The organism is Evtepia sp., assembly GCF_056797215.1.
In genome coordinates this window covers 1-44,431 of record NZ_JBQILM010000015.1, presented here as the reverse complement: position 1 = coordinate 44,431, position 44,431 = coordinate 1, and the positions used below count along the sequence as shown (strand labels likewise).

Here is a 44,431-nt window from a genome sequence, read left to right as displayed (position 1 = left end):
GACAAAATATTGTTTTTGTTTTCTATGAGACAATCCCCAGACGGTCCAGTGCCCGTTGGTGCTCTTGCCCTGTGGTTAAGAGGTAAAGCCGGGTGGTCTCGATAGAGGAATGCCCCAGCACGTCCGCCAGCCGGGCAATGTCCTTGCTGCGCTGATAAAATACGGTGGCAAAAAGGTGGCGGAGGTTGTGGGGGAACACCTTCCCCGGCTCCACACCCGCCTTGGCACAGAGCCGTTTCATCTCCGCCCAAACCTGGCGGCGGTGGATGGGGGTCCCGCTTCTGGTGAGGAACAGCTCGCCGGAGGCGATTTTTTCTGCCCTGGCATACTTGCGCAGCTTCCGGCACAGCTTGCCCGGGAGGAGGATGGTGCGGATTTTCCCCTTCAAGGCGATCTCCGCCCGTCCCAGCCGCACCGCCTCCAAGGTGATGTACCGCAGCTCACTGACCCGAATGCCTGTGGCGCATATCGTCTCCATCAGTAAGGCCAGCCGTGCCCGTCCTTGGCGTTGGGCGGTGTCCAAGAGACGGGCGTACTCGGCCCGGCTCAGCTCCCGCCTGGCGTCCCGGAACAGGCGGCGTTGGAGCTTCAAAAACTTCACCCGGTACGCCCCCCACCCCATAAAGTCCAAAAAGCGGTTCACCGCCGCCAGCATGGAGTTGATGGTGGTGGGGGCATACTGCTGCTGAAATAGGTGCTCCTTCCAAGCCGCCACCGCCTCCTTGGTCACTGGGCCCCCATTTAACCATCGGGCAAAGCCCCCCAGGTCCCGGAGATACTTCTCCACGGTTCCCCTGGCGCACTCCTCCTGGCGGAGATGCCCCATGAATGCCCTTCTGTCCTCTGTTGTAATTCGGTCCATATCAAACCCCTCCTGTCAGCATGATGGAACTATTTTACCTTGCGTTCCCCCAGTCTTGACAAGGAGTTTGCCCCTAAAACAAACTAACCCAGCGGGTTTTTGCTGCTCTGCACAGGGCAGCAAACCCGCTGGGCTGCTTGAACTATTTTCTTGCTGTGAAAACGCAAAAGGACCGCACATACTGTGCGGTCCTTTTGGCCTGCATGATACAGGTGGTGGAGACAACAGAACTCGAATCTGTGACCTCTCGCGTGTGAGGCGAGCGCTCTACCAGCTGAGCTATGCCTCCATGTGGTGACCCGTACGGGACTCGAACCCATGTTACCGCCGTGAAAGGGCGGTGTCTTAACCACTTGACCAACGGGCCGAGGTGCCGCAGGGGCAAAGCCCCACGGCTATGGTAGCGGCGACTGGATTTGAACCGGTGACACCCCGGGTATGAACCGAGTGCTCTAGCCAACTGAGCTACGCCGCCATGGTCTTGCTCACCTCAGGAGCGAGGCTTAGTATATCGTAAAAACGCGCAGTTGTCAACGGTTATTTGCAATTTTTTCATTTTTTCTTCCCAATCAGCAGTTTCACCAAAACATCCGCCATGGTTTCCAGGTCTTCTCTGGGAATATACTCAAAAATTCCGTGGTAGTGGTAGCCCCCGGTGGAGAGGTTGGGGCAGGGCAGCCCCAAAAAGCTGAGCTTTGCCCCATCAGTGCCCCCCCGGATGGGCTCATCCCTGGGCTCCACCCCCACGGCACGGAAAGCATCCCTGGCCCGCTGCAAAATCTCTGGATGGGGCAGGAGCTTTTCCCTCATGTTGTAATAGCTGTCCTGTATCCCCAGTGTCACCGTCCCCGGGCCGTAGCGGCCGTTCAGGTATGCAGCGATCCGCTCCAAACACTCTTTCCGGGCCTGGAACTTCTCCCGGTCATGGTCCCGGATCAGCCAGGACAAACGAGCTTGGCTCTCGTCCCCTTCCATGCCACACAGGTGGTAAAAGCCCTCATAGCCCGCGGTATAGGCCGGGGCCTCGGCGGCTGGGACCATGGCGATCAACTCCGCCGCAATGAGGCTGGCGTTTTTCATCTTCCCCTTGGCCTCCCCCGGATGGATGTTCACCCCTTGGACCATGACCTCCACCCCAGCGGCGTTGAAGTTCTCATACTCCAAGGTGCCCAGGGGGCCGCCGTCCACGGTGTAGCCGAAGTCAGCCCCCAGCTTATCCAGGTCCACATGGTCGGCCCCCCGGCCGATCTCCTCGTCGGGGGTGAAGCACAGGGCCACCCGGCCATGGGGCAGCTCTGGATGGGTCTGCAGGTGGGCTACGGCGGCGACAATCTCCGCCACCCCCGCCTTGTCGTCCGCCCCCAGGAGGGTGGTGCCGTCGGTGACGATGAGGGTCTTGCCCACGTTCTCCAAGAGGTCGGGAAATACCGCCGTCTCCATCACCACCCCCAGGGCCTCATTTAAGACGATATCCTCCCCGGTACAGGGGACTTGCCGGGGCTGGACATGCTCCCCAGAGACGCCGGGGGCGGTATCCAGGTGGGCTAGGAGGGCAATGGTGGGGGCCGTCTCCTGCCCTGGGGTGGCGGGGAGAAAGGCGTATACATAGCCTTTCCCGTCCAGCTCCACCCCCTCCAAGCCCAGCTCCCGCAGCTCCTGGGCGATGAGGGCCCCTAAGCTGCGCTGTTTTTCTGTGGACGGGATGGTCTCCGAAGCCTCGTCGGACTGGGTGTCATAGCGGATGTAACGTAAAAAACGCTGAGCTGCGGTCATGGTACTCTCTCCCTTTTCTCTCTCCAATTTGCCCTGTGGCCAGAAGGGCCTTCCCTATGCTATAATGGGGACACTCTTTGGTGGTTGGTGGTGATCCTATGCTTCACATTGCAATCTGTGAGGACGAAGCCCATATGGCGTCTAAACTGGAACAACTCCTCACGGCCTATTTGGACCAACGGGCGTTGGAGGCTCAAATCCAGCACTATCCCCACGGGGAGGCCCTCTGGGCCGCCCGTACCACGGTGGACTTGCTCCTGATGGACATCAAGCTCCCTGGCCAGGACGGCACGGAGGTCGTTTCACGGCTGCGCTCCCTGGGGCTGGACTGCCCCGTGGTGTTCATCACCGCCTATCCCCAATATGTATTCCAGGCTTTCGATCTGGATGCCGTCCATTACCTCCTCAAGCCGGTGGAAGCGGATCGCCTCTTCCCTGCCCTGGACAAGGCGTTCCAACGGCTGCTCCAAGCCGGCTGTCCCGCCCTCTGGCTCCCCCAGGGAGCTGGTGGCCACAAGCTCCTGTGCAAGGATATCCTCTACGGCGAGGCCCTGGGCCATCAGGTGACGATTCACACTTTGGAGGGGATATATCCCTATCCCGGCACCTTGGATGCCCTACAGGCTGCTCTGCCCGCCCACTTTTTCCGCTGCCACAAAAGCTATCTGGTGAACCTGCACGCCGTCACCGGGAAGGAAGCCGGTGTGGCCCATGTGGTGGGGGGCGGCAAAGTATTGGTGGCCCGGCGCAGGCAGCGGGCTTTGGGGGAAAAGCTCCTGGAAAGCTGCCAGGGAGGTGACAGGATATGACCCTCCCTATGGCCCTCTTTTGGCTCTGTTCCAATGGCGTGACGTACTGCTTGGCCTTTCGCTTTCTGCTCCAAGCCACCGGGGTGCAGCACAGCCCCCACCGCCTTCTCTGGATGGCAGTCAACAGTAGTATAACACTTTTGATCCTAAGATATCAAATCCCGGGGGGATTTTTTCTCGCCGTTGGCTTCGCCCTGCTCTTTGCCAAGCTGGCCTGCCACCTGTCCTGGCCTGTCCTCCTGCCACCGCTGGCGGTACTGTTCACCCTCTACAGCTTCCTAGAGGGCCTCACCACCCTGGCTATGGCCTGGGCCGCTGGGTTCCTCCCCTCCCCCACCTGGGGCACCCTGTTCCAATGCGCCCTCTGCCTGCTGGGGAATGCCGCCCTCTGTTACGCCCTACGGATAAGCCAGCGTTTCTTCCTCCCAGGACAGCCCCCTTCCCCCGCAGCCCTCCTATTGCCCTGCGCCTGGATGCTGCTGACCCTCCGGGGCGCCCTGGGGCTGGACAGCCGCCAGTTTGAACCCCGCCTGGGTACCTTAGCCCTGGAAGGCCTCCTCTTCCTGGCCCTGGCCACGGTGGGCGGGGTTGCGGTGCTGTTCCTTCTGCTGCGGCTCTTCGGCCGCTTCACCCTCTTGCACCGCCAGCTCCAAGGCCAACAGCTCTGCTTGGAAGAGGCCCAAGCCCAGGCCGGTCGCTACGCCTCCTTTCAGCACGACGTAGACAACCACCTCCTGGTCCTCTCCTCCCTGCTGCAAGAGAAAAACTACCCCACAGCCCAACGCTATGCCGCCAAGCTGCGCCGTTCCAGCCCCGTCCCCCAGGCCATCCCAGCCACTGGGTACGCCGCCTTAGACGCTCTGCTCCGGGAAAAATTGGCCCAGGCGGAGGACTGGGGCATTCGTCACCACTGCAAGCTCTCCATCCCCCCAACATGCCAGCTGGACGAGCTTGCCCTGTGTGCCCTCTTCGCCAACCTCCTGGACAACGCCATCCACGCCTGCCAAGGGCTGGCTCCGGAGGCACGCTGGCTCTCCCTGGACAGCAGCACCCGTGGGACGCTCCTATTCATCCAGGCCGCCAATGCAACGGCTTCTAGTGCGCCATTCCGGGAGGGTACGGGATTGCAGAACGTCCGGCGCATCGCGGCCCAGTACCAGGGGAGCGTCCAGATTGAACAGGCGGCAGGGCGGTTCCGCGTTTGCGTCCTGCTCTGCGCCCCGCCCGGGTAAACTACCGTTTGCGCAGCCAGGGCGACCGTATGTGCAGCCCCCCTTTTCCTCCCGCGCGTTCCGCTCGATAGAAGCAGCAGAACCATCGAAAGGGAGGAATCATTATGTCGGTCACATTACGTCCCGATGCCGCCCGTCAGGCGGAACTGCAAACCCAAAAGCTGATGTTGGAAAACCAAGCCCTACTCCTCAAGGCCACCACCCCCGACGGCGGTGCCGCCCCCACCCAACTGCAAGCGGTGGTGGACGAAGCCCTGGAAGAGGTCTCCACCCAGCTCCAAAAGGCAAAGGCAGCCCCCCGCCTGGACAGCTACCAGGCACTGCCCCCGGCCCCCGCCCCCGGTGCCTACACCGTGGAACCGGACCCTGCCGGGTACCGCATCTCCTTCCAGCCCTATTCCGAAGGGTAAACAACGGGGACAAGCAGCGCGTCCATCTGCTTGTCCCCGTTAAATTTTTAAGGTTCTTCCCAGTGCTTCGCCCGCTCCACCGCCTTGTGCCAGCGGGCATAGTCCCCACTGCGGTCGGTTTGGGGCTGATAGGTCTTATCCAGGCGGCGGAAGTCCTCCAACTCCGCCAAGCTCTTCCACAGCCCTACGCCCAAACCCGCCAGGCAGGCCGCGCCCCAGGCCGTGGTCTCCACCACCTTTGGCCGCTCCACAGGAACGCGGAGCAAATCCGCCTGGAACTGCATCATAAAGTCGCTGACACTGGCGCCGCCATCCACCCGGAGCACCGAGACCTTCTGTCCCCCGTCCGCCTCCATGGCCGCGATGAGGTCCCCATTCTGGTAGGCAATCCCCTCCAACACCGCCCGGCACAGGTGGGCCTTGGTACTGCCGCGGGTAAGGCCCAGAACCGTCCCCCGGGCGTACATATCCCAGTGGGGGGCACCCAGGCCCGTAAAGGCCGATACCAGATACACCCCGCCGTTGTCCGCTACGCGCTCCGCCAGAATGTCGCACTCATGAGCGGTCTGGATCAAGCCCAGCTCGTCCCGCAGCCACTGGATGGAGGAGCCAGCGTTGAATACACTCCCCTCCAACATGTAGGTTGTCTGACCTTGCAGCGTCCAGCCGATGCAGCTCAACAGGCCGGACTTGGCATATGCCGCTTTGGCCCCTGTGTTCAAGAGGGTGAAACAGCCTGTACCGTAAGTGCTTTTCAACTGCCCCGGGGCAAAGCAGCCCTGGCCGAACAGGGCCGCCTGCTGGTCCCCTGCCATGCCACAGATCGGCAGGCCTGCCAGGGCCCCCAGGTGGGGGACCCCAGGGGCGATGGTCCCCAAGTCCCCACTGTTCTCCACGGGCTTGGGAAGGCAGTGCATGGGCACCTCTAGGAGGCGGCACAGCTCCGCATCCCAACAGCCCTTGTGGATATCAAAGAGCATGGTCCGGCAGCAGTTGGAGACATCCGAGGCATGGACCTGTCCGCCTGTGAGGTTCCACAGGAGCCAACTGTCCACCGTCCCGCACAGCAGTTCCCCCGCCTGGGCCCGCTGCCGGGCACCGGGGATGTGGTCCAACAGCCAACGGTACTTGGTGCCGGAGAAATAGGCGTCGGGCACCAGCCCCGTCTTGGCCCGGATGGCCTCCCCATACCCCGCCTCTTGGAGCTGGGTGCAGAACTCCGCCGTCCGGCGGCACTGCCAGACGATGGCCCGTCCCACCGGCCGCCCGGTCTGGCGCTCCCACCACAAGGCCGTCTCCCGCTGGTTGGCCAACCCCACAGCGGCGATCTCCCCCGGCTCCACGCCGCTTTTCTCCACGCACTGGGCGGCGGCCTGACACTGGCTGTCCAGCAGCGCCTGGGGGTCGTGCTCCACCCAGCCGGGCTTTGGATAGTGCTGGGCAAAGGGGATCTGGGCTGACGCCACAATCTCCCCGGTTTTGGCAAACAGGATGGCCCGCGAGCTGGTGGTCCCCTGGTCCAGGGCCAACAAATACTCCTTCATCACACATTCCCCTCTCAAATCTTGACGGATGGTTCCGGGGCAGGTATCATGGGGGCAAAGGAGGTGCTCCCCTTGACCTATCCCAACACCGTCCCCGCCCGCTTCCTCTCCCGCCCCAACCGCTTTGTGGCCCAGGTAGACCTAGCGGGACAGGAAACCACGGTTCATGTAAAAAACACCGGCCGCTGCCGGGAATTGTTGGTCCCCGGAGCCCAAGTTTGGCTCACCAAAAGCGGCAGCCCCAAGCGCAAGACCGCCTATGACCTCATTGCCGTGGAGAAGGGCAGCCGTCTCATCAACATGGACGCCCAGGCCCCCAACGCCGTCTTTGCCCAGTGGGCGATGGCGGGACAATTCGTGCCAGGGCTCACCACCCTGAAAGCCGAGCAGCGCTTTGGGGACTCCCGCTTTGACTTCTTCTGGACCGCCGGAGCCCGGAGCGGCTTCGTAGAGGTCAAGGGGGTCACGCTGGAAGAGGGCGGGGCCGTCTACTTCCCCGACGCCCCCACCCAGCGGGGGGTAAAGCACCTCCACGGGCTCAGCGCCTGCCTGGCGGCAGGCTATGAGGCTGCGGTGTGCTTCATCGTCCAGATGTCTGACGTGGCCTTCTTCTCCCCCAACGACCGCACCCACCCCGCCTTCGGGGCGGCCCTGCGGGAGGCCCGCGCCGCCGGGGTACAGGTCCTGGCCCTGGACTGCCAGGTGACCCCAGACAGCCTCACCCCCGGCAAGCCGGTGGAGCTGCGCCTATAATTCAGGTGGGGGAACCCACCTCCTTGCGCTCCTGGAGCAGGAATTTCACCTTCTCCCCCACGGTGAACAGAATCCCGATCCATATAATGACAAAGGCAATCAGCCGGTCCCGGTCCAAGGCTTCCCGGAAATAGAACAGGCCCATAAGGAATTGCAGGGTGGGATTGATGTACATGAGAATGCCGGTGAAATAATACGGGGTCTCCTTCACTCCCATGTTGAACAGCAGCAGGGGCACGGAGGTGGCCACGCCACAGGCTGGCAGCAGCCAGAAGGACGCCCCATCCAGCACCGGGTCCAGCCCCCCCAGCCGGTTCTGCCACCAGAGGGAGAAGCCCAGGGCGAAGGGGACCATAAATAGGGTTTCCAAAAACAGCGACGCCTGGGCGCTTAAGTTCAGGTTCTTTTTCACCGCACCATAGACGGCAAAGGGCAGGCCAATGAGCAGGGCCAGCACGGGCACCTCCCCGGTGCGGACGATCAGGTAGGCCACCCCCGCCGCGGCACAGAACAGGGTGAGGTTCTCCGCCAGGGAGGGCCGCTCCCGAAAGACAATAATCCCAATGACCCCCACCAGCACCGGTTCAATAAAGTAGCCCATGCTGCCCTCCAACACGTGGCCGCTGTTGACGGAATAGATGTACATCCCCCAGTTGAAGGTGATGAGCACCCCGCAGACAAAGCTGAGCCCCACCACCTTCTTGCTGCGGAAAGCCTCCCGAATCTCCCCCCACTGGCGCTTCACCAGCATGTACAGGCCCATGAACACCATAGACCACAGAATCCGCTGGGCCAGGACATACACCGAGTTCACCGAGGCCAAAAAGCCCCAGAAGATGGGCAGCATCCCCCAGAGCACATAGGAACCCGTGACCGTAGCCAGACCCAGACGCTTGCGACGTCCCATGAAAAAAACTCCCCTTCCGCGCCCCGTTTTTTCACGGGGCGTGTTTGTCGTAATGATGAGTATTATAGGGGCGGGAAGGGGGCGCTGTCAAGGACAAGCTGGGGCGGTATTGTTCTTAGTCTTAGCACAAATTTATTTTTTGACATTTAGTGAGTGTCAGCTTTCCACACAATATATGCTAAACTTAAAAGAGATTATCTTTAGTTTAGGAGTATCGCCTATAAAAAACATACTATACGAATTGTATGCCGGGAACATTTCTCCTTGGGAGCAATATTTCCCCGAAAGCGACGAATATCGAAAACTCTGTAAGAAGCATATCCAGCACCATAGCGATTTCATTGATATCCTAAAAAAATTAGACCCACCCCTGCATAAGCAATTCATCAAAATTATAGACGAGCTGTCCGAAACAACGCCCTATGAGTTTTCAGAAATGTTTATGGGTGGGTTTCGCTTGGGGGTAAGGATCATGATTGATGTGTTCCATGAAGAATTATATCAAGGGAAAGGATCTGTTACCCCATCAGGAGGGTAAACCCTTTCATCCCTTGAATGCCCTTGTAATTTCACTCGGTCTCCGCTATAATCTACCTCATCAAACAAAAGGAGACCAAATTTTATGGCATCTGCACTCTTCACCCCCGGCAAGCTGGGCAGCCTCACCCTGCCCAACCGCCTCATCCGCTCCGCCACCCAGGACCCCTTCGGCCAGCGGGACGGAAGCTGCGCCCCCGAGCAAGTGGCCCTCTATCAGGAAATCGCCCAGAGCGGCGTGGGGGCCATCATCACCGCCTATAGCTACATCTCCCCCGAAGCCCGTTCCACTGGCATTCAGGTAGGCTTCGCCACCCAGGAACAGCGGGACAGCCAGAAAACCGTCCTGGACGCCGTCCACGCCGCCGGGGGCCGTCTGATCCTCCAACTCATGCACGCGGGGATGAACGTGTTCCTGCCGGAAAAGCGGGTGGAGGGCGGCAAGCTCCTGGCCCCCACCGGCGGCATGACCGCCCCCAATGAGATGACCACCACAGAGCTCACCCAGGCCGGCCTGGACAAAATCCGCGCCGATTTTGTAGACGCCGCCAAGGCCGCCAAGGCCCTGGGCTTCGATGGCGTCCAGCTCCATTGCGCCCATGGCTACCTCCTCAGCCAGTTCCTGGACCCCAACTCCAACCAGCGCACGGACAACTACGGCGGCAGCGCCGAGAACCGTTTCCGCTTCCCCGGGGAATGTCTCACTGCCATCCGGGAGGCTGTGGGCCAGGACTACCCCGTCCTGGTGAAGGTCAACACCAACTGCGCCGGGGAGGCCGACGCCGCCTATGCCCAAGACATCCTCTATTTCTGCCGCCAGTTTGAGGCCCTGGGGGCCGACGGCATCGAGCTCTCCGGCTACAACTGGTTGGGCTTGGGGAAGAAGAAGGTGCCCACCTTCTATCTGGACCGGGCCAAGGAAATCCGCAAAGCCGTCTCCCTCCCCCTCATCCTGGTGGGTGGCGTGCGGAAGCTGGAAGAGATGGACGCCATCCTGGCCGCTGGCATCGACTTCATCTCCGCCTCCCGTCCCTTCATCTGCCAGCCGGATTTCTACAAGCACCTGGAACAGGGTGAGGAATCCCCCTGCATCGGCTGCACCAAGTGCCTGGGGAATATTTGGAGCAAGGAGGGCCGCCGCTGCGTAAAGCACGAGATTCCCGAGGGCTTCCCCAAGGCATGACCCCAACCGCACAATCTAAGATAAGGCAAAGGCCGGCTTCACAGCCCTCTAGGAGGACCGCGAAGCCGGTCTTTCAATGCAATACAGGGGATAAAATCGCTGTCAATTCCTGGACAGCAGGGGCCACTGCCCCGTCCACCATGGCCCGCAGCTCTTCCGCCTGGTGGCGCTCTGTCTGGGTGGTCTGCTGGGCAATGCGCCCCCGCAGATACCCGCCGAAAATCTGGGACAGAGAGGCCATCCGCCACAGCCCCCGGAGATATTGGGTCTGGGTTGTGGTACGCAAAAGGCCCTCCGCCGCGGCCGCCGCCCGGGCCTTTCCCTGGACGGTCATCCCCGGGAGCCGGGGGCAGCCCTGCTCCTGTAGGATCATCCGGTCCAGCTCGATTTCCAAGCGGAAATGGGAGGAGCCGTCCGCCTCCATGTACTGGTAGATTTGTGGATGGGTCGCATCGTCCAAAATCTGGTGGAGAAGATAGCCGGCGGCGAAGCTGGCGTTGCTGGCGCCGTCCTGGCGCATGGCCCGCTCCAAACGGGGCAGGGATTCCTCCCGCCAGTGGTGGTGCAGGCGGTCGGCGCTGGCTTTGGTCAGATAAGAAAAGATCAGTGGGTCCGGGCCGTAAAGTCCCAAGCGGAACAGGGGCAGGTCCTTGGTGCAGCTCTGCCGCAGTTCCAAGGGAAGGGATTGGAGGACCTGCTGACCAAAATAGGTATGTGCATTATAATTGGGCATACCGAGCCTCCTCTATCAAATTGTTCATCCATTCATGGTGCCAGGGGGGACGCAATAGCCCCCTCTGCACGTCCTTCCTATTCTCTCACAGTCCGCCCCAATTTTCCAGTATAAAATTGCAACAACATAGGAAATTTTTTCTGGTCATTCAAACAATTGTATCTCCCGCTTCATCCGCTTCCACTTTCTCAAAAGCCGGAGGCTGCCGATGCCGCACCAAAGGGCCAGGGCGATGTTGATCAGCCCTATATAATTGTAGTGATTCTCCTGGAGCACCGCCAAAAGGACATTGTTTGCCCCAACCATCAGGTTCGCCACTCCCACCACCGCAATCAGCTGGATGATACGGGAGAGGTATTTCAGCCGGGAGCTGTTGTCGGAAAACAGCTCAAAGGGGCCCTGGCTGGATTCCCTGGCAAAGTATACCCAGCGTACCATCCCCCCCACCTGCCGGACCCCGGTGGTTTCCATAAACTCAATGTACTTCTGGCTCTCCGGGTGCCGTGGGCTGTGGTCCAGGAGCTGCAAACGGAAGGTATACTCCCCCGGTGTACAGTCCTCGAACTCATAGCGGCAGAATCCCACAGATACCAGCCCTAAGCCCTTGGCCGCCATCTCATTGAGCCACCGCTCCTCCTTGTCGAAGTTCCAAGCAGCGAACCACTTGTGTATGACCTTTCTCATTGTTCCCCCTCCATGATACGGCTTCCATTTTCCAAAAGTTCCCGTAGGCGTAACAGCTCCCCTTGCAGCAGCGCTTTCCCCTGCTGTGTGATCCGGTACGCCTTTTTCCTGCTGTCCTTCTCCCCAGGCAGGGCTGAGATACAGCCCCGTTCCAGCAGGGTGTTGATGGCCCCGTAGAGTGTCCCTGGAGCCAGCTTCACCCGGCCTTTGGAGAGCTGCTCCACATTCTGCATGATGCCGTAGCCGTGCATGGGCTCCATTAAGGAGAGCAGGATGTAATACACCCCCTCCGTCAGTGCCCCCTTTGTCATGTCATTGTCTCCTCTCTATACCGCTTTCCGTTATATCGTCCTCCGATATATTTATTATAACGGCAACCGATATAGTTGTCAAGGGGCTTCCGCAAAAAAACACACAGGGACGAAGCCCGCACCTTCGTCCCTGTGTTTCGTTGTTCTTGTTGTTGCCCGTTCATATCACAAAGCCACCGTTGGGGGCCAGGACCTGGCCGGTGAAATAGTCCCCCCCAGGGCCTGCCAGAAAGCAGATGGCCTCTGCCACATCCCGGGGGGTCCCCAAGCGTCCCAGGGGCGTTTCCTCTCCCAGGGCCGCCTTGGTCTCTGGGTCCAGGGCGGCGTTCATCTCCGTGTCAATGACCCCAGGGGCTACACAGTTCACCGTGATGCCCGAGGGCCCCAGCTCCTTGGCCAGGGCTTTCGTCAGGCCGATAACCCCCGCCTTGGCAGCGGAATAGGCCACCTCACAGGAGGCCCCCACCTGCCCCCACATAGAGGACAGGGTGATGATCTTCCCCGCCTTCCGGTGGAGCATCCCCGGCAGGACAGCCTGGCAGCAGTGGAACACCCCGTCCAGATTCACCCCCATCAGGCTGCGCCAGCTCTCGGGGGTGGTCTGCGTGAACAGCTCCTGCCGGGCAACCCCGGCGTTACACACCAGCACGTCCGGGGGGCCGAAATCGGCGGTAAAGCACTGCACCATGGCCTCCACCGCCTCCCGGCTGGACACATCGGCGGGATAGAGGGCCCCTTGCCCCCCCTCCCTCTGGATCTGTTCCAGCAGGGCTTGCGCCTGGGCCTGGGAGCGGTGGTAGTTGATGCCCACCGCATACCCCTGCCGGGCAAACAGCCGGGCAGTCTCCGCCCCGATGCCCCTGGAAGCCCCGGTGATGAGGACGCTCTCAGACATTGAAGCGGAACAGGACCACGTCGCCGTCCTGCATCACATACTCCTTGCCCTCCGAGCGTACCAGGCCCTTTTCCTTGGCAGCGGTCATGGAGCCGCCGCAGGCGTCCAGGTCGGCAAAGGACACCACCTCCGCCCGGATGAAGCCCCGCTCGAAGTCCGTGTGGATTTTTCCCGCGGCCTTGGGGGCCTTGGTCCCCTGGGTGATGGTCCAGGCCCGGCACTCGTCGGGGCCGCAGGTCAGATAGGAGATCAGCCCCAGGAGGGTATAGCTGGCGGTGATGAGCCGGTCCAGGCCGGACTGCTCCACCCCCAAATCCTCTAGGAACATCGCCCGGTCCTCCGCTTCCATGGCGGCGATCTCCGCCTCCACGTTGGCGCAGATGGGGACCACCTGGGCCTGCTCCGCCTGGGCAGCCTGGATCACCGCCTGATAATAGCCGTTGGCCTCATGGTTTTTGAATCCCGCCTCGTCCAGGTTGGCGGCAAAGATCACGGGTTTCCGGGTGAGCAGGTCCGCCGTGGCCAGGATTTCCTGCTCCTCTTCCCCACAGGGATAACTCCGGGCGGACTTCCCGTCTCCCAGCCAGGCCAGCAGGCCCTTGAACACCTCGGCGGAGTGGAGGAACTTCTTGTCCCCCTTGGCGGCCTTGGTGTCCTTCTCAATGCGCCGCTCCACCATCTCCATGTCCGCCATGATAAGCTCTAAGTCGATGATCTCAATGTCACGGGCGGGGTCGCAGCTCCCCTCCACGTGGACGATGTTCTCGTCGTCGAAGCAGCGGACTACGTGGACGATGGCGTCGGTCTCCCGGATGTTTGCCAAGAACTTGTTGCCCAAGCCCTCCCCCTTAGAGGCCCCCTTCACCAGACCGGCAATGTCCACAAACTCAATCACCGCCGGGGTGGTCTTTTTCGGCTGGTATATCTCCGCCAGCTTGTCCAGCCGGCTGTCCGGCACGGTGACCATGCCCACGTTGGGGTCGATGGTACAGAAGGGGTAGTTGGCGGACTCCGCCCCGGCGTTGGTGATGGCGTTGAAGAGGGTGCTCTTGCCCACGTTGGGGAGCCCCACGATTCCCAATTTCATAATAGCTTCCTCTCTTATAAACGCGCCCCGCGGCGCGCGAAATTTCCCCCTCATTATACTGGATGTCCCAGGAAAACACAAGAGGCCGCTGCCGCCGTCCCGCCCTGCCCTCCACCATTTACCACAGAAATCCACCAGCTCACGCCAATGCCCTTGACAAAAAAGATTCTGTATGATATTGTTTTGATATCACAAATCAAAGCATTCTACTATACCAAATGTTCCACACGAAAGGAGAGCTGTTATGCTTCGCATCGAACACTATTCCAAAACCTACCCCGGCGGGAAAAAGGCCGTGGACGACCTGACCCTCCACGTCTGCCCCGGAGAGATCTATGGCTTCATCGGCCACAACGGGGCAGGTAAGACCACCACCCTCCGGGCCGTGGCGGGGGTGATGGACTTCACCGAGGGCACCATCACCATCGACGGTCACGACATCAAGCGCGACCCTGTGGGGGCCAAGCAGGTCACCGCTTTCCTGCCGGATAACCCGGATCTATATGCCTTCATGAAAGGCATCGACTACCTAAACTTCATCGCCGATCTCTACAACCTCCCCGCCAAGCAGCGCACCGACGACATCGGCAGGTTTGCCGACGCCTTCCAGCTCACCGGGAACCTGGGCTCCGCCATCGGCAGCTATTCCCACGGGATGCGCCAAAAGCTGGCCCTCATCTCCGCCCTGATCCGCCACCCCAGGCTGTTGATCCTGGACGAGCCCTTTGTGGGCCTGGACCCCTCCGCCTCCCACCTGGTCAAGGGCTACCTGACAGAGCTGTGCCAGAACGGCTCCGCCGTGTTCTTCTCCACCCACGTGCTGGAAGTGGCGGAAAAGCTCTGCCACAAAATCGCCATCATTAAAGATGGGCGGCTGGTCAAGTCCGGCCCCACAGCGCAGCTGGTGGGGGATTCCTCCTTGGAAACCGTGTTTTTGGAATTGGGGGAGGCAACATGAAAAAGTTTTTCGCACTGTTGAAGGTCAGCGTCCAGTCCATGCTGCTCAGCTCCACCAATTCCCAGGGCCGCGGCAAGAAAAAAGCCGCCACAGGCCTGGGGGCCATGGTGATTATCGCTTTCCTGGGGCTGTACCTCTCCGGCTTTTACAGCTATGCCCTGATGGATGCCCTGGCCCCCTCCCATATGGAGATTTTGGTGTTCATCTTCATGGCCATCGCCGCCCTGGTGGGTGGGCTGCTAATCACCACCTTCGCGGTAAAGGGCGTGGTGTTCGACGGGCGGGACAACGACCTGCTGTTGAGTATGCCCCTGCCCTCCACCCTGCTGGTGGCCTGCCGGGTGACCGCCATCTACCTGGAAAACCTGCTGTTCTCCTTCTTCATGCTGCTGCCCGCCGGGGTGGTGTGTATGCTGATGACCCAGAACGGCGTGGGGCACAGCCTACTGTTTTGGCTGCGGCTGCTCATCGCCGCCCTGGCCCTGCCCCTGCTTGACACAGCCCTGTCCGTCCTGCTGGGGGCCCTGGTGGCCTTCCTCTCCGTAAAGGTCTCCCGGGGGGCCCTGGGGCAAAACATCGTCATGGGCTTGTTCCTGGTGGTGGTGTTCTACTTCTCCTTCCACCTGAACGGGATGATCGAAAACCTGGCCGCCAACGCCGCTGGGGTGAAGGAATCCCTCCACTGGGCCGCCCCCCTGCTGTGGCTGGGGGAGGGGATCATGGGGGACTGGGGGCAGCTGCTGGCTTTCGTGGCCTGCTGTGTGGTTCCCTTCCTCTTGGTGGTGTTCGGTCTGGGGCTGGTCTACCGGAAAGCGGTCACCGCTTTCGCCTCCCGCTCCGCCCGCAGCGACTACAAGCTCTCCGCCCAGTCCGCCTCCGGCCAGACGAAGGCCCTGTTGAAAAAGGAGGCCCAGCGCTTCTTCGGCACCCCCACTTATTTCTGGAACGCGGGGCTGGGCCTGATTATGCTCCTGGTGGCCGGGGTAGCCTCCCTGGTGATGCAGGCACGGCTGTTGGAGTTTGTGGACCTGATGGGGGAGGGCTTCCCCCTGATGCCCCTGTCGGCCATGGTGGTATGCTTCTGCCTGTGTATCACCCCCATCGCCGCCCCCTCTGTGAGCTTAGAGGGGCCCTACCTCTGGATTCTCCGGGAAGCCCCCCTGGGGGGGAATACCCTGCTGTGGATCAAGACGGGCTTCCAGCTTCTGCTGACCCTGCCCTGCACCGTCTTTGCCTGGGCCTGCTTCACCATCGCCCTGAAGCTGCCCCTGGGGCAGAGCGTGGCCCTGCTGCTGGCCTCCCTGTTCTTCGCCCTAGGCCACGCCAGCTTCGGGATGCTCATGGGCCTCACCTATCCCAAGCTGGACGCTGTGAATGAAGCGGTGGTCATCAAGCAGTCCCTGGCCACCACCCTGGCCATGTTCGTCCCCATGGTGGCCCTGGCGGCAGCGGGGTGGCTGTACTGGCTGGGGGGCAAGCTGACGCCCTGGGTGGCCATAGCCCTGCCCCTTGCCCTGCTGGCGCTGCTGGCCGCAGCCAGCACCGCTGCCCTTGCCAAGCAGGGGCCCAGCCTGTTGCGGGCACTCTGACTCAAGCAAGCTTTCCTCCACGGGCCGTCAGACTTGGCGGCCCGTGATTCGTTCCTCCCGGTCTGGTATCGTCTCTTGTCCAGCAAATTGCCCAGGGTTTCCCCTTATTTTCTATGAAAAGCGCTTAAATTTCCCCATTTCTCCCTTTGATTGGCTTTTTTTATTGAAATTTTTCTTGACAGGGGGTAAAATCGGCAGTATAAGCGAGACTATAAACCAGACCGGAGGGGCTAAACTGCCCTCCCAAGTCAGGATCGAGGCGAGGGAAGGTCCATGCTCAACATCGTGCTCGTGGAGCCGGAAATCCCCATGAACACCGGAAACATTGCCCGCACCTGCGCCGCCACCCACAGCCGCCTGCACCTGGTGCGCCCCTTGGGCTTCGACATCAGCGACAGGGCCGTGAAACGGGCGGGGCTGGATTATTGGCACATGGTAGACCTCTCCGTCTATGATAGCATAGAGGAGTTATTTCAGAAGAACCAGGTGGGCGAACTCTGGCTGGCCACCACCAAGGCCCCCAGGGACTACGCCTCCGCCCACTTCCAGGACGGATGCTGGCTCTTTTTCGGCAAGGAGACCGCCGGCCTGCCCCAGTGGTTCCGGGAGGCCCACGCCGGGCGTTGCCTGCGCATCCCCATGCGCTCAGACGCCCGCAGCCTGAACCTGGCCAACTCCGTGGCGATCCTGACCTATGAGGCACTGCGCCAGCTGGGCTTCCCCCAGCTGTGCAACGAAGGTGAAATGGCCGCCCCCAGCCACAGCGGCGGGGCGCCAAACAAAGATGAATAAAGGGGCTATCTCATGAATTATGACAAGAAGACCGTCCGGGACATTGACGTCACCGGAAAGAAGATCCTCCTGCGTTGTGATTTCAACGTTCCCCATGATAAGAAAACCGGCGTGATCCACGACGATACCCGCATCGTCTCCACCCTGCCCACCATCCGCTATCTCCTGGAACAGGGGGCGGCGGTGATCCTCCTCTCCCACATGGGCCGGCCCCATGGCGAGTGGCAGCAGGAGATGTCCCTCTTCTCCGCCCGGGACCATTTGGAACGGCTCCTCGGCCGCCCGGTCCCCCTGACCCAGGACGTGTTGGGGCCGGACACCAAGGCCAAGTGCGCCGCCCTCCAACCCGGCGAGCTGCTGCTGGTGGAAAACCTGCGCTTCCGCATAGAGGAGGAGAAGAACGACCCAGACTTTGCCAAGGAGTTGGCCTCCCTGGCAGACATCTTCGTCTTTGACGCTTTCGGCGCCGCCCACCGGGCCCATGCCTCCACAGCAGGGGTGGCGGACCACCTGCCCTCTGTGGCCGGACTGCTGGTGGAAAAAGAACTGGCCTTTTTGGGCAAAGCCCTGGACGATCCCAAGCGGCCGCTGGTGGCCATCCTTGGGGGGGCCAAGGTGGCCGACAAGATCGGCGTAATCAACAGCCTTTTACATAAAGCGGATACCATCATCATCGGCGGCGGCATGTCCTACACCTTCCAGGTGGCCAAGGGCGGGCGCATCGGCGCCTCCCTGCTGGACGAGGACCACATTGTCTACGCCCGGGAAATGATCGCCAAGGCAGAGGAGCTAGGGGTGAAGCTGCTGCTCCCAGTGGACAACGTGGCCACCCCGGAGTTCTCCCCCGACGCCGAAGCCCAGGTGACCCCCTCCATGTCCATCCCTGTGGGGCTGATGGGCATGGATATTGGCCCCAAGACCGTGGAGCTCTTCACCCAGGCCATCCAAGGGGCGGCTACCGTGTTCTGGAACGGCCCCATGGGCGTGTTTGAGTTCCCCAGCTTCGCCGCCGGGACCAACGCCGTGGCCAAGGCCCTGGCCCAGCAGAAAGACGCCATCACCATTGTGGGCGGCGGTGACTCCGTCTCCGCCATTGAAAAGACCGGCTATGGTCAGAACATCTCCCATGTCTCCACCGGTGGCGGCGCCGCCCTGGAATTCCTGGAAGGGTTAGAATTGCCTGCCATTGCCTGCCTGGCCGACCGCGCGGAGACCTTATGAACAGAAAATATCGCAAGACAATCATCGCGGCCAACTGGAAAATGAATAAAACCGCCACAGAAACCAGAGACTTTGTGGAGCGCCTCCGGGAGGCGCTCCCCCGGAACCGCCGCTGCGGCATCGTGCTGTGTGTGCCCTATGTAGACATCGCCATCGCAGGGAAGCTCCTGCGGGAGAGCCGCATCTCTTTGGGGGCCCAAAACCTCCACTGGGAGGACCACGGCCCGTACACCGGAGAGGTCTCCGCCGCCATGCTGGCGGACCTGGATGTAAAGTACGTGATCATCGGCCATAGCGAGCGCCGCAGCCTCTTCTGCGAGAGCGACATGGTGGTGAACAAAAAGGTTCGCGCCGCCTTGGACGCCGGACTGCGCCCTATCCTCTGCGTGGGGGAGGACCTAGACCAGCGGCAGCTGGGGGTGGCCCTGGAGCTCATCGCCTACCAAATCAAGGTGGCCCTGTCCGGGGTCAGCGCCGAGGAGATGCGCCGGGTTATCATCGCCTATGAGCCCATCTGGGCCATCGGCACCGGCGTCAGCGCCACCCCGGAGCAGGCTGGTGAGGTCTGCGCCGCCATACGGGAGATCCTACACAAGCTCTATGACGCCCGGGTGGCCCGTTCCACTACCATCCAGTACGGCGGTTCCATGAACGAGAAGAATGCCCCCGCCCTCCTGGAACAAGAGGACGTGGACGGCGGGTTGATCGGCACCGCGTCCCTAGACCCGGAAAAGCTCCTGGCCATCATTCAGGCCGCCAGCCAGGACGAGCCAGAAGAATGCTGAACCAGCACCAATGGGGAGGAATCATCCCATGAAAGCACCGACGACATTGATCATTATGGATGGCTTTGCCCTGGGAGAAGATATCCCAGGCAACGCCGTCCACGCCGCCCACACTCCACAACTGGACTACCTGTTCTCCCAGTATGCCTTCTGCCAGTTGGATGCCTCCGGCCTGGACGTGGGACTGCCCCAGGGGCAGATGGGCAACAGCGAGGTGGGCCACACCAATATCGGCGCCGGGCGGGTGGTCATGCAGGACCTCCCCCGGATTAACCGCGCCATTGAGGACGGCTCCTTTCACGAAAACCCAGCGTTCCTGGCGGCTATGGACGCCTGTCGCGCCCAGCAGGGTGCCCTACACTTGATGGGCCTGCTCTCCGACGGAGGGGTCCACAGTCACATTGACCATCTTTTTGCCCTGATAGAGCTGGCCAGACAGCGCGGTCTGGAACAGCTCTATATTCACGCCTTCCTGGACGGCCGGGATGTCGCCCCCAGTTCCGGGGCAGGCTTCGTCCGCCAGCTTCAGGCAAGGCTTGACGTCTTAGGGGTGGGTAAAATCGCCCACGTTATGGGCCGTTACTACGCCATGGACCGGGACAGCCGCTGGGACCGCCTCCAGCGGGCCTACGATGCCCTGGTGACGGGGGATGCCCCCCACCAGGCCGACCCAGTGGCTGCAGTGGAGGCCTCTTATGAGAAGGGCATCACCGACGAGTTCATGGAACCGGTGGTGTGCTGTCCCGAGGGCTGCATTCAGGAAAATGACTCCGTGATTTTCTTCAACTTCCGCCCCGACCGGGCCAGGGAACTCACCCGGGCCCTCACCGACCCCAACTTTGACAAGCTCAAGGACCGGCGGTTCTTCCCCCTGCACTTCGTGTGCACCACCCAGTACGACGCCACCATCCCCAACGTCACCGTGGCCTTCCCCCACCAGTCCCTGGACAACTGCTTTGGGGCGTACCTCAGCTCCCTGGGCATGCGCCAGCTGCGCATTGCCGAAACGGAGAAATATGCCCATGTGACGTTCTTCTTCAACGGCGGCCGGGAAGAACCCTTCCCCGGGGAAGACCGGGTGCTCATCCCCTCCCCTAAGGTAAGCACCTATGACCAGAAGCCGGAGATGAGCGCCGGGGAGATCACCAAGGAGGCCGTCCGGCGCATCCGCAGCGGCCAGTATGACGTGGTGATCCTGAACTTTGCCAACTGTGACATGGTGGGCCATACCGGGGTTTACGATGCTGCGGTCCGGGCGGTGGAGACAGTGGACGCCTGCGTGGCCCAGGTGGTGAACGCCACCACCCAGATGGGCGGCGTGGCCCTGATCACCGCCGACCACGGGAACGCCGAGCGCATGCTAGACGAGGATGGGACCCCCTTCACCGCCCACACCACCAGCCCCGTCCCCTTCTGTATTGTGGGTACAGGCGTCCACCTGCGGGACGGACGGCTGGCCGACATCGCCCCCACCATGCTGGACCTTATGGGGCTCAACCAGCCGGAGGAAATGGACGGCAGCACACTAATTTTGATCAATCAATAAGCCGCCCCTGGCGGGCGGCAGAGTGCAAAGGAGCAGATAAATTATGAAGCAGATGATCGAGATCGTAGATGTTCTGGGCCGGGAAATCCTGGACTCACGAGGCAACCCCACCGTGGAGGTGGAGGTCTATTTGGACGACGGCACTGTAGGCCGGGCGGCGGTTCCCTCTGGGGCCTCCACTGGCGTGTATGAGGCCTGTGAGCTCCGAGACGGCGGGGAACGCTACCGGGGCAAGGGCGTGGAACAGGCCGTTGCCAACGTGAACACAGAGATTGCAGAGGCCCTCATCGGCCTGAACGTTCTGGATCAGACCTACATCGACCTGCTCCTCATCCAGCTCGACGGCACCCCCAGCAAGAGCCGCTTGGGGGCCAATGCCATCCTGGGGGCCTCCCTGGCCTGCGCCAAGGCCGCCAGTGAGAGCTTGTCCATCCCCCTGTACCACTACCTGGGGGGCGTCAACGCCAAGGCCCTGCCGGTGCCCATGATGAACATTCTCAACGGCGGAGCCCACGCCACCAATAACGTGGACATCCAGGAGTTCATGATTATGCCTGTGGGGGCCGGGAGCTTCCGGGCTGCCCTGCGGATGTGCGCAGAGGTGTTCCACGCCCTGAAGGGCGTCTTGGCAGAGAACGGCACCCCCGCCGCCGGGGTAGGTGACGAGGGGGGCTACGCCCCCAACCTCAAGCGGGACGAGGACGCCCTAAAAGCCATCGTGGCCGCCATTGAGGCCGCCGGATACAAGCCCTACGACGACTTCATGATCGCCATTGACGCCGCCAGCTCCGAGTGGTACAACGAGGAAACCGGCTGCTACGACCTCCCCAAGGCCAAGAAAACCATGACCCGGCAGCAGCTGGTGAACATGTGGAAGCGCTTTGCCGACAGCTACCCCATCCTCTCCCTAGAGGACGGCATGGGGGAGAACGACTGGGAGGGCTGGTCCCTGCTCACCAAGACCCTGGGCAGCCGCGTCCAGCTGGTGGGAGACGACCTCTTTGTCACCAACACCCAGCGCCTTCAGGAGGGCATCCAGAAGGGGGTGGCCAACGCCATCCTTATCAAGGTCAACCAGATCGGCACCCTCACTGAGACCTTGGACGCCATCCAAATGGCCAACCGGGCGGGCTACACCGCGGTGATCTCCCACCGCTCCGGCGAGACGGAAGACACCACCATTGCGGATCTGGCTGTGGCCCTCAACGCCGGGCAGATCAAGACCGGGGCCCCCAGCCGCACAGACCGGGTGGCCAAGTATAACCAGCTCCTGCGCATTGAGGAGGAGCTGGACGAGGCAGCCCGCTACCCTGGGCGGGAGGCTTTCTTCAACCTCCACTAAGGGCCACCGACTCCTTTTACAGACCAAGCGGACTGGGACTTCTCCTCCCAGTCCGCTTTTTGTCACTTTTGGAGAAATTCCCCCGCTTCCCTAGACTTTTCCACGAAACTATGCGATACTGTTGATATATTACGATAGAAAGAAGGGCTGTCAGCATGAAGGCACAGCGACGTATCCTCTCCTTGGCCCTGGTTCTGGCCATCCTCCTCGCCCTGCTGGCGGTCCCTATGGCAAGCGCCGCCGGGACCGCTACATACAACGGCGTCAGCTATTCCACCGATTACAAAACCTGGCGCCAGGGGAACCCCGCCTGGGGCGAGACCCCTCTAGGGGACCTGCACACCATGACCCGCTCCGGCTGCCTGGTCACCTCCATCGCCATCCTCATGTGCCACTCCGGGGCCTACGACCCCGCCGCACTGAACCCCGGCACCTTCCGGGACTGGCTGGACAGCAAGGGCTTCATCAGCCATAGCTCCACCTCCTCCAATGACGCGCTGCTGTCCTATGGCCCCATCTCTTCCAGCGTCTCCCCCCGCTTTTACTATGTCGGCCGGGAGTACTTCCCTGTAGATACCCCCCTGGAAGAGGTCTGCGCCAAGATCGATGAGCTCCGGGGCAAGGGGCTGTACCTTGTTGCCCGGGTGAACAACAGCGGACACTTCGTGGCCGTGGACGGCACCATCGAAAACAGCACCGACGCCACCATCTTTGACCCCGGCTACGCCTCCAAAACCCGCCTCTCCGCCTACAACGGCACCATTGGCGGCCTGCTCTACTTCCGGGCCAACACCACCGGGACAGACACCATCCTCCCCCAGATCACCGCCCCCTCCGCCCCCAAGCCTGGCCCCATCGCCAGCACCTACGGCGACGGAGACCGCCTCACCCTCACCTGGACCATCGGCAACCGGGCCACCCACCACAACCTCTACGTAGACCGGAAAAAACCAGACGGCACTTGGGAGGAAAACTATAAGGCCTACTTCTATGTGGTCTCCCCCTACGCCATCGAGGCCCTTCCCGCCGGGAGCTACCGCCTAAAACTTCAGGCAGCCAGCTCCACCACTACCCCCTGGACCTTCACCAACGCCGATTACCTGCCCTTTACTGTCCAGGCCAACTCCCTCACCATTACATACGACCCCGCTGGCGGCAAGGTCTCCCCCACCACCCAACTGGTGAAGCAGTCCGCCACCTACGACCTGCCCACCCCCACCAAGTCCGGCTCCGCATTCCTGGGCTGGTACTCTGACAGCGGGGAATTTGTCACCACAGGGGTGAACCATCTCTCCAACACAGGGCACACCCTCACAGCCCGCTGGACCACCTCTGGCGTGGGGTTCAGCAAGACAGGCAAGTACAACGGCAACTTTAAGGACGTGACCTCCAACGCCTGGTATCGGGGCAGTGTGGCCTCGGTCTATGAGTATGGCCTGATGAACGGCACCGAGGTGAACAAGTTCGGGCCGGATGGCAACGTCACCGCCGCCCAGACCATCACCATGGCTGCCCGGCTGCGGAAGCAATACCTCACAGGGAACGGCAGCTTCGCCGCCACGGACCCCTGGTACAAGGCGTACACCGACTACGCCCTCAGCCAAGGCATCCTCTCCTCCCTGCCCAAGGACCTGAACGCCCCCCTCACCCGCCAGGAGTTCGCCTCCATCCTGGGCAACGCCCTCCCCAGCGATACCCTGCCGGCGGTGAACAAGGTGGCGGACGGAGCGATCCCCGATGTTTACCGCTCTGACACCGCCATCTATCAGCTCTACCGGGCAGGGGTCTTTACCGGCAGCGATATGTCCGGAACCTTCCGCCCCAACGCCTCCATCTCCCGGGCAGAGGCAGCGGCAGTGCTGGTGCGGATGGTGGACCCCAACAGCAGGATGCGGATCGAATTAAACTAAGTTTTTACCAGCGAAAGGCCGATGCAAAGGACATCCTCTGCATCGGCCTTTTTGTTTTCATCCCGCGTTGCCTTTCCCAAAATACACGCTTATCTCTTCACCCGGAACGCCACCACCAGTCCCAAGATCAACACTGCCACCGACGCCCCCAGGAGAACCCAGGTGGTGGTGAATGCTGTGGGGGCCTCCTGCGTGGCTGGGCGTCCATCCCCGGGCATCCCCCAAGCCCCTGCCGCTCGATCTGGCTGATGCTCTGGCTCCTGGGCAGCCGGGGAACCAGCTTGGCCGCTGGCAGCGGGGGATTGTCCCGCAATTGGGGGCGATTCTCCCTCTGCGGTGGGCAGCGTTTCCTCAGCCGGGGTAGGCGCTCCATCCTCCGCGGGCAACGCTGCCTCAGATGAGCTGGGCTGCCCGTCGGTTGGACGGCCCCATCCCCCGCCAGGCCCACCGCCCATGCCGCCGGACATTGTGCCCATCGCGGCCAGGGACAGCTCCCCGGCAGAAACCAATGCTTCCGGTGCCTCCGCCTGGCCTTGGGTAGTGGCGGGGACAGTCCCCTCTAGCTGCCCCTGGATGCTCTGGGCCCGGAGGGTGCAGAAGTTCCGCAAGGCCTCCACCCCTGCCTCAAATTCCTCATCGGTGCAGAATTTTGTGGGGTCTCGCTCCACGTAAGGGGCAATGCGCTGGGCGGTTTCTTGGATCAAACTATCAATGTCCACAGCCTCTAGGAAGTCCGCGTACAGGGCGTGGTACTGCTGGGTATAGGCTGCATCCGAGAAGATCCACGCCTGCATGGGCCGGTCCTCCAACACCTCGTCTATGGGGTCATTGACCTGGGTGGTTGCTTCACCGCCAGTGAAGGTGCCAAAGGCCAGGTTGTAGTCCCAGGGAAGCATGGAGAGCTGGCCGTCCTTCTCATAGAGGTAGTAGTTGTGGACCATGCTGCCGGTGTAGCTGTCCCCGTTCACCACAAAATTGTGAACCACAAAGTAGCGCAGCACCCCCTCCACATCCACCACCTCTTCCAGCCGTTCCCCCTGGGACAGGCTCTTCAGAGCGGCAATCAGCCGGGCCTGGTCTGTCTGGCTTACATCGGTCTTGGCATTATCGAATAGGTTGGGGTAGCTATCGGGGTCGTCGTCGATGTATTGCAGCTTCACGTCATTGCTGCCGCCAAATCCGCCGCCAGGGCCCTCCTGGGGGAGCTGGGCAGGTGCGGCGTCATTGGCGGGGCGCTCCGGGGGCTGGGTGTTGTTGGGATCAACCCCCCCGGATTCTTGGTCAAAGGCCTGCATCCCCCGCCCCTGGCTGCCGTCCATGTCCATGCTGTCGGGCTTGTACAGTTCCCCGTAATCGTTGCCATAGTTGCGTTGGAGGAACCCCTCCTCTACCCCCTCCACCGCCAGGTACAAGCCCCAATCCTGGCCGTTGACGGTGATGTAGGCATAGCTGCACAGGGGCGCGGCCACGCCAAACTGGCCCATGAGCTGATAGGTGAGGAAGTCCTTCATATAGCTGTTGTCCTGGATGATGTTGTTCAGGCAGAGCTTATCCAGGCCGTAATAGTGCAGGCCACTGTCGTACTGGTCGAACTCCAACTTAAAGCTATAGCGCTGGCTGCCCATGGCGGAGACGTTGCGCAGAGAGGTATTCCCCTTGGCCCGAATGCCGATGTTGGCATAGGCCTCCCCGTCGATGACCACGGTGCAGGGATGGTAGGTCTCATCCTCACAGCTGGCAATGAAGTCCTCCCAGTCCTCCATTTGCAGGTCGATGGTATGGACTGTGGTGGTGTCGAACAGCCGCGCCTCATAGCCCATGGTCTTTCCACCGCCGGATGGCCCCTGCTGCTTCCCATACAGGAAGCCCAAAGCCAGGAGCAGGGCCAGGAGGGCGGCAATCAGGCAGAGCTTGTCGATGTGTTTGTTGGTCGCCATGGAACCACCTCCTTAGCCCAGGTAGTCGCCGTTGTAGCTCACCAGCACGGCGCTGCCCACCCCGGGGAATGCCGCCAGGTCGTTGATGAAATCTGTGTTATCGTCACGAAGGCGCAGCTCCAAATTCAGCTCCACCGACCCCTTCTGGGCGGACTTGCTCTTTACCACACAGCGGCGGGTGCGGGGGATTACATATGCCATGGCATCGGTCTCCGCCTCATGGTCCGCGCATTGCAGCACCAGGATGTAGGGATGGACATGGCTCTTCCGGTTCACAAACAGCAGCAGGATCACGCCGATGACCACGCTGCCTATCACCGCCAGGGGGATCATCCCCGCCGCCAGGACAATGCCCACGGCGATGGCCCAAAACAGAAAGGCAATGTCCAACGGCTCCTTGATGGCGGTACGGAAGCGGACGATGGACAGGGCACCCACCATGCCCAGGGACAGCACCACATTGCTGGTCACCGCCAGCATCACCACCGTGGTAATCATGGCCAGGGCCACCAGGGTTACCCCGAAGCCAGAGGAATACATCACCCCTTGCTCGGTCTTTTTATATACCAGGAGGATGAACAAGCCCAGCCCAAAGGCCAAAGCCAAGGCCAAACACATGTCCAGGAGGCTGACGTTGTTGATGTTCTCCAAAAAGCTGGATTTGAAAATATCATTGAAGTTCATAATAGGGGTCCTTTCTATCCATATATGCGGCACTGGGCGTATTTGGAAAATGCTGTGGTTCGCCTGCCCTCCAATTGGATGGCATCCCGGATGATGCCGGGGAGGAAGCTATCCCACTTCACTTCCAGGAGCACCGGGGCGTCCCCGGCAGGGATGGTCAGGCAGGGGGACAAAAAGCTGGTACAGCCCAGGCCAGTGCGGATGTCGTAGTCCAAGGTAAGGCGCACGTTCCCCGGCGGGTAGATGTAGGGCTCCCGGGTGTAGTCCACGATGGTCTTAGGCCGGAGCTGTTGGGTGTGCATCTTGTGGTATAGCTCCACCAGCAATGGGCGGCTGCTGTCCAGCATCCATCCCTGGGGCCCCCGGAGGATATCCTCCGCCTCCTCCGGGGTCAGCGGGGCGTGCTGCTTGTTGCCCAGCCCCCCCAGCTTGCTCTTCTTCTCCAAGTGGAGGGTGGACAGGTCCCCGTTGTAGAGGCGGATGCGGAACTTTTCCCGGCGGCTGATGCCGTCCAGCTTTTCCCGCAGGGCCTTGTCCGACGGAGTGTCGAAGTATAGGCTGCGGATGTGATAGCAGCCATCGGTGGCGTGGGGGTCCGGCTGGGCCACTGCCTGGAAGCGCTGGCGCAGGACCAACAAATCCTGATGGGACAGCAGATGTTTCCATTCATGTCGAAATTCCAAAGTTTCACCTCCTCTCCCCTTGGGGCTGGTTTCCAGAGCAAGGATACCTCCCTTCCCTGAAGCCATGCTGAAAAAACGCCGGGGAATCTGTGAACGCACTGTAAACAAGGAAACTTTCAGCTTCCTTTCAGCCTTCTCCTGTACTATGATAACAAGAAAGCAAAGGGGGCAAGGACCATGAAACTATTGCTCATCGAGGACGAAAAACTGTTGGCGGACTCCATCCAGGCCCTGCTGGAATCCAAGGGCTTCACTGTGGACTGTGTGTACGACGGGGAGGCCGGGGTGGACTACGCCACGCTGGGGGTATACGACCTGCTGATCCTGGACGTGATGCTCCCCAAACTAGACGGCTATCAGCTGGCCCGGTCCATCCGCGCCCAGCGCTGCGGCACCCCGATCCTGATGCTCACCGCCCGGGGGGCCTTGGAGGACCGGGTGGAGGGCTTGAACGCCGGGGCAGATTACTACCTGACCAAGCCCTTCGACAGCCGGGAGCTGTTGGCCTGTATCAACGCCCTCCTCCGCCGCCAGGGCGGTCAGGTGGACGAGCTGGTACTGGGCAACACCGCCTTGGAGCTGGGGAGCTGTATGCTGGTCTGCGGGACACAGCGGGTGCGGCTCTCCGCCAAGGAATTTGACGTCATGCGCTGTCTGCTTCAGGCGGGGGACAGCATCCTCCCCAAGGAAGTGATCCTCGCCAAGGTCTGGGGCTATGACTCCAACGCAGTGGAAAACCATGTGGAGGTCTACGTGGGCTTCCTGCGCAAGAAGCTCCAACGCATCGGCTCCAACCTACAAATCTCTGCCATCCGGCGGCTGGGCTATCATTTGGAGGTGAAGGAAGCTTGCTGAACCGACTGCGTCTGCGTTTCATCCTGGTAATTATGGGGTTGGTCACACTCATGCTCTGCTTGATCTTCGGCCTGGTGTACCATTTCACCCAGGAGAATTTGGAGGCGGAGAGCTTGAACATGATGCGCAGTGTGGCCGCCGCACCACCCCGCCCTGGACGGCCAGGGGATGCCACATCCCAGGTAAAGCTTCCCTACTTTACAGTCCAGTGGGGCCCCCAGGGGGAACTGTTGGCCGCAGGGAGCGGTTACTTTGACCTCTCCGACGAAGCGTTATTACAATCCCTGGTGGCGTCCGTGTTGGAACAGGATGCCCAGACGGGAATCCTAGCGTCCCATTCCCTACGCTTTTGCTGGGTGCCCAGCCCCATGGGGGATCGGCTGGTATTTGCCGACATCAGCAGTGAGCGCTCCACCCTTCATCATTTGGCCCGGAACTGCTTTTTCATCGGGGCACTATGCTTCCTGGGCTTTCTGGGGATCAGTGTGCTGCTGGCACGCTGGACCGTCAAGCCTGTGGAACGGGCCTGGCAGCAGCAGCGGCAATTTGTCGCGGATGCCTCCCACGAGCTGAAAACCCCCCTCACCGTTATCATGACCAACGCGGAGCTGTTACAGAACCCCGCCTACCCTGCCGCGGCCCAATCCTCCCGCAGCATCCTCACCATGGCCCAGCAGATGCGCAGCCTGGTAGAACGCCTTCTGGCCCTGGCCCAGGCAGACAGCGGGCAGAGCAAGGAAACCGTCCAGCCCCTGGATTTCAGCGCCCTGGTGGCCGACGCCCTGCTCCCCTTTGAGCCGGTGTTCTTTGAAAAGGGGCTGGCGCTCTCCTGGCAGCTCCAAGAGGGGATCACCATACACGGCAGTGCCCAACAGCTTCAGCAGGTCATAGACATCCTGCTGGACAACGCCCAGAAGTACGCCAGTGGGTCAGGCGAGGTCTGCGTCAGCTTGCAGCAGCTGGGACGGCATAGCTGTCTCCTGTCTGTGTCCAACCCCGGGGAGGATATCCCCGCCGGGGAGCTGAAGAACCTCTTCAAACGCTTCTACCGCCTGGACAAGGCCCGCCAGCGGGACGGCGGCTTTGGCCTGGGGCTGTCCATTGCAGAACAGGTGGTGCAAGCCCACCACGGGCGGATCTGGGCGGAGAGCCAGGCAGGGGTCATCCGCTTTTTTGTGGAGCTGCCAGGGCGGGTTTAGGGAAAAGAGAAACAGGCAGCAGGAAGCGTTGTGCTTCCTGCTGCCTGTTTACCATAGAAGAAAACCCTTGAAGCCAACGGCTTCAAGGGTTTTTGGTTGCGGAGACAGGACTTGAACCTGCGACCTCCGGGTTATGAGCCCGACGAGCTACCAACTGCTCTACTCCGCGATATGGTGCCGGAGACCGGGGTCGAACCGGCACGGGATCACTCCCATGGGATTTTAAGTCCCAGGCGTCTGCCAATTCCGCCACTCCGGCATTTCCACGGCTGCACTCCTCAGTGCTTGATTACTATACCACATCCACCTTCTCCTGTCAAGGGTTTTTTCAAAATTTTCCTCACAAAGTCAACCACAGACCAAACCATCCAGCACAGCCGCCGCCCATTCAGCATGGCTTTGCGCCCCCATGCCTGTGCTTTCCATGCGCCGCCTGGCGTTTCCCCGCCCCTGAAAGTTGAAAAAAACCAGCCGCACAGGCTGGTTTTTTTGTGGCATCATTGCTGGTCCACCGCGTCCTTCAGGGCTTTCCCCGGCTTGAACAGCGGCACAGTGGCAGCGGGGATGGGGACCTCCTCCCCAGTGCGGGGGTTGCGGCCGATGCGCTCTGCCCGTGTCTTGGTCTCAAAGGAGCCAAAGCCCACGATCTGCACCCGCTCCCCCTCGGCCATGGCCTGAGTGATCTGGTTAAAGGTGGCGTTGAGGGCAATCTCCACGGTCTTGCGGGGCAGGGTGGTCTCTTCGGCGATGCGCAGGATCAGTTCATTCTTATTCATGCTCGTGTTCCCTTTCTTTGTCGTCTTTGGTGTCGTTGGTTTCGCGGTCCTTCATCTGGTCCCAAAAGGCCATGAGCGCAGACACAGGGAATGCCCCCATAGGTTTCCCCTGGGCCGCGGCCGCCGCCTCCACCCCGGCAAACCGGCGAATGAATTTTTCGCAGGCTGCGTGCAGGGCCGTTTCGGCGTCTATCTGGAAAAACCGGGCCACCTTCACCGCTGCAAACAGCAGGTCTCCCAGTTCCTCTTCCACATTGCTCTCCTCCGCCACAGCGGACTGCAGCTCGTCCACTTCCTCTGTCAGCTTGTCCATGGCGGCCTGGACATTGGGCCACTCAAACCCCGCCTTGGCCGCCTTAATCTGGAGCTTCTCCGCCCGCCACAAAGCCGGCAGGCTCCGGGCCACGCCGTCCAGGACAGCCGCCTGGGTCTGCTGGCCCTTCTCCCGGCGCTTGAGCTCCTCCCAGTCCAGGGGGTCCTCCTCCGGGGCAAACACATGGGGGTGGCGGTAGATGAGCTTTTTGCAGACACCGTCGGCCACATCGTCCAGGTCAAAGTGCCCTGCATCCGCCTCAATGGAGCTGTGAAAGAGGACTTGCAGCAGCACATCCCCCAGCTCCTCCTTCAGGTGGTCCGGGTCCTTCTGGTCGATGGCCTCCGCCACCTCATAGGCCTCCTCGATAAAATTCCGGCGGATGCTCTCATGGGTCTGCGCCTGGTCCCAGGGACAGCCCCCCGGGGCCCGGAGGATTGCCACGATATCCCGCAAATCCTCCACCCCGTACCGGTCTTTGGTTTCAAAATCTATCATAATCTATCATAGCTTTCCCGTTCTCACAAGCCCTTATGGGCTTTCTTCACAATTTCTTCACGAACTCGCCCCATCTCCCAGGGGTTTTCGGTGAAAATGAAGCAAATATCGCGTTTTCATCACTTCACCCGCAAGATTCTCGCAATCTTATCCCCCTTGGGCATCAGGGACAGGTCATCTCTGGACACCATCTGCAAGCCCACCACCAGCAGCAGATACACCACTCCAGCGGTACAGATGGACCCCGCCACCGCCAGCAGGTTGCCGAAGTGCCCCACCAAGTAGCCATAGCTGGCCCAGGCATACACCCCCATCACCACAGAGGCCAAAGCAGTCTTGCCAAACACCCGCCAGTATTTGGGCGGATGGGGGGTGACCAGCTTGATGGCCAACAGCTCCATCCCCGCCACCATCATGAAGCACACCAAGGTCCCCACCGGGGCGCCCTTAATGCCGACCTCTGGCTGCTGCACCAGAAAGAAGTTCACTGCCAGCTTCGCCGCGCTGCCGATGGCAATGAATAAAATGGGCAGGGAGGCGTGGCCGTTGGCTTGAAGGATGGCGTTACACAGCAGCATGACGCAAACAAACATCGAGGCAATGCCCAGCACCAGCATACTCTGGCTGGCCACCTCCTGGTTGGTTTCCGGGAAGAGCAGTTGGATGATGGGGGCGCTCAGCACCGTCAGGCCCACCCCCGCCGGCAGGGCCAGCAGCCCCCCCACCCGCAGGGCAGATTCCGCGATTTTCCCCGCCTCCCGCCTCCGCTTCTGGGTGAGGGCAGCGGAGATGGCCGGGACGATACAGGCGGTGAAGGAGACCATGAAGGCCGAGGGCAGGTTGTAAATGGTCACCGCTTTCTGGTAACTGCCATAGAGGGCCACCGCCATGTCCCGGTCATAGCCCAGGGCGCTCTGCAGCAACCCCTGGACCTGGACGGTATCCAGATAGGTGGTGATGGGCACCACCGAGGCGCTGATGGTGATGGGGATGGCGATGGAGAGCAGGTTAATCAGAATGAACCCCGCCCCATCGGGAAGGTCCCGACTGGGGGGCAGCTGCCGCCTGCCCCTGTGGTGCTGGACCATCAAGTATATCAGTCCCAAAAAACCGCCGCAGGTGACGCCGGTGATGGCCCCAGCGGCGGTGATCTCCATACCGAAGCCCTGGCGGGTGAGGTACCAGGCCAAGGCCAGGCCGATGCCCAGCTTAGAAACAGCCTCAATGACCTGGGACACCGCCGTGGGCACCATGTTGGAGTGCCCCTGGGCATAGCCCCGGTAGGCGGACATGGCACACAAAAACAGCGCAGACAGGGCCATCACCCGAATGGCCGGAGCCGCCAGGCTGTCGTTCTGAAATACCGCCAGGGGCTCGGCGAAGAAGAACATCACCAGGGTGCTCACGGTGCCCAGGAGCACGAAGGTGGTCAGGGCTACCCGGAACACCCGGTCCACCTGCCGCTGCCGCCCCAGGCTGTTGGCCTCGGAGATGGTTTTAGAGATGGCCACCGGCAGCCCCGCCGTGGACACCATCATCAGCAGGTTGAACACGGCGTAGGCATTGTTGAAGTGCCCAAAACCCGCGTCCCCCAAAATCCGGCCTAGGGGGATCTTATAGAGGGCGCCGATGATCTTCACCAGGATGATGCTTACCGCCAGGATCGCCGCACCGCCGAAGAAGGTGTTGCTTTTCTGCGTTGTTTTCAAGGGTCTGTTCCTCCCGTCTGGGGGTTGGAGCTTAGCCAAACATCAGGGGTCGTGCGTAGCGCTCCACCTCGTCCAGGATAGCTTCCATGTCCAGAGTCAGGAAGTCTCCGTCTTTGTATATGAGCTTGCCCCGGGCAATATTCATCACCACGTCGCTGCCCCGGGCACTGTAGGCCAGGTGATCCACCACGCTGTGGCAGGGGGACAGGTGGGGGCGGTCGAAGTCCACCAGGATCAGGTCCGCCTGGTAGCCTGGGGCGATTACCCCGCTTTTGCGTCCCAGGGCCCGGGCCCCGTCCACCGTGGCCATCCGCAGCACATCCAGGGGCAGCAGGGCCAGGGGATCGTGGGTAACACCGTTGTGGAGCACTGCCGCAAACTTCATCTCCTCAAACATGTCCGTGTTGTTGTTGGAGGACACCCCGTCGGTGCCCAGGGCCACATTCACCCCCGCCTTCTTCATGGCGGGAATCCACGCCACCCCGGAACCCAGCTTCAAATTGGACACCGGGTTGTGGACACAGGAGATGCCCTTCCGGGCCATGAGCTCCCAATCCCTCTCATCGGTCCACACGCAGTGGGCAGCCAGGGCCCGGTTCTCCCAGACCCCGTAGCGGTCTAGGACCTGAATGGGGGTGGCCCCCCCATGGCGGCCCTTGCACTCCTCATGCTCCCGTTGGGTCTCGGAAATATGGACGTGCATCCCCAGCTTGTGGGCCTGGGCATACTCCGCCATCCATTGCCACAGGGGATGGTTGGAGGTATACTCCCCGTGTATGGAGGCATCCACCAAAATCTGCCCATTCCCCGCCCCGTGCCAATCCTCGGTGAGCTGGCGCTGGTTCTGGCAGTCGTGACAGCTCTGAGGGCTAAAGTCCTCCGGGGCGCCGAAATACACCCCGCCGCAGGAGAGGTTGGCGCTGATGCCTGCCTCTAGGACCGTCCTGGCAATGGCCGGGGTGTGCATATACATATCCGCGATGGTGGTAGTTCCGGAAGCAATCATCTCCGCCAGCCCCAACGCAGCCCCAGCCGCCACTGCCCGGTCATCCAGCTTGGCCTCTGCGGGGAAAATCCACTGGTTCAGCCAGGTCTGCAAGTCGCAGCCTCCGCCGTACCCCCGCAGCAGGGTCATGGGCACGTGGGTGTGGGCGTTCACCAGCCCGGGCAGCAAGACATTGCCGTTGCAGTCGATCTCCTGGTCAAAGCTGCCCACCGGCCGGGTGGTCCCCACAGACTGGATGCTCTCCCCCTGGATGGCCACAAAGGCATTGTCCATCACAGTATCCGAGCCATCCATCAACAGGGCCCGGCAATTTTTCAACAATAGGCTTCCCATCATACCACCTCCTTATAGCTGCTCCAAGCAGGCCAGGAGCAGGGCGGAGAAGCGGTCCCTGGCTGCCGCCGCGGCCTCCAAGACCTCCTCCTCGCTGAGGGGCTGGGGCAAGACTCCTGCGGCCATGTTAGACACCAGGGTAAAGCCTAGCACCTCCATACCGCAGTGGGCAGCGGTGATGACCTCCGGGGCGGTGGACATCCCCACAGCATCCGCCCCCAGGAGTCGGGCCATGCGGATTTCCGCCGGGGTTTCATACTGGGGGCCTGGGAAGTACATATAGACCCCCTCTTTCAAGTCCATGTCCAGTTTCCTGGCCTGTTGCCGGGCCAGGTCCTGGAGGGCAGGGGTGTAGAGGTAGCTGGAATCCGGGAAACGCACCCCAAATTCCGGGATATTCTCTCCCCGGAGGGGGGACTCCATAAAAATCTTGATCTGGTCGGTGATGAGCATCAGGTCCCCGGCCTTAAATTTCCAGTTCACGCCTCCGGCGGCGTTGGTGACGAAAAGGGTGTCACAGCCCAGCAGCCGCAGCACCCGCACGGCGTAGCTGACCTCTTGGTAGGAATAGCCCTCATAGTGGTGCATCCGCCCCTGCATCACCGCCACGGGCTTTCCCGCCAGCTTGCCAAAGACCAGCTGGCCCTTGTGGCCGGGGGCGGTGGAGTGCTTGAAGTTGGGGATGTCGCCATAGGGCACGACGATGGCTTCCTCCACCTCGTCCCCCAAATAGCCCAGGCCAGAGCCCAGGACCATGGCCACCTTGGGCTGGAAGCCCTTGAGTTTTTCCCGGAGATAGGCCGCACTGGCCTGGTAGTCGGCGTAGGTAAAGTTCATAGATAGACCTCCCCATTCATCAGCCCCGGACAAGAGCGCCGGGGAAATTTTTTCATAATACCGCAATATCTTACACCTATTTGAAACAAAAAGCAATCATTTCTCCCTTCCCCTTTCAAAAAGGAAAAACCTGGGGAATATTGCACCAATTTCGGCCCTTTGATTTGTGAATTTTAGCGTGTTTCAGGGGCGTTGGCCGATCATTTACCCCCCTACCATTGATCGTTCTCCCCAAAATGCAAAAGCCGCGCACCCTGCCGGGTGCGCCGCCTTGCAAAAAAGAGCGTCAATCGCTGTATTTCTCCAAAAATTGTTTGGTGCGAGCCTGCTGGGGGTTCCCAAAGACTTCGCTGGGGGGACCCTCCTCCACCACCACGCCGCCGTCCATAAAGATTACCCGGTCAGACACCGCGTTGGCAAAGGCCATCTCATGGGTGACGATCACCATGGTCATCTTCTCCTCTGCCAGGGCCCGGATCACCTTCAGAACCTCCTGGGTCAGCTCCGGGTCCAGGGCCGAGGTGGGTTCGTCAAAGAAGAGGATTTTGGGGTTCATGGCCAAGGCCCGGACGATGGACACCCGCTGCTGCTGGCCGCCTGAGAGCTGGTAGGGATAATTCTTGGCCTTGTCTGCCAAGCCCATCTTCCCCAACAGCTCCATGGCCTCCGCCTCCACCGCTTTCCGCTCCCGCTTCTGGACGTTCAGGGGGGCGTCAATGACATTGCGCAGGACGGAGAAGTGGGGGAAAAGATTGAAGTTCTGAAACACCAGGCCGAAGTTGTTCCGCAGCTTTTTCAGCTCCCCAGTGGAGACATATTCTGCCCGTCCCCCTGCCGTCTTGGTCTCTGCCGCATACTGTCCCACATAGGCAATGGACCCGGCGTCAATGGTCTCCAAAAACGTGGCGCAACGCAGCAGGGTGGATTTCCCCGAGCCGGAGGGGCCGATAATGGACACCACTTCCCCCTCTTCCACGAAAAGGTTGATATCCTTTAACACCTGCAAGTCCCCAAAGGACTTTTCGATGTTTTTCATTTCCAATAGCTTCACAGTGCTCCCCCTCCTTTAGCGGTAATAGGCCAGGCGTTTCTCCACCCGCTCCATGAGAATGGCCACCACCAGATTGAACACGTAGTAGAACACCCCAGCCGCCAGCAGCGCCAGCAGCCCTGGTGAATTGGGGGCAACACAGATCTGCTTGGCCGCTGTAAACATCTCCACCACGCCGATGGCATAGGCCAGGGAGGTGTCCTTCACCAGGATGATGATCTCATTGGTCACTGCGGGCAGGATGCTTTTGATCACCTGGGGGAGGATGATGGTCAGGAAGGTACGGGTCTTGGAATAGCCCAAAACCTCCGCCGCCTCATACTGCCCCAGGGGCATGGACAGAATCCCGCCCCGGTAAATCTCGGCAAAGTAAGCGGCATAGTTCAGCACAAAGGCCACCACCGTGGCAGTCATCCGCCAATTCCTAGGCAGGGACATGCCAAAGAGCAAGCTGGGCCCAAAATAAATGGCAATGAGCTGGAGCATCAATGGCGTGCCCCGCATAATGGAGATATACGCCTGCACCAGCCACTTTAAGGGTGCGAATTTTGACATCCGACCCAGGGCCACCAGCAGCCCCAGGGGCAAGGAAAACACCAGGGTCAGAAAGAAGATCACCAAGGTCAGGCCGAAGCCCTCGCTCAAGGTCAAAAGCATGGTTTGTATGCTCATCCTGTTACCACCTCTTGGCAAGCAACAGCCTTGCCGTTTTTCCCGGCAAGGCTGTTGCCATAAACTTGTTGTAAACGGTCTGTATGGGGATTACCCCTCGATCATGCACAGGCTCTCCAGAACCAGGCCCTTGTCCACATACTTCTTGGCAATCTCCAACATGGTGCCGTCGTCAGCCATTTCCTTCAGGGTCTTGTTCACAGCGTCCCGCAGCTCTGTGTTGCCCTTCAGGAAGCCCACAGCATACTGTTCCTTGGCGATGGGCTCTTCCAGCATCACGTAGTTGCCCTCGTTGGCACCCATCTGGTAGGTTGCCACCCCCAGGTCGGCGGCAATTGCGTCCACGCTGCCCTGGGCCAGCTCCATGAAGCCCATGTTGTAGTCCGCCAGCTCAATCACCTTGCCCAGGGAATCCTTAAATTCCGTATTCTTATTGATGGCATCGGTGGCGGAGGAACCGGTCTGGGACATGAGAGTCTTGCCTGCCAGGTCTGCCAGGGAAGTAATGCCGGAGTCAGCCTTCACCACCACGACGATGGAGTTGTCCACGTAGGGGTCGGACCAGGTGTACTGATCCTCGCGGCCATTGAAGGTAAAGCCGTTCCAGATGCAGTTGATGGTGCCGGCTTTCAGCTCAGCATCCTTGCTGTTCCAGTCTATGGCGCTCTCCTCATACTCCCAGCCCAGACGGTCACAGACTTCCTTGGCCATCGCCAGGTCGAAGCCGTCATAGCTGCCGTCCTCGGCCATGAAGCCGAAGGGGGGGAACTCTGCGTCGAAGCCGACGATGAGCTTGCCTGCCTCGCTCCCTGTGGTTTTGCTATCGTTCTCCGGGGGGGTGCCTTCCTCGGGGTCGCTACTGCCGCAGGCGCACAGCAGGGTGAGGCACAGGGTGGCCGCCAACAGCATTGCAAGTAACTTTTTCATATTCAACTCTCCAATCTCGCTTTGATATCATTTAGCACTCTATCGTGGTAAAGCACTAACATGATACCACATTAGTCCAAAATTGCAAGGCCTTCGGTGGATTTTTTTCCAAAGCCCCTTTTTTTCATCAAAATGACGAAAAAACCGCGGCATTCCGAGATCATCGGAACACCGCGGGGGTTGGTTGATCTGCTTTAATATCTCGTCTCCCTGGGTGGACGGAAGGCATCCCCGTCCTCAGCCAGGCGGTTCAGCACCGCCGAGAGGTTCATGCTGGTGCCGCCGCCCTCCAACAGCACCCGCCCGGCGGAGCTCCGGCCGGAGCCGTAGTCCACCACGTTGTCATAGAGGGTGGCCGCCTTGGTGTTGCCGGACAGGATCAAGCCCGGCGACCAGCAGAGGTAGCCCGCCTGGGTGAACGCCTGGTCACTGCTCAAAACGAACCAAGTCTCCTGGCGCAGGATGCGGGCCAGTTGGCCGCTGCCTTCGGCCACGCTGTTTAGCTGGTCCTGGGCCGTCTCCCCCTGGGGGATGAGACCCACTTTATGGCCCCGGGCCACCGCCTGGCGGAGCTGAGCTGTGTTTTCCGCCAACGTGTTCGCCGGGAAAAAGACCACCGCGGAGGCATTCACCCCAGCCAGGGCGTTCAGTGTTCCCGTCAGGTCCACCCCTGAGGGGGCCCGCACCCCCAGGTACAGGGAAAAGCTGGGCACCGGCTCCCCCCGTTCTGGAATCACCGGTTCCTCCGGGACCGCAGGCTGCTGGAGCGGCGGCGCCGTACCGGGGTTGGTTGTGGGGGGATTGCTGCTGCTGTTGTTGCCAGCGCCACTCCTGTTGCGCATAAGGGAAGCCGTCGAGCTGAGGAAGAGGGATTCGCTCAGAACCGCGTTGCTGTCCTTGATCCGCAGGAGGGGGCCATACTCCGTGCTATGGAAGGAGTAGGTCAAGCCGAAATACTGGCAGATGGCATAGGCCGGGGCGTAATAGGTACCGTTCCTGCGCACTGTGCTGGAGGGCACCGGGGAGGTTCCCGAATCCGAGGTAGCAGTGCCGTTGACCAGGTCGAAGGTCAAGGTCCGCCCAGAGAGGTTGTAAAAGACCAGGCTCTGGTCGTTGTCTGTCAGGCCGCAATAGACCCCCAGGTTCACCCCTGTCACCCGGCTGTTGAACACCCCCATGGGCACATAGACCCAACCGTTATACTGGATGGGTGTGATCTGGGTGGAGCCTACTGGCAGGGTATCGTTGATCCCCAGGAAGAAGGTCTCCGTCGCGGCGGCGGGGACTATCATCAAAGACAGCACCAGCGCCAGGGCGCAGACCAGGGTAAGGAGCCTTTTTTTCATAGACCTCTCCCCTTTCATTGGTTTTCCGCCGCTACCGGCGGTATCTCTCCCTATTCTAACACAAAATGGCAGCGCTTTCTATAGGAAAAAATCCCTTTTCTCCATCACGGCTGGCGCAATATTTTCTCCATCGGTTTCCCCTTCGCCAGTTCGTCCACCAGCCGTGGATATAGCTTTGTAAGCTTCATGGCGAATACTTTGTTTGCTTCCATAAACCTATCCTTCTTATCGTTGGGTGAAACCGTGGGGAGACTTTTACAAGCCTCCCCACAGTATCATGGTGCTATTTTATTGCCTCACTTGTTTGCCAGATACTGGTCAATGCTCACGGCCGCCCGCTTCCCAGCGCCCATGGCTTTTACCACAGTGGCAGGGCCGGTGACTGCGTCGCCGCCGGCGAACACGCCGGGACGGCTGGTGCTGCAATCCTCCTGGGTTGCAATGCCGCCCCACTGGTCCTTGTCGATGCCAGTGGTAGTGTCCACCACGTCCTCACTGTAGGAGGTACCGGTGGCGATCACCAGATTATCGCAGGGCACGTCGAAGAACTCCCCGGTACCCACAGGACGGCGGCGGCCGGAGGCGTCGGGCTCGCCCAGCGCCATCTTCTCACACTTCACGCCGGTGAGAACCCCGTTCTCCCCATAGCAGGCCACGGGGTTGGTGAGCTCCCGGATTTCGATGCCCTCCTCCTGGGTGTGGGCAATCTCGTCCCGACGGGCGGGAGCCTCAGCCAGGGTGCGGCGGTAGACCATCATGGTCTCCGCCCCCAGGCGCAGGGCACAGCGGACGGCATCCACCGCCACGTTGCCGCCGCCTACCACCAGCACACGCTTGGCGTCGCTGATGTTCTTGGGCAGGGCCGCCCGGTTCAGGTTCACCTGGGTCAGGTAGTCGTTGGCGGACCAGACCCCTTCCAGGCTGGTGTCCAGTCCGGCGGGCACCTGGGGCACGTCGGCGCCGTTGCCAATGAACACCGCCTCATAGCCGGCCTTCATCAGCTCGTCAACGGACTTATTTTTATCCACAGGGGTACTGGTGACAATCTCCACCCCCTGGGCCTTCAGCTTTTCCAGCTCCCGCTCCACCACGTCGTTGGGCAGGACAAACTGGGGGATACCATACGTAAGGATACCTCCGGCAAAGCTGAGCTTCTCAAACACGGTGACGCTGTAGCCCAAGGCTGCCAGGTCGCCAGCGCAGGCAATGCCCGCAGGGCCGGAACCGATCACGGCCACCTTCTTGCCCTTGGGCTCCACCGCTGGGGCGGCGGCGGCGTGGCGGGCGGCGTACCAGTCGGCCACGAAGCGCTCCAAACGGCCGATCCCCACGGCCTCGCCCCGAACAGCCTGGGCGCAATTCTTCTCGCACTGCTCCTCCTGGGGGCAGACCCGGCCACAGACGGCGGGCAGAGAGCTCTGGCCCATGATGACCTCATAGGCCCCTTCAAAATCCCCCTCGGACACCCGCTCAATGAACGCGGGAATGTGCTGGCCGATGGGACAGCCAGTGGTGCAGGGCTTCTTGCGGCATTTCAGGCAGCGCATGGCCTCCCGGATGGCGTCCATCTCCGTGTACCCCAGGTCCACCTCGTCGAAGTTGGTGCAGCGGCGCTTGATGTCCTGCTGGGGCATGGGGGTGCGTTCTCTCACATTGTTGATCATTTCGCCTCTCCCTCCTTCGGTTCCAGACTATCCCGGCGGCTCAGGAGGCTGTCATAGCGGCCCAGAGCTGCCTTCTCCGACGCGGCATAGAGCTCCGCGGCGCGTTCGGGATTCTTCATACTCAGGGAAGCATAGCGCACCTCGCCCTTCAGGAAGGCGTCATAGGGTTCGTTGGGCTTGGCGCTGTCGATCTGCAGGGGGTTCTTCCCCTGGTCCACCAGCCGCGGGTCAAAGCGCAGCAGGTTCCAATAGCCTGCCCGGACGGCTTTCTTCATCTCCAACATGGAGCGGTTCATGCCGGCCTTGAGGCCGTGGTTGATGCAGGGGGCGTAAGCGATGATAAGGGACGGGCCGTCATAGCTCTCCGCCTCCTTGATGGCCCGAAGGGTCTGGGCAGGGTTGGCACCCATGGCCACCTGGGCTACATACACGTGGCCATAGGACATGGCGATCTGTGCCAGGTCCTTCTTGCCGGTGATCTTGCCGCCGTCGGCGAAGCGAGCCACCGCACCAGTAGGCGTGGCCTTGGAGGACTGGCCGCCGGTGTTGGAATAGACCTCGGTGTCAAAGACCAGGACGTTGAAGTTCTCCCGGGAAGCCAGGATGTGATCCAGGCCACCGTAGCCAATGTCGTAGGCCCAGCCGTCGCCGCCGAAGAGCCACATGGAGGGGCGGGGCAGCAGGTCAGTGTTGGCCAGGACGAACTTGGCGTCCGGGTCCTCGGGATAGAGCTTGCACAGGGCCACCAGGGCGTCGCCCAGGCCGGCGGCGTCGGGGGTGTTCCGCTTTTCCACCCAGGTCCTGGCCGTGCGGCCGAAGTTGGGTTTCTTGGCCATGCGGCGGATCACCACAGCCAGGGCATCCCGGCGGGTACGCATACTCACAGCCATGCCATAGCCGAACTCTGCGTTGTCCTCAAAGAGGGAGTTGGCCCAGGCGGGACCCTTCCCGTTCTCGTCGATCACATAGGGCATGCTGGGCACGGATGCACCCCAGATAGAGGAGCAGCCGGTGGCGTTGGCGATGATGGCGTGGTCCCCAAAGAGCTGGGTGACCATCTTGGCATAGGGGGTCTCGCCGCAGCCGGGGCAGGCCCCGGAGTATTCCAGATAGGGCCGCAGGAGCTGGGAGGTGCGGACATTCTCGCCGGACCCCTCCTGAATGCCCTTCTCCTTGGCATATTCAAAGTCCGCCTGATCCTGGGCCATGCGCCCTGCGGAGGCTTCCATGGTGAGGGCCTTGTTCCGGGCGGGGCACATCTCGGCGCAGGAGCCGCAGCCGGTGCAGTCCTGGGCGGAAACCGCCATGATGAAGCGCTTGCCCGGTACCGCCTTGCTGGGGGCGGTGTTCAGGTCCTGGGCGTCCTCCTCCTTCAGCACGAAGGGCCGGACACAGGCGTGGGGACACACAGCGGCGCACCAGTTACACTGGGTGCAGTTTTCCGGGTGCCACACGGGGATATCCACCGCGATGCCCCGCTTTTCAAAGGCGGAGGTGCCAGAGGGCACTTTGCCGGTGATGTACGGCGTAAAGGCCGACACTGGCAGGGAATCGCCCTTCAGGTCGTTGGTGGGGATGAGGATATTTTGGACATAGTCTGCCTGCTCCTGGTTGACGGCCTTGAGGGGAGCGGTCTCCTTGGGGGCGTCCACCGCGTCCGCCCAGCTGGCGGGGACGGGAACCTCCTTGGCGGCCTCCTGTCCGGCATGGACGGCAGCCATGTTCATGTCTACAATCTTCTGGCCCTTGGCGGCATAGTCCTTGACGATGCCCCGGCGCATGTACTCAATGGCCTCTTCCGCCGGGATCAGGCCAGCCAGCTTGAAGTAAGCGGACTGAAGGATGGTGTTGATGCGGCCTTTCAAGCCGATCTCACGGGCCAGCTTCACCGCGTCGCAGGTGTAGAGCTTGATATTCTTTTTGGCCAGCTGCTGCTTCACGTCGGCGGGCAGGTGCTTCTCCAGCTCCTCCCCCTCCCAGCTGCAGTTCAGTAGGAACACGCCGCCGGGCTTGATATCCTTCACCATATCGTATTTGTCGATATAGGTGGGGTTGCCGCAGATCACGCAGTCCGCCGCACCCACATAGTAGGCGGAGCGGATGGGCTTGTCGCCAAAGCGCAGGTGGCTGATGGTCAGGCCGCCGGACTTTTTGGAGTCGTATTGGAAATAGGCCTGAACGTATTTGTCCGTATGGTCGCCGATGATCTTGGAGGTGTTCTTGGAGGCACCCACCAGACCATCGGAGCCGATGCCCCAGATCTTCACGGAGGCCTGGGTGGGATCATCCGGCATAACAAAGGCGCAGGGTTCCACGGAGAGGTGGGTCACGTCGTCGTGGATACTGGCGGTGAAGTGGTTGTGGCCACCCTTGGCCAGGTGCTGGAACACGGAGTACATATCGGCGGGGGTGGTGTCCTTGGAGGACAGGCCATAGCGGCCGCCGATCACCCGGATGTCGCTGCGGCCGGCGTCGCTGAGGACAGCCGCCACGTCCAGATACAGAGGCTCACCGAAAGCGCCGGGCTCCTTGGTACGGTCCAGCACGGCGATGCGCTCCACGCTCTTGGGCAGCTCCGCCAGGAAGTGCTGGGCGGAGAAGGGCCGGAAGAGGTGGACCTCTAGTACGCCCACCTTCTTGCCCTGGGCGGTCATCACGTCCACGACCTCCTCCAAGGTGCCGCAGACGGAGCCCATGGCGATGATTACGTCGGTGGCATCGGGCGCGCCGTAGTAGTTGAAGGGCTTATAGTGGGTGCCCAGCTTCTCGTTGACCTTATCCATGCTCTCCACCACGACGCCCACCAGGTCATTGTACATGGTGTTGGAGGCCTCACGGTGCTGGAAGAAGGTCTCCGGCGGCTCGTTGGAGCCCCGGTGATAGGGGTGGGCGGGGAGGTTGGCATGGGCGTGGAAGCGCTCCAAGGCCTCCCAGTCCAGCATATCCTTAAAGTCCGCATAGCTCCAAGTGCGCACCTTCTGGATCTCATGGGAGGTGCGGAAGCCGTCGAAGAAGTGGATGAAGCCCATGCTGGACTTGATGGCCGCCAGGTGGGCCACCGGGGCCAGGTCCATGACCTCCTGGGGGCTGTTGGACACCAGCATGGCCATACCGGTCCCCCGGCAGGCCATCACGTCCTGGTGGTCGCCAAAGATAGACAGGGCGTGGGTGGTCAGGGTACGGGCTGCCACGTGGAACACCCCGGGCAGGCCCTCACCGGCGATTTTATAGAGGTTGGGGATCATCAGGAGCAGGCCCTGGGAGGCGGTGAAGGTGGTGGTCAGGGCACCGGTGGACAGGGAGCCATGGACCGCACCCGCAGCGCCGCCCTCGGACTCCATCTCCACGATGTTCACCCGGTTGCCAAAGATATTCCGGCGGTCCTGGTTGGCCCACTCGTCCACGTCCTCCGCCATGGGGGAGGAGGGGGTGATGGGGTAGATGGCCGCCACTTCTGTAAAGGCGTAGGCCACATGGCCGGCGGCCATGTTGGCATCCATACTCTTGAAGGGTCTTGTGTCTTTCATCGCACCGCACCTCCTGTCTGTGCCGCCAGGGCACGGATCTGAACATAAGTATACTCCGGCAGCGTCCGCCCGGTGATGACGTTGTTGGGGCAGACATAGGAGCAGATATTGCAGTCCTCGCAGCGCTCCGGCTGGATCACTGCCCGGCCGTCCTCCAGATGGATCAGGCCGTCGGGGCAGTTGGCCGCGCAGTCGCCACAGCCAATGCAGCTCACCCAGCACAGCTTCTTTCTGGTCTCCGGGTCGTCCTTGGAGGCGCAGGGCACCAGCTTTGCCCCCTTATAGGGCACAATCACCGGCAGCTCCTGGGGACATACGTGGACGCAGGCGGTGCAGCCCACGCACTTGTCCGGGTCCACCTTGGCGGTACCCTGGACCAGGCTGATGGCGTCGAAGCGGCAGGCCTGGGCGCAGTCGCCAAAGCCGGCGCAGCCGTAGGAGCAGTGGCCGTCCAGGTCCAGCTTGCTGGCCTCCCGGCAGTTGGTGGCCCCGGCGGCAGCGTAGACCTCATGGTTGTGCCAGCCGCCCCGGCAGCGCACAAAGGCGGTGGT

At 61.3% G+C, this 44,431-nt stretch carries 41 protein-coding genes and 5 tRNA genes; 16 read left to right on the top strand and 30 right to left on the bottom strand.

Annotated elements, in window-relative coordinates; translation table 11 throughout:
• Nucleotides 1-22: 22 nt before the first annotated feature.
• The 5 genes from ACTOZL_RS04960 to pepT all read right to left on the bottom strand — a co-directional run bounded on the left by ACTOZL_RS04960 (nucleotide 23) and on the right by pepT (nucleotide 2,635).
• Nucleotides 23-862: a tyrosine-type recombinase/integrase gene (locus tag ACTOZL_RS04960; RefSeq protein ID WP_482477026.1), complete on the bottom strand. Its 840-nt coding sequence runs from the start codon at nucleotides 860-862 to the stop codon at nucleotides 23-25.
• Between the two features lie 213 nt (nucleotides 863-1,075).
• A tRNA-Val gene (locus ACTOZL_RS04955) sits at nucleotides 1,076-1,151 on the bottom strand.
• Nucleotides 1,152-1,154: 3 nt separating this feature from the next.
• A tRNA-Glu gene (locus ACTOZL_RS04950) sits at nucleotides 1,155-1,229 on the bottom strand.
• A gap of 31 nt (nucleotides 1,230-1,260) precedes the next feature.
• Nucleotides 1,261-1,337 (bottom strand) — tRNA-Met (locus tag ACTOZL_RS04945).
• A gap of 77 nt (nucleotides 1,338-1,414) precedes the next feature.
• A complete protein-coding gene (pepT, locus tag ACTOZL_RS04940) occupies nucleotides 1,415-2,635 on the bottom strand; it encodes a peptidase T (RefSeq protein WP_482477024.1) in 1,221 nt (406 codons plus the stop codon).
• A gap of 98 nt (nucleotides 2,636-2,733) precedes the next feature.
• Between pepT and ACTOZL_RS04935 the strand changes: the two genes are divergently transcribed.
• The 3 genes from ACTOZL_RS04935 to ACTOZL_RS04925 all read left to right on the top strand — a co-directional run bounded on the left by ACTOZL_RS04935 (nucleotide 2,734) and on the right by ACTOZL_RS04925 (nucleotide 5,086).
• Complete coding sequence (locus ACTOZL_RS04935; protein ID WP_482477023.1) at nucleotides 2,734-3,444, top strand: LytR/AlgR family response regulator transcription factor; 711 nt, start codon at nucleotides 2,734-2,736, stop codon at nucleotides 3,442-3,444.
• Nucleotides 3,441-4,676 (top strand): sensor histidine kinase, encoded by a 1,236-nt coding sequence (locus ACTOZL_RS04930; protein WP_482477021.1) that lies wholly within the window; start codon nucleotides 3,441-3,443, stop codon nucleotides 4,674-4,676. Before ACTOZL_RS04935 ends, ACTOZL_RS04930 begins: the two co-directional genes overlap by 4 nt.
• A gap of 104 nt (nucleotides 4,677-4,780) precedes the next feature.
• Complete coding sequence (locus ACTOZL_RS04925; RefSeq protein WP_482477019.1) at nucleotides 4,781-5,086, top strand: hypothetical protein; 306 nt, start codon at nucleotides 4,781-4,783, stop codon at nucleotides 5,084-5,086.
• A 47-nt stretch (nucleotides 5,087-5,133) separates the two neighbouring features.
• Here ACTOZL_RS04925 and glpK read toward each other — a convergent pair whose 3' ends face one another.
• A complete protein-coding gene (gene glpK / locus ACTOZL_RS04920) occupies nucleotides 5,134-6,630 on the bottom strand; it encodes a glycerol kinase GlpK (protein ID WP_482477017.1) in 1,497 nt (498 codons plus the stop codon).
• A gap of 72 nt (nucleotides 6,631-6,702) precedes the next feature.
• Here glpK and sfsA point away from each other — a divergent pair, with 72 nt between their 5' ends.
• Nucleotides 6,703-7,383 (top strand): DNA/RNA nuclease SfsA, encoded by a 681-nt coding sequence (gene sfsA / locus ACTOZL_RS04915; protein ID WP_482477016.1) that lies wholly within the window; start codon nucleotides 6,703-6,705, stop codon nucleotides 7,381-7,383.
• 1 nt (nucleotide 7,384) lies between these two features.
• On the opposite strand, the gene rarD is transcribed toward sfsA, so the two are convergent.
• Nucleotides 7,385-8,290 (bottom strand): EamA family transporter RarD, encoded by a 906-nt coding sequence (rarD, locus tag ACTOZL_RS04910; protein ID WP_482477015.1) that lies wholly within the window; start codon nucleotides 8,288-8,290, stop codon nucleotides 7,385-7,387.
• On the opposite strand from rarD, the gene ACTOZL_RS04905 reads away from it, so the two are divergent.
• Both ACTOZL_RS04905 and ACTOZL_RS04900 read left to right on the top strand, forming a co-directional pair.
• Nucleotides 8,289-8,828 (top strand): DUF6809 family protein, encoded by a 540-nt coding sequence (locus ACTOZL_RS04905; RefSeq protein ID WP_482477013.1) that lies wholly within the window; start codon nucleotides 8,289-8,291, stop codon nucleotides 8,826-8,828. The genes rarD and ACTOZL_RS04905 overlap by 2 nt on opposite strands.
• Nucleotides 8,829-8,912: 84 nt before the next feature.
• Complete coding sequence (locus tag ACTOZL_RS04900; RefSeq protein ID WP_482477011.1) at nucleotides 8,913-10,010, top strand: oxidoreductase; 1,098 nt, start codon at nucleotides 8,913-8,915, stop codon at nucleotides 10,008-10,010.
• Between the two features lie 73 nt (nucleotides 10,011-10,083).
• On the opposite strand, the gene ACTOZL_RS04895 is transcribed toward ACTOZL_RS04900, so the two are convergent.
• The 5 genes from ACTOZL_RS04895 to ychF form a co-directional block, all read right to left on the bottom strand.
• Entirely contained in the window at nucleotides 10,084-10,743 is a 660-nt protein-coding gene (locus ACTOZL_RS04895; protein WP_482477009.1) for a zinc dependent phospholipase C family protein, read from the bottom strand.
• 144 nt (nucleotides 10,744-10,887) lie between these two features.
• Complete coding sequence (locus ACTOZL_RS04890) at nucleotides 10,888-11,427, bottom strand: DUF2812 domain-containing protein (RefSeq protein ID WP_482477008.1); 540 nt, start codon at nucleotides 11,425-11,427, stop codon at nucleotides 10,888-10,890.
• Nucleotides 11,424-11,738, bottom strand: a complete 315-nt coding sequence (locus ACTOZL_RS04885; protein WP_482477007.1) for a PadR family transcriptional regulator — start codon at nucleotides 11,736-11,738, stop codon at nucleotides 11,424-11,426. Before ACTOZL_RS04885 ends, ACTOZL_RS04890 begins: the two co-directional genes overlap by 4 nt.
• 160 nt (nucleotides 11,739-11,898) lie before the next feature.
• Nucleotides 11,899-12,633 carry an elongation factor P 5-aminopentanone reductase gene (ymfI, locus tag ACTOZL_RS04880; protein ID WP_482477006.1) on the bottom strand — a complete coding sequence of 245 codons (735 nt, stop codon included), beginning with the start codon at nucleotides 12,631-12,633 and terminating at the stop codon, nucleotides 11,899-11,901.
• Nucleotides 12,626-13,720 carry a redox-regulated ATPase YchF gene (gene ychF / locus ACTOZL_RS04875; RefSeq protein ID WP_482477004.1) on the bottom strand — a complete coding sequence of 365 codons (1,095 nt, stop codon included), beginning with the start codon at nucleotides 13,718-13,720 and terminating at the stop codon, nucleotides 12,626-12,628. The genes ymfI and ychF overlap by 8 nt, the downstream gene beginning before the upstream one ends.
• 244 nt (nucleotides 13,721-13,964) lie before the next feature.
• On the opposite strand from ychF, the gene ACTOZL_RS04870 reads away from it, so the two are divergent.
• From ACTOZL_RS04870 to ACTOZL_RS04835, 8 genes are all read left to right on the top strand, one after another.
• Entirely contained in the window at nucleotides 13,965-14,678 is a 714-nt protein-coding gene (locus ACTOZL_RS04870) for an ABC transporter ATP-binding protein (RefSeq protein ID WP_482477002.1), read from the top strand.
• Nucleotides 14,675-16,267 carry a hypothetical protein gene (locus tag ACTOZL_RS04865; RefSeq protein ID WP_482477001.1) on the top strand — a complete coding sequence of 531 codons (1,593 nt, stop codon included), beginning with the start codon at nucleotides 14,675-14,677 and terminating at the stop codon, nucleotides 16,265-16,267. Before ACTOZL_RS04870 ends, ACTOZL_RS04865 begins: the two co-directional genes overlap by 4 nt.
• 273 nt (nucleotides 16,268-16,540) lie before the next feature.
• On the top strand, nucleotides 16,541-17,059 hold the full coding sequence (locus ACTOZL_RS04860; RefSeq protein WP_482477000.1) for a tRNA (cytidine(34)-2'-O)-methyltransferase: 519 nt from the start codon (nucleotides 16,541-16,543) through the stop codon (nucleotides 17,057-17,059).
• A gap of 12 nt (nucleotides 17,060-17,071) precedes the next feature.
• On the top strand, nucleotides 17,072-18,280 hold the full coding sequence (locus tag ACTOZL_RS04855) for a phosphoglycerate kinase (protein ID WP_482476999.1): 1,209 nt from the start codon (nucleotides 17,072-17,074) through the stop codon (nucleotides 18,278-18,280).
• Entirely contained in the window at nucleotides 18,277-19,065 is a 789-nt protein-coding gene (gene tpiA / locus ACTOZL_RS04850; RefSeq protein WP_482476998.1) for a triose-phosphate isomerase, read from the top strand. The genes ACTOZL_RS04855 and tpiA overlap by 4 nt, the downstream gene beginning before the upstream one ends.
• Nucleotides 19,066-19,093: 28 nt before the next feature.
• On the top strand, nucleotides 19,094-20,611 hold the full coding sequence (gene gpmI / locus ACTOZL_RS04845) for a 2,3-bisphosphoglycerate-independent phosphoglycerate mutase (protein WP_482476997.1): 1,518 nt from the start codon (nucleotides 19,094-19,096) through the stop codon (nucleotides 20,609-20,611).
• A 43-nt stretch (nucleotides 20,612-20,654) separates the two neighbouring features.
• Nucleotides 20,655-21,953, top strand: coding sequence for a phosphopyruvate hydratase (gene eno, locus ACTOZL_RS04840; protein WP_482476995.1), 1,299 nt, complete (start codon nucleotides 20,655-20,657; stop codon nucleotides 21,951-21,953).
• Between the two features lie 155 nt (nucleotides 21,954-22,108).
• Nucleotides 22,109-23,863: an S-layer homology domain-containing protein gene (locus ACTOZL_RS04835; protein ID WP_482476994.1), complete on the top strand. Its 1,755-nt coding sequence runs from the start codon at nucleotides 22,109-22,111 to the stop codon at nucleotides 23,861-23,863.
• 89 nt (nucleotides 23,864-23,952) lie between these two features.
• Here the strand turns inward: ACTOZL_RS04835 and ACTOZL_RS04830 are convergent, their stop codons facing one another.
• From ACTOZL_RS04830 to ACTOZL_RS04820, 3 genes are read right to left on the bottom strand one after another with little or no spacing between them, the layout of a single operon-like run.
• Nucleotides 23,953-25,800 (bottom strand): CotH kinase family protein, encoded by a 1,848-nt coding sequence (locus tag ACTOZL_RS04830; RefSeq protein WP_482476993.1) that lies wholly within the window; start codon nucleotides 25,798-25,800, stop codon nucleotides 23,953-23,955.
• Between the two features lie 12 nt (nucleotides 25,801-25,812).
• Nucleotides 25,813-26,484, bottom strand: a complete 672-nt coding sequence (locus tag ACTOZL_RS04825) for a DUF4956 domain-containing protein (protein WP_482476992.1) — start codon at nucleotides 26,482-26,484, stop codon at nucleotides 25,813-25,815.
• Between the two features lie 14 nt (nucleotides 26,485-26,498).
• Nucleotides 26,499-27,167, bottom strand: a complete 669-nt coding sequence (locus ACTOZL_RS04820) for a polyphosphate polymerase domain-containing protein (RefSeq protein ID WP_482476991.1) — start codon at nucleotides 27,165-27,167, stop codon at nucleotides 26,499-26,501.
• Nucleotides 27,168-27,344: 177 nt separating this feature from the next.
• On the opposite strand from ACTOZL_RS04820, the gene ACTOZL_RS04815 reads away from it, so the two are divergent.
• Nucleotides 27,345-28,022: a response regulator transcription factor gene (locus tag ACTOZL_RS04815; protein ID WP_482476990.1), complete on the top strand. Its 678-nt coding sequence runs from the start codon at nucleotides 27,345-27,347 to the stop codon at nucleotides 28,020-28,022.
• Nucleotides 28,016-29,221 carry a sensor histidine kinase gene (locus ACTOZL_RS04810; protein ID WP_482476989.1) on the top strand — a complete coding sequence of 402 codons (1,206 nt, stop codon included), beginning with the start codon at nucleotides 28,016-28,018 and terminating at the stop codon, nucleotides 29,219-29,221. Before ACTOZL_RS04815 ends, ACTOZL_RS04810 begins: the two co-directional genes overlap by 7 nt.
• A 93-nt stretch (nucleotides 29,222-29,314) precedes the next feature.
• Here the strand turns inward: ACTOZL_RS04810 and ACTOZL_RS04805 are convergent.
• The 15 genes from ACTOZL_RS04805 to ACTOZL_RS04735 all read right to left on the bottom strand — a co-directional run.
• Nucleotides 29,315-29,390: transfer RNA gene (locus tag ACTOZL_RS04805), tRNA-Met, on the bottom strand.
• A gap of 3 nt (nucleotides 29,391-29,393) precedes the next feature.
• Nucleotides 29,394-29,480 (bottom strand) — tRNA-Leu (locus ACTOZL_RS04800).
• 238 nt (nucleotides 29,481-29,718) lie between these two features.
• Nucleotides 29,719-29,997 carry an HU family DNA-binding protein gene (locus ACTOZL_RS04795; RefSeq protein WP_482476987.1) on the bottom strand — a complete coding sequence of 93 codons (279 nt, stop codon included), beginning with the start codon at nucleotides 29,995-29,997 and terminating at the stop codon, nucleotides 29,719-29,721.
• Nucleotides 29,990-30,808: a nucleoside triphosphate pyrophosphohydrolase gene (gene mazG, locus ACTOZL_RS04790; RefSeq protein ID WP_482476986.1), complete on the bottom strand. Its 819-nt coding sequence runs from the start codon at nucleotides 30,806-30,808 to the stop codon at nucleotides 29,990-29,992. The genes ACTOZL_RS04795 and mazG overlap by 8 nt, the downstream gene beginning before the upstream one ends.
• A gap of 119 nt (nucleotides 30,809-30,927) precedes the next feature.
• Nucleotides 30,928-32,517 (bottom strand): putative polysaccharide biosynthesis protein, encoded by a 1,590-nt coding sequence (locus ACTOZL_RS04785; RefSeq protein WP_482476984.1) that lies wholly within the window; start codon nucleotides 32,515-32,517, stop codon nucleotides 30,928-30,930.
• A 31-nt stretch (nucleotides 32,518-32,548) separates the two neighbouring features.
• Complete coding sequence (locus tag ACTOZL_RS04780; protein WP_482476983.1) at nucleotides 32,549-33,856, bottom strand: amidohydrolase family protein; 1,308 nt, start codon at nucleotides 33,854-33,856, stop codon at nucleotides 32,549-32,551.
• A 12-nt stretch (nucleotides 33,857-33,868) separates the two neighbouring features.
• Nucleotides 33,869-34,693 carry a purine-nucleoside phosphorylase gene (locus tag ACTOZL_RS04775; protein ID WP_482476981.1) on the bottom strand — a complete coding sequence of 275 codons (825 nt, stop codon included), beginning with the start codon at nucleotides 34,691-34,693 and terminating at the stop codon, nucleotides 33,869-33,871.
• Nucleotides 34,694-34,979: 286 nt separating this feature from the next.
• Complete coding sequence (locus ACTOZL_RS04770; RefSeq protein WP_482476980.1) at nucleotides 34,980-35,744, bottom strand: amino acid ABC transporter ATP-binding protein; 765 nt, start codon at nucleotides 35,742-35,744, stop codon at nucleotides 34,980-34,982.
• Nucleotides 35,745-35,759: 15 nt separating this feature from the next.
• Entirely contained in the window at nucleotides 35,760-36,416 is a 657-nt protein-coding gene (locus ACTOZL_RS04765) for an amino acid ABC transporter permease (protein WP_482476979.1), read from the bottom strand.
• Between the two features lie 90 nt (nucleotides 36,417-36,506).
• Complete coding sequence (locus tag ACTOZL_RS04760) at nucleotides 36,507-37,343, bottom strand: amino acid ABC transporter substrate-binding protein (RefSeq protein ID WP_482476977.1); 837 nt, start codon at nucleotides 37,341-37,343, stop codon at nucleotides 36,507-36,509.
• A 194-nt stretch (nucleotides 37,344-37,537) separates the two neighbouring features.
• On the bottom strand, nucleotides 37,538-38,689 hold the full coding sequence (locus tag ACTOZL_RS04755; RefSeq protein ID WP_482476976.1) for a hypothetical protein: 1,152 nt from the start codon (nucleotides 38,687-38,689) through the stop codon (nucleotides 37,538-37,540).
• Nucleotides 38,690-38,793: 104 nt separating this feature from the next.
• Entirely contained in the window at nucleotides 38,794-38,901 is a 108-nt protein-coding gene (locus tag ACTOZL_RS04750; RefSeq protein ID WP_482476974.1) for a DUF2200 family protein, read from the bottom strand.
• An 84-nt stretch (nucleotides 38,902-38,985) separates the two neighbouring features.
• Complete coding sequence (locus tag ACTOZL_RS04745) at nucleotides 38,986-40,353, bottom strand: FAD-dependent oxidoreductase (RefSeq protein WP_482476973.1); 1,368 nt, start codon at nucleotides 40,351-40,353, stop codon at nucleotides 38,986-38,988.
• Nucleotides 40,350-43,880, bottom strand: a complete 3,531-nt coding sequence (gene nifJ, locus ACTOZL_RS04740) for a pyruvate:ferredoxin (flavodoxin) oxidoreductase (protein WP_482476972.1) — start codon at nucleotides 43,878-43,880, stop codon at nucleotides 40,350-40,352. The genes ACTOZL_RS04745 and nifJ overlap by 4 nt, the downstream gene beginning before the upstream one ends.
• Nucleotides 43,877-44,431 (bottom strand): 4Fe-4S binding protein (locus tag ACTOZL_RS04735; RefSeq protein ID WP_482476971.1); only part of this gene is annotated, 555 nt, incomplete at its 5' end. The genes nifJ and ACTOZL_RS04735, both read right to left, overlap by 4 nt.

Coding starts and splice junctions, on each gene's coding strand:
- eno (WP_482476995.1), top strand. CDS start 20,655: ATGAAGCAGATGATCGAGATCGTAGATGTTCTGGGCCGGGAAATCCTG.
- ACTOZL_RS04905 (WP_482477013.1), top strand. CDS start 8,289: ATGAAAAAAACTCCCCTTCCGCGCCCCGTTTTTTCACGGGGCGTGTTT.
- ACTOZL_RS04900 (WP_482477011.1), top strand. CDS start 8,913: ATGGCATCTGCACTCTTCACCCCCGGCAAGCTGGGCAGCCTCACCCTG.
- ACTOZL_RS04890 (WP_482477008.1), bottom strand. CDS start 11,427: ATGAGAAAGGTCATACACAAGTGGTTCGCTGCTTGGAACTTCGACAAG.
- ACTOZL_RS04745 (WP_482476973.1), bottom strand. CDS start 40,353: ATGATCAACAATGTGAGAGAACGCACCCCCATGCCCCAGCAGGACATC.
- ACTOZL_RS04825 (WP_482476992.1), bottom strand. CDS start 26,484: ATGAACTTCAATGATATTTTCAAATCCAGCTTTTTGGAGAACATCAAC.
- ACTOZL_RS04860 (WP_482477000.1), top strand. CDS start 16,541: ATGCTCAACATCGTGCTCGTGGAGCCGGAAATCCCCATGAACACCGGA.
- mazG (WP_482476986.1), bottom strand. CDS start 30,808: ATGATAGATTTTGAAACCAAAGACCGGTACGGGGTGGAGGATTTGCGG.
- ACTOZL_RS04760 (WP_482476977.1), bottom strand. CDS start 37,343: ATGAAAAAGTTACTTGCAATGCTGTTGGCGGCCACCCTGTGCCTCACC.
- glpK (WP_482477017.1), bottom strand. CDS start 6,630: ATGAAGGAGTATTTGTTGGCCCTGGACCAGGGGACCACCAGCTCGCGG.
- ACTOZL_RS04835 (WP_482476994.1), top strand. CDS start 22,109: ATGAAGGCACAGCGACGTATCCTCTCCTTGGCCCTGGTTCTGGCCATC.
- ACTOZL_RS04775 (WP_482476981.1), bottom strand. CDS start 34,693: ATGAACTTTACCTACGCCGACTACCAGGCCAGTGCGGCCTATCTCCGG.
- ACTOZL_RS04930 (WP_482477021.1), top strand. CDS start 3,441: ATGACCCTCCCTATGGCCCTCTTTTGGCTCTGTTCCAATGGCGTGACG.
- gpmI (WP_482476997.1), top strand. CDS start 19,094: ATGAAAGCACCGACGACATTGATCATTATGGATGGCTTTGCCCTGGGA.
- ACTOZL_RS04895 (WP_482477009.1), bottom strand. CDS start 10,743: ATGCCCAATTATAATGCACATACCTATTTTGGTCAGCAGGTCCTCCAA.
- rarD (WP_482477015.1), bottom strand. CDS start 8,290: ATGGGACGTCGCAAGCGTCTGGGTCTGGCTACGGTCACGGGTTCCTAT.
- ACTOZL_RS04750 (WP_482476974.1), bottom strand. CDS start 38,901: ATGGAAGCAAACAAAGTATTCGCCATGAAGCTTACAAAGCTATATCCA.
- ACTOZL_RS04755 (WP_482476976.1), bottom strand. CDS start 38,689: ATGAAAAAAAGGCTCCTTACCCTGGTCTGCGCCCTGGCGCTGGTGCTG.
- pepT (WP_482477024.1), bottom strand. CDS start 2,635: ATGACCGCAGCTCAGCGTTTTTTACGTTACATCCGCTATGACACCCAG.
- ACTOZL_RS04925 (WP_482477019.1), top strand. CDS start 4,781: ATGTCGGTCACATTACGTCCCGATGCCGCCCGTCAGGCGGAACTGCAA.
- ACTOZL_RS04960 (WP_482477026.1), bottom strand. CDS start 862: ATGGACCGAATTACAACAGAGGACAGAAGGGCATTCATGGGGCATCTC.
- ACTOZL_RS04765 (WP_482476979.1), bottom strand. CDS start 36,416: ATGAGCATACAAACCATGCTTTTGACCTTGAGCGAGGGCTTCGGCCTG.
- ACTOZL_RS04815 (WP_482476990.1), top strand. CDS start 27,345: ATGAAACTATTGCTCATCGAGGACGAAAAACTGTTGGCGGACTCCATC.
- ACTOZL_RS04830 (WP_482476993.1), bottom strand. CDS start 25,800: ATGGCGACCAACAAACACATCGACAAGCTCTGCCTGATTGCCGCCCTC.
- ACTOZL_RS04780 (WP_482476983.1), bottom strand. CDS start 33,856: ATGGGAAGCCTATTGTTGAAAAATTGCCGGGCCCTGTTGATGGATGGC.
- ymfI (WP_482477006.1), bottom strand. CDS start 12,633: ATGTCTGAGAGCGTCCTCATCACCGGGGCTTCCAGGGGCATCGGGGCG.
- nifJ (WP_482476972.1), bottom strand. CDS start 43,880: ATGAAAGACACAAGACCCTTCAAGAGTATGGATGCCAACATGGCCGCC.
- tpiA (WP_482476998.1), top strand. CDS start 18,277: ATGAACAGAAAATATCGCAAGACAATCATCGCGGCCAACTGGAAAATG.
- ACTOZL_RS04865 (WP_482477001.1), top strand. CDS start 14,675: ATGAAAAAGTTTTTCGCACTGTTGAAGGTCAGCGTCCAGTCCATGCTG.
- ACTOZL_RS04870 (WP_482477002.1), top strand. CDS start 13,965: ATGCTTCGCATCGAACACTATTCCAAAACCTACCCCGGCGGGAAAAAG.
- ACTOZL_RS04855 (WP_482476999.1), top strand. CDS start 17,072: ATGAATTATGACAAGAAGACCGTCCGGGACATTGACGTCACCGGAAAG.
- ACTOZL_RS04795 (WP_482476987.1), bottom strand. CDS start 29,997: ATGAATAAGAATGAACTGATCCTGCGCATCGCCGAAGAGACCACCCTG.
- ychF (WP_482477004.1), bottom strand. CDS start 13,720: ATGAAATTGGGAATCGTGGGGCTCCCCAACGTGGGCAAGAGCACCCTC.
- ACTOZL_RS04935 (WP_482477023.1), top strand. CDS start 2,734: ATGCTTCACATTGCAATCTGTGAGGACGAAGCCCATATGGCGTCTAAA.
- ACTOZL_RS04885 (WP_482477007.1), bottom strand. CDS start 11,738: ATGACAAAGGGGGCACTGACGGAGGGGGTGTATTACATCCTGCTCTCC.